A 57,671-nucleotide genomic window follows, 5' to 3' on the forward strand; every position below is an offset into this window, starting at 1 on the left:
AAGACCATATAAAAAATGGTCAACCAGAAATATTTTCATATCTGGCTGACCTTATAATACGAAAGGGGCAGTTTAGTTGAAGAATTATGTCATCATTCTTAATACATATTAGAACCAAAAAGCGACGTAGGGGTGAAGTGATGAAATCGTATGTTATACCGATTTTAAAGGGAATCATAACAGGGATTTTAGACGCAAATAGGGAGAGTAGTAAGTTTATTATTAAATGTTCAAAATGCGAATGTCTTGGAGAATTAGAATATGGATTTTTCAAAGAATCTGGGGATATAGAAGTTGATAATGCTGGCGAAAACATTATATCAATTCGATGCAGCAAATGCGGAAATGAAATTTTGAGTTCAGAATATTAATGCACAGTACAAAAATACTGTTCAGTAGGAAATAAAAAAGGACGATAGCCATAAAATTGGTTATCGTCCTTCTTCAACTATTGGGTGCTTTTGTTGAATAACCAAATCCGTATATAACAAAGTAAACTCGCAAATGTTAATGCGAGTTTTTATGGTGCACTATATCCTTATGCTGTAGCAATAATATATACGAAATTAGCCTTTATTTTTTGTTTTAGGGGAAGAGGATGTTTACTTCATTGATGTAACAAAACATAAGTTAGAGAATAGAACAATTATCAGTTTTGATGATTTGATTAAGCCTCTAGAAAATGTTATTTTTGTTTTATCGTAATTACTATAATTTTGATTAGTAGTAAATGTAGAAAAGAGTTTAGGGAGGCTTTGAATTGATATTTGAAGTGGCAAAGATTCTTCCAAAATACCAAATAACTTTACCGAAAGAAGTAAGAGATTTTTTGGAAGCTGAAATAGGGGATAAAGTTTTACTCATTAATACAGAAGCTGGAATTTTAATCAAGAAACTTAATGAACCCCTGATTCAAAAAATAAAAGATAGCCAATCTAAGGAATAGTCAATTTCCTGAAGTGAAAGATTGTTGACTAAATAATTGGTATTAAAAAAATGAAGTTTTTTTGTTAATGTAATTATATCTTATATAGCCACAATATTTACGAAAACAGCCTTTTGGCTTCAAACTACGAAAAAAAGCTCTGACCTTTTATCAAAGCAAACAACGTAATAGATATATTATATTTTGGAATTTATTAATGTCTTCGCCGTAGTATTGTCTTTCGGGACATCCATTTCCTTTTCTATTTATTTATGCACTTGGCTCCTCTAAGCATGTTCCCTGTTTAATTTACTCTGAACAGAAATCTCCCTACTCCAGGCTTTAACAAACTAGCGATTACCCTTAATACTTTTGTATGGATATCTATTTTTGGGGTATGATAACAGTAGATCCATTGGTGTGTCACCACCAGGCCTCCCAAATATTCCGCTGGGGAGGCTTTTTAGTTTGAAGCATTCGATATCAATTACTTTGTTCTTAAGATACTTTTTAATTATCACACAAAGAATCAAATATATGCTTTTTAATATCGCAAATTTAAGGGTCCTCTAGCCTAAGTCGAGACAAATTCTTAATCCCACTTCAAATTTTACTAAAGGAAGAGATTAATGCTTATTGAACATACGGGGCATGTTAATTGATTAACAGCTAAAACAATATTTAATGAAAAAGGCTCTTCACTATAGTAGTCATTAGATAGTAAAAGTAGACGGCTGCTTGGTGAAATACCAGTTATGTTGCGATAAAAGGTATAGGTAGGGATACAAAATCAAAGACTCGTTTTGCTTTTTAGTAAATGGAATCATACAAACCCTGAATAACTAGGTCCTCAGTTTCTTCCGGCCTCTTTTTATAATGGTCATTTTCTTTTACACTTAATAGATCGAACGTTTTTAAAAGAGCTTTTGAGGCTCTTTTTTATATGATTAGATAAACGTGAAAATGTCTATTCCTGGTTATTATTCCTTATGGTATTCTAATGGTAATAACATATTAAGGTGGCAATATTATGACCCAAAATACTTATAGGGACAAACTTAGGATTTTATTGATTCTTTACTTTTTTTCTGAAAATATTTCTGAATATTCTGAGTTTCACCCAGAATATGTAAAGGTGTTCAAAAGTGAAGTTAAAATACAAAAAATCGATTTTTTGATTAGATATCCAGATTACTTGGCCAATGAATTGTTAAATCTAATTGAAGAAAAAGAGGTAGGAAAGGAAAAAATAAAACAACATGTAAAAGATATCTTTAGTTCAGAAGAACCTGAATTAAGGCGAGAAGATATGCTGCGTTATTTCTTTGGGGCCTATGAAGAACTCGATTATATCATTTCTTTTTTAGTATCGTTTGGTTTTATTAAGTTTGAAAGTAGGAGAAATATTTCAGGTAGAATTTTTGATAAACTATATTATCTTAGTCAGTATGGAGTAGATAAAATCGAAAAAGAAATTTTGATAGATTTAGAAAAAGCAAACTGGTATCAACAAAGAATGTTGTTAATAAAAGAATATTTTGGGGACCTTTCGGGAACGGAATTAAAAATTCGACAGTATGAATACGAACAATATAGAACTACCCCTATTAATCAATATATTCAAGGTATTCAAAAAGAAGTTTGAGAGAAATACTTACAACTTTTCGGGGAGGAACTTTGATGTTTAATTTAGCAAGATTTGTTGAAGACTTGCATAAGGAGTACAGTGATAAATTTACGCTTGAAGAAATTAAAAACATAGTCTCGGTTGATGATTATGATAAAGATAGGCCGCACTCACTAGGGAAAAGCCTAGTTTTAAAAAGAGTGAAAATTAGTGGTAGAAAAAACAACGGTGAGGTAATAGACTTTGAAAAGTATTTTTTAAAAGGGGTAAATGTTTTATTTGCTGATAATAGTAAAGGAAAATCCTCTTTATTTAAAATTATAAAATTTGCCCTTACAGGAGATAAAAGTTCTATTAAAAAGGATGTATTGAATTGGCTACATTTCATTTTTCTTGAGTTCAGTATTGGAAATGTAACATATACTGTGTATATCAATTTAACAGGCAAACGTACTTTTAGTGGCCTTTATAGGACTGACTTAGATAATTTACTTGCATATTTTAATCAAAATATACCATTAGAGGCCCATCTAATACATTGTGAAGCTAATACCGAACAGAAATTTAAATCTAATATGGAAGAGTTTTTCTTTGATGAGTTTTCTTATTATAGTTTGAAGTGGACTAGTGGTAATAAACATTCTATTGATTTAATAGATAACCAGACTTCTTGGAAAACATACTACAAGACAATATATTTAGAATCAAAAGATTATAATGTTTTATTTTTAAATGAGGATTTTGGTGGACAAGGGAAAAAAATTCTTGAAATGTTATTGGGGCTTCAATTAACAGCGGCTATAAATTCCTTAAGTTATTCACGAGACCAGCTTGAAAATAGTCTTCGTAAACAAGAGTTTGTATTAAAAGTGCAAGAAACGAGTAAAATTGATACAGAAATCAAAGATAAATTAACCGAAATAGACAAAGAAATTGAAAAAATAAAAGAAAATCAAAAAAAGGCTTTTCAAAAGAGTTATAGTTTAAAACAATATAATGAATTAGTTGATCAGATTAAGGGAATTGAAGATGAATTGAATAGTCTGTCTTTACATAAAGAAGAGGTTGAAAAACAGAAAAACCAAGTTGTTAAACAAATTAATCGGTTAGAAGAAGAATTAAACTTTGGAATGTTTTTTAGTAATTTAGAAGTTAAAGTTTGTCCCAGATGTGAACACGATATTGAACCAGATAGAAAGTCAATAGAAAAAAGCCAACATAAATGTATGCTCTGTGAAAGTGATATGACAGATGTAGATGAAAACCAGAAGGAAATACTAGAATATAGATTGAATGAGTTGAAAGAACAACTAGAAAGATTGAAAGAGGGATATGAATTACTAATTAAAGAAAGTCTATTTAAAAATCAAGAAAAAGAGTTAAAAATAAGAGACTTAAATAAAATAGAAAATGAGCTAAAAACAGCCAATTTTGCTGAAACAGATATAGAAACATTAACAAATCTTATTGAAAAAAAACTTGAATTAGAACTTAACTTTAAGCAATTTACGTCAAATGAGCAAGTTAGAACTGACAAAACAAACGAAAGAATATCAGTTATAAATTCTGCTATAAGTTATTTAAACGCTGCAAGAATTCAATTGAGTGAAAGCATTCTTAGAAGTTTAAAAACACTTATCCTACAACAATTAGATATCTTTGGATTAACTAGCGTATCAGATGTTGTTATAACAGAAAGCCTTGATATTCAATATATACAAAACGGAGAGTTAACAAAATTTAGTGAACTAAATGAAGGAGAACAATTACGAGCAAAAATAGCCTTTTACATTAGTTTAATACAGTTGGATATTAAGTTTTCTGTAGGCCGGCATCCTAGATTGCTTATTATTGATTCTCCAGGGAAAGAAGAGGTAATTAGTAAAGACTTAGAAGGAATGTCCTCAATATTTAAACAGATTGAAGATATATATAATGATGATTTACAAATAATTATTGGTACAGCCTTAGATTCTTTAAAAACTGCAAGTATAACAGAAAAAGTAGATTCAAGAGAGCCGGGACAAAGTGTATTTTAACTAAAACATAGGGTGAACTTAATGGATATTAAATATGAGGACTTTTCAAGTTGGAAGGTGCCCGACAAAATCTCCTTCATTGAAGATTGGTTTTCGGAAGAAAAAAACTTAGAAAACATCTCCGAAAAAAAAGTAAAAAAATTTTTTAGAGAAATACTTGAAAATGAGCAAGTAGGTTACATAAAAGTACTTGCTATTGAAACTCTGATCTTTTTAACAACATTAAAAAAAATTCGAAGAGGATCAACTCTAGATATTTTGTTAGACATAGATAATGAGGATGATTCATTCGTAATTATTACAACTTTAAGATATTTAACTATGTTTTTGGAAGAGCATGAAGATATTTTGCATAAAATAGATAGTTTAAAAGGCCATGATAATCCAGAAGTATCATCGGAAGCTTATTTTAGATTAGGGCTATTAAACTTTTTAGAAGCTAATAGTTATCGAAATAAGGCAGAATTTATAGATTCTCTCAATAAAAGCATAAGCTTGTTTAATTATTCAAGAAATCAAATTGAGAATAGGACCGATGCAGAGTACTTTTATCATGTTAGTAAATTTTTAGAATCCTTTATTATTATAAATGAGGAACAAATGAATGATTCATTTAATTCTTTATTCAAAATCACGTTAATTAGACAAGCGTTCCATTATAGCGATAATTTACTTGCTATAGAATATAATATTAATAAAGTCTTCTTGAATTTAAAGTATATTTATAATTCTACAAAAGGTCATCACGCATGGGTGGATTTTTATAAGGAATTTAAACAATTAGCAATGTACCATTTTGAAATTTTAGAATGTTCTCTTTCCACCAACGAATTTCAGAAAGTCTTACTCTCCAAAATGAAATTCCAAATCAGTAATAATATTGTTAAAAATTTGTACCTAAAGAGTTTTTCATATTATGAAACAAGAATAAATACATTATTAAATATGTTTGATACAGATGGGATATTAGTGGATTTTTTGGTCTACTTGTTAGAAGTCATTAAAATAGAAGATAAAAAAAAAGATGAAATTGACATTGTTGAAATGTGTGCAAAAATTGACAGTATAGTTAAAGGTCACACTAGAGAGTCCAAAATATTAGACTTGGTAACTAAGTTTAAGACTACACATGATATTGAAAGTATAGATGATACTAGAAGTTATAGGACAATATACAGAGAAAGTGCATTCAAGAGATTTTGGCTACATTACTGGTTTTGATGTTGGAGAGGAGATATTTTATAACTTAAATCAATCAATTTCAACAATGCTACCAAATTATAAAGGCGAAAAACTTCAAGTTTTTTTACAGATAATGGAGGAAATTATAAGGTATCTTGTATTGACCGTACGATATAAACGTGATGATATGTTTGGGTTTTTATACACGGAGGAACGGGGAGGGAAAGGAAATAAGGCTTCTGAGCAAGATCTTCAAGATAGTTTACTTAAACATTTTCATTACTCAGGAATTGCGTATGGAGCAACAGAAGAAGTGAACAATTTTGCGGATGGTGGAAGAATAGATATAGTATACTCAATAAACAATTATACTTTTCCAATCGAATTAAAGAAGACAAAACAAAAAATTACAGATGAAAGTATAAAACAAAAATATTTAGAACAAGTACATTCTTATGTCTATTCATATCAGCAGCTAGGGATTTTTGTACTCTTAGATTTAAATGAAAAAGATAAACCTGTAAATGATGTGAGGGACTTGGTTTATTTAGACCATTTAGAACCGTTGTATGAATTAAAAAATCAATATCCAGACTATATTGCTGTGGTAATTATTCCAGGTAATAAACCCCTACCAAGTGACAAATCAACTTATAGCTAAGCATAATTATGAACATACATTAGAGTATTTGAGGAGATTGAAGGGTAACCGTTTTATTAAAATTAAAATATTAGCGGTTAAGTAAACAACTAAGTGAATTCTAAACAAATCAGTAATCTTCCATTGTGGAGCAGGGCTCTGATTTAAACCGAAAAAATCCGGTGAAATTGAAGGGTGAACTGATGAACAGCCCGTCAATACTGGGTTATATGCCACTTGTGATTTATAAATAAAAAAATCCGGTGAATTCTGATTTTCTCAGGGGATTTAATCTAAAAGTCTTAAAATAAATAATCCGGTTAATTTGGATTTTTTTTAGAGGGTAGATATTGATGGTAATGTCAATCCGGCGAATTCTGAAGTTTTCAGAAAATAAAACGTTGATTTAATAAGGGTCCAATCCGGTTAAATCTGAAGCTTTATATTTGATTGTTGTTTTTCATTAATCTTCCGGAACGCATTCACAAATCCACGGAATGATTATTCATAAAACGCCGGAATTCATTCATAATTGACAGGAACGATTATTCTTTATTTGACGGAATGTTGCTCGACATATAACATGTCGGGCTTGATTTATTTAGGGGAAGTTTACTGAGAAAAAAGGATGATCCCATCAATTCTAATAGTCATTATAAAGAGAACGGGTCCTAATCCTGCTAAAATTATTAATAAAGGTAGATAGTTAAAACTGGACAAACTTTTATGTCCACTCCGTCCTCATTCAGGAGAGATTTTAAAGAGTTTTGAATGTTGTGGGTGCAAAAATCTTATCGTTTCTAAAACAGATAGAATAGACAAATGTGTTTGTGGGTTCGATTTAACGAAGTTACCTGTAATAGATGCTCCAAAAAGCATAGTAGAAATAGCAGAATTACTCTTCTTTAAAACTCAAATTATACCTACTTCTGAAGCAGTCATTAGTAAAAACCCTCTTTATCATTTACCCCTAAAACATGTTGTTTCGTTATTAATATTTTTTTCACGCCAATTGTCGTTATATTTGCATTATGAGAGACTGACCAACACCGTATCCACAATAGAAGGTAGTTATTAAAAATTATTAGCGTAGTAGGCTAGCTGCCTTGCGGAGAGAAGTTATCTCCTTCTGCCTTTCGCAAATCTTTACGCTCATAGAGGATCCATGTCAAGCAACATCGATTTTACATAAAAAAACGGATAAGAACTTAACTTTTTTGTGTCTAAAATATTGACTCTAATCCACACCAAACAATTAACTTGATTAAAAAAGGAAAAGTATTGCCCAACTTTATAATTGTGCTTTAAAATACCTGTACTGCTAGTTTAACAAGAAAAGCCGCCTGGTCCGGCATGATCTTCAATGTAAAAATGCGGTAGTTTAATACACTAATGAATACACAAAAGACTCCTGACATTTATTAAAAGGAGCCCCATGTATATTCACTTAATACTGTTTATCATCGACAGTATGATAAGAAAATCGCGAAAGAATTCCTGGTACTTACTTACTTTTTAATACTTAAAAGTTGGCAAAATTAATTCGTGAAAATGGGTAAAAAGAAATTGTTTTTCTAAGTGGCCATAATATAGTGCTATTGCTTGCTTTGCACAACTTGGGGAATCCTGTATTTGACTGATTTCATAAAGGATATCTGCTTTTAACAACCCTGCATAGTCTATGTCTAGGACCTCAAGTGCCTTTTCAAAAAGTCTTAGTGAGGAAGAAGCATTTTGTGAGAATTGTTTGTGAAATCTACCCTCTAAATAATAATTTCTTGCTATTAATAATTTGTCAGGGAAGTGCGACATCAGTGGTTTTGTTTTTTTGATTAACTCTTGGATAAATAATTGCTCTTCATTTTTTGATAAATAAACATAGATCGCTAATTGATAGCAAGCCAAACTTTTTTCTTTGAAACTGTCAATTTCAGAAATCAGCTTCATATCCAATAAAAACAGCTCTTTTAATCTGTCCACTGATATAGCATAGGAGTGTGAAAGAATAATTGTATATATTGTAAGAGCCCACCCGCGAAGTATACCTTCTTGGTCATTTGCTTCTTGAAGTCGTTGTCTTAATGATAATAAGTCCTCTCTAATATCATGAATAAATTCATAATCTAAGAACCGGATAAGGAGCTTAATATAATCAGTTTCCAGAGTGTTAATAATATGGTGATTCACTTTGTTAATAGAATTTAAAGACTGAAAAGTAGACCCTAAATACAGATGTAAAATGGATCGGTTAAAATTAATAATATCTATTTCTTCTTTTAAAATAGTTGGGCTTGTCTGAGAGATTTCTACTGCTTTATTCAACAGTTCCAAGCTTTTGGACACTTTTTTTTGAGTAAATAAGATACTAGAAAGAGCATTGTATGATTTAAGTTTTAGCTTCATGTTATAGTTACTATTTTCTTCAACCTGGATCACGTTTGTTAAGAATTGCTCTGCCATTCGGTTCTGATTCGTTTTTAAGTAAAAGATTCCCGATAGGAAATAATAATCGATCTTCCTACTTGGGATTTCATACTCTTCTATTTTTTTCATAAATGTATCTAATTCGCTTTTGATATATTTCCATTGCTGTAATCCAATTAAATCGCTTATCTTTTGTTTATAATAATTAAGCTCCCTTATCTTTTCATCTATATGAGGATCAGCAAAATGACTAACCGGAAATTTTAACTTTTCACTTAACTTCAGTAACTCATCTTGAGTTACTGGTCTATGTCCATTTTCTATATTACTCATTTTTCCGAGTGAACATATTCCCCCAGCTAATTCTCCTAAAGTTAAACCTCTTAACTTTCTCGCTTCTCTTATTTTTTGTCCTATTGCATTATGTCTAGGTATCTCTTTTCTTTTCATGCTTTCCCCTAACCCAAAACTTTTTATAGGTATATCATACTATAAAATTTAATCTACTGACTATTTAAGTGTTGGTGAATAATAAGAAAAATGAAATTTTTTTGAATTATTGTGTCGAAATATGTTGAAAATTTCATTTTCATTGATATAATCAACATTATGTTCCAGTATATAGTTCAAAAGATATATTGAGCCTAGGTTTTTTTACTATAGTCAAGCAAGAATATTAGAGGAAAAATCAATTAGTGGCTAGTTTTCAATTACTTCGCACTTTTGTTTATCCTTATACGAAAAATTAAAATTTATAATAAGGAGAACTAGCAATGGGTTTACCTACGTTAAACATATCCAATTTAATAAAAGATCGATCTTTTTATACTGAATTTCAACCTTTATGGAATACTTCAAATGACTCAATTTTTGCGTATGAAGCTTTACTTAGAACTACACCAAGTATAAATCCTTTAACCATCTTTCATTCTGCTCGAAAACAGAGCCTTCTTTATGAAATAGATACGGCTTCAATATCTAATGCGGTAAAAGAATATCCTTATACCTATCTGGATAAGCATCTTCTATTTGTCAATGTTTTCCCTTCCACGATTGTTCATCCTGATTTCCCTAATTTCATGGAACTATTATTAACCAATTACAAAAAAATAAAAACCAGGCTTGTTTTTGAAATTCATGAGGATCCTTTTGAAGAAAGTTATTGGGGAAAACATGAATTTTTAGAAAGGTTATCCTTCCTCAAATCAAAGGGGTTTCTTATTGCTTATGATGATTTAACTCATTCGTTATTTTCAATAAGTAAAATGATCAAATTTCAACCTGATTTTGCTAAACTAGATCGATCCTGTTCAGAAAATCTTTCGAATTCACCTAAGAAAAAGCAAAGCCTGGAATTTTTCCTGGCGTATTCACAGCAAAAACTTTTATCTATTCTGGAGGGAATTGAAACGAATGAGGACTTTGTAACTTCTAAGAAAATGGGTGTTCCTTTGCTTCAAGGGTACTATATGGCAAAACCACATCGGCTATAACTGTATTTTGCAGCCAAGAAAGGAGTAAAAAAATGAGAACAGCTTTTGTGATATTTAATGTAGGAGATAGTTTGTTTGGGATAGATATACAAAAGATTGTATCTATTGAGAAGGTTTCAGAAATTACGAATCTTCCTCAAATTCCTGAATATATACAGGGAATCATAAATATAAGGGGTAGTATTGTACCTGTTATAGACTCACCAAAACTTCTTTTTAATCAAAATATCCAAATAAATGAAAACACCAGATTCATTCTTACTGACGTAAACCAATTAACCTTTGCATTGATGGTACCAAGAGCAAATGAAATTTTAGATATTGATACAGAGTTAATTAAACCAGTGAATTTAATGGCGTCATCCGTTGACCTGTTAGAAGGTACCGTATTGCAGGGGGGGCGTATCATTTCGATCATTAATCTAGAAAGTTTATTCTCGTCTATTCTTCATTTGGACACTGTTCGCAGCGAAATTGCTAAAATTACTGTGCCAAACAGTTAATCATATAAAAGATATAAAAATACACGTTACAACAATCGAGGAGAATTCACATGAAGATTAAATTTCAATCGTTAAAAACTAAGTTAATCATTCTCTGTCTTTCCATATTGATCGTTCCTAGTGTAATCATTGGTTTTAGTGCCTATCAGATTTCAAAAAGCAATTTAGATACAGCAGGAGAAGCTCAACTAAAAAATAATGTAAAAATGGTGATTGGACAAATCAATATTTTAAATAAGCAGGTAGAGGCAGGCAATCTAACTGAAAAGCAGGCCCAGGAAATGCTTCGGCAGGAATTATTAGGGAAAAAGGATGCTAAAAATCAACGCTCGATTAAGAAAGAGTATACGGTAGGAGACACAGGATATGCTTTTGCCGTAAATAAAAAGGCAGTTTCTGTGATGAATCCATTAACTGAAGGACAAGATATATCAAACTTAAAGACAGAAGACGGTGTCATGTTAGGAAAAGAAATCGTTAAACTAGGGGAAAATGGTGGAGGATTTCTTAAATATAAATGGGAGACGCCTGCAAAAACAATAGAATCGAAAGTTTCTTATTTCGAGATGGATCCTCATTGGGGATGGATTGTGGGGTGTGGGGCTTACGAATCAGAGTTTAATACTGGTGCAACGGAAGTTTTAAATATTGTACTGATTGTATCGGTAATTTCTATCATTATAGGACTGATTGTAATTTTGTTTTTCTCAACGCGCCTTGTTAATCCTATAATAGTCATTGGAAAAGGGCTAAATAAAGTAGCTCAAGGAGATTTAACGATCGAGCATATTAACATTAAAACTAAGGATGAAGTGGGGCAATTAGCGAAGGACTTTGTAAATATGAAGGAGCAAATGACACAATTAATCCTTCAGGTCAAAACTTCAGCTGAACAAGTCGCTGCTTCATCAGAGGAACTAACCGCAAGCTCACAGGAAACAAGTAGGGCGACGGAAGAAATTACGCAGTCGATCCAGAAAGTAGCTGCAGGTTCTGAACAATCCACAGAAAACCTAGAGGATAGTTCAAAATCATTGGAAGAGGTTTCGGCCGGTATCCAAATGATTGCCGAAAATTCTTCTTCCATTGCCGAATCAGGACTGCATACCACTGAACTCGCTAAACAAGGTGGACATTTTGTAGAAGAGACCGTTAACCAAATTAACCTAATTAATAAATCTGTCAACGAAACCGGAGAAGTCATAAGATTATTAGACCGACGATCACAGGAAATTGGAGATATTACAAACGTAATATCAGATATTGCCAACCAAACCAATTTGTTAGCCTTAAACGCAGCGATTGAGGCTGCGCGAGCCGGCGAACATGGAAAAGGATTTGCGGTAGTTGCAGATGAAGTACGTAAATTAGCTGAACAATCCCAATTATCTTCTACTCAGATCTCTAATCTGATTAAAGAAATACAAAAAGACATGAATCTTTCGAATGATTCTATGGAACAAGTGAAAAAGGATGTGCAGGGTGGTTTAGGAATCATCGGAAAGACCCAGCATAATTTTGAGGAAATTCTAAGTTCCATGGAAAACATGTCTGGAAAAATCGACGAAATGGCTGCGACAGCCCAACAAATGTCGGCTGGTGCCCAGGAGGTTTCGGCAACGGTAACTGGCATTACAGCTATATCGAAACAGTCCTCAATGGCATCTCAAGGAGTGGCAGCTGCAACAGAAGAACAATTAGCTTCAATGGAGGAAATTTCAGCTTCAGCAAACCATTTATCAGAAATGGCTTCTCATTTACAGGAAATAGTAGGAGAGTTCAAAATCTCTCAATAATATTCAATCCGAGGAGGGCGAAGTTCCTCCTCGGATTAACGTATACACCCTCGGTTGGAATTAAAATTGATCCATCTTACGTCCCCAATCGTAACCCTAGGTATTTATACGTATATAGATTCAAAAATTTACAATTTACATGTAGACTTACCGTTAAATGTTCTATTATAGAATCTTGCTTACAAAAATTGGTCACGTAAATAGAAATTGATAAATTTTACGATGAAGAAATATTTTGAACCGCTGCTTCTTTCTTTAATATTGCATGAAAAGACTCCATACAGGCATTATCATACGGACACCCTTTTGACTAAAAGAATGGATCATTTTATACGAATTAATGGACTTTGAGAAATCACCGCTTGTATATTGAGACCCTAGATCAGTGTGAAGAATTAACCCTTTTGGCGGCCTTTGGGTATAGTGAGCGTTTTCTAAGGCTTTATTTACAAGTTCATTTCATAGAAGGGGAAAATGAGTAACCAACAATTTTTCTGGAATGTAAATCTAACACGGAAGCCAGGTAGCACCAGCCGTCTCTCAGCGTGTGGACGTAGGTGATATCGCGCCCCATTTTTCGTTAATGGTTGTAGTAGAGAAATCTTGCTTCAATATATTATCCCGCTCTAAAATCTTTTCTTTTGACGGATAAGGCTTAAACTTCTTCTTTGTGATCGAACGGATATTTGCCTCACTCATCAATCGCTGCACACGTTTTAAACTGATTTCGATGCCCTTTTTCTTGAGGGTCTCGTGGATTTTAATGGCTCCGTATCGTTCTTTGCTGTCCCGATGGATTTCTACAATCTTAATTGTTAACTCCTTATTTTCACGTTCCCTGTTTGATTCAGATTTGTTCAATGAATGGCAGTAGGTACTCCTTGGTAGAGACAGAACATCACACATGATCTGCACTGGAAAGTGGTCTTTGTATTGATCGATAAACTCAGTTAGCTCAGAATCTTTTACTTTCTCGCGAATATGGCCATAGCCTTTTTAAGTATTTCTAGCTCCTGTTTTAACCGTAGGTTTTCCTTTTGAATCGCTGCCATCTCTTTTGGTATCATGGACTCTCCAGACGTTCTAACAGGTGTAAAATCTTTGATCCATATATAAATGGTTACATCTGACACGTGATATTCGCTGCTTCATTCTTTAAATTGACATCTTTTAATTACGACTGTAATATTACATATGTAATATTTAATACACATGAATCACTATTGTAGAAAATAATAGAAAGGGTGACGACTTTGAGGAAAACACGTTATAGCTTCAGTATGAACAATAAATTTATATTTGCCATGGTGGTGCTATTCCTAGTAATTGTACCCCTCTCAGGCTGGTCCATGACTAGCCATTCTGACAAGTCTGTAAAGGCAGCCAAAAAAACACCAGCAACCCAAATAGTCCGTGAGTTTGCAAAACTCGAACGCAAATTTGACGCCCGGCTCGGAGTCTATGCGATCGATACCGGCACACATCGGACCGTCGCTTATCGTCCTGATGAGCGGTTCGCTTACGCATCCACCTACAAAGCTCTAGCCGCAGGTGCATTGCTGAAGCATTACTCAATTGATCAACTCGATGAGTTAGTTACATACAAAAGGGAGGACATCGTTTCGTATTCCCCCGTCACAGAGCTTCACGTAGATACGGGGATGACTCTTCGGGAAGTTAGCGAGGCTGCAGTCCGATATAGCGACAACACCGCAGGAAACCTATTATTAAAGAAACTTGGAGGCCCTGAGGGATTTGAAACAATGCTGAGGCAGATTGGCGATAACGTTACCCAGGTTGATCGCTACGAGACGGATTTGAACGAAGCTGTTCCGGGAGATACCCGTGATACAAGCACGCCAAGAGCAATTGCTAACAGCCTCCGGGCTTTCGCAATCACCGACTTGCTTCCTGCTGAGAAGCGTACAATTCTGACAGCGTGGATGCGGGGAAATGCTACCGGAGATGCATTGATCCGTGCAGGCGCACCCAAAGGCTGGGTGGTCGATGATAAGAGCGGGGCAGGAAGCTATGGAACACGGAATGACATTGCTATTGTTTGGCCTCCGAATAGATCTCCGATTGTTATCGCAGTTCTAAGCAGCCGAGATACACAGAATGCTACCTATGACAATGCGCTTATCGCAGAAGCTGCCAAAGCTGCACTTAGCGCTCTAAAGTGAACAATGAAATAATGCTTATTTAAATAACTGGGCAGGTTTGTTTAACAACATTCTAAATTAAAATAAGAGATAAAGGGCATATTTTATTTTGAGCCTTTTATCTCATCTTTATTTAAACAAATGTTCTTGTTCTTATTATTAATTCAGCAAATAGTAGGTTGATAATCCAACATAACCAGACCGCAACCATGTAGGAATTTCCATAGGGGAAATTCATTAAGTTATGTGCAATGGTAACGATAATATATATCATCATATTTGAAAATGAAAGAAAGAAACTTCTAATAATCCATTGGCTATGTAAAATCATTTTCCGTTTCTTGATGTAAAGATAACCGAGGATGGTTGTTCCAAGCCATAATGTATTTAAAATAAGAAAACCTATTGTACTTAACCATCCCCCTGTTGCAAAGAAAGCGACATAAATGCCAGGAATGAAATTTAAAAGTATCGACAGTACATATATGCGGCCATTCCAACGGTGAAAGTTAACTGATTTTACCCGAATTGCTGTAATAACTCCTAGTGGACCAGTTATAAGAGAAACAATGGCAAGTGTAATATGAGTACGGATCATAAGCACCCACAGGGATTCATTCGTTAGAATTTGATCCTTTCTAGAAATAAACTTTTCAAAAGAAGGGTCTATCATAAAATTTTTGGAAAATGTATGAAATACCCACATGATAGAGATGATCACTAGGGTTACTTTGATAACCTTTTTCATAGTACTTTTCCTCCGTCACTCGATTTGGGAAATTCGTGTTCCTGTTAATTTACATGCAGGCAGCTTCCCAGCTTTTGCTTCCCCATACATATTATTTTTTTCTATAAAAACGGAGAATTTTAAAGAAAGTCTCATGGGTTTCGTTATTGTCATACACCACTTTAATTGGTTTCCATCTAATACAAGGTTCTCTAATGTTACTATGTCTTCTCCTTGCTTGGCAGTTCCAATTATTTGTCCATCTTTAGCAGTCAAGTCAAATAAAACGGATAGTTTACCTATAGGAGTAGAAACGATGGTATCCCATTTCCCTTGAATATTAACTTTCTTATTATTTTGAATAGATGAATGGTCACGTGTCGCTTCATTTGGGTTTTCTTGATTTTTCTTTGGTGCATTTCCTTCAGCTTTCCAAACCGTACCCCTACGTTCATACTCAAACAACTGTTCAACCACGTGTGCTATACGTGGGCCTAACTCTCGTTCGACTATGTAAAGGGCAACATCAAGCCCCGAGGTAACACCTCCACCAGTGATGAGATCACCATCATCTACGATTCGTGCATTCACTGGGATAGCATTTGTGGCATTCAAAAGATCCATTCCCATATGATGTGTCACGGCATGGCGGCCTTCTAATAATCCATCCATTGCTAAAATGAGGGAACCACCACAAACTGTGGCCAGCAAGATCTCAGTTTTATGGATAGCTTCTTTAAGTAGATTGCTTAATGCTGTTTCTTTTGCCTGTTTTAATTTAACTGGTATGGAATCTAAACCATCACTAACAACTGAACCAGATGCTCCCGGAACTAGAATGATTCCTTTATAGTTTAGATCAAGTCTTTCACTTGCATGAAGCTTTAGCTGATTTACTCCACTTGTCACCATTCGTTCACCTTCGGCAGAAACAAGCTTAACGGATACCTCCTCGTGTGAGTACATTGCAGCAGCAACAAACACTTCATATGGTGCAATTACGTCTAATAAATCAAATCCATCATATAATACAATTTGAACATTCATACATTACCTCCGCTCTAAAATTCAATACATACTGGTCTGATTCATTTAAAGTTATTTCTTGGTGAAACGCTCTTTATTTTGCGAGAAATTCTTTTAACCTTTCATATTCCGCCTCGTCAATTTCTCCTTTAATTAACCGGCTTTTAAGAATTGAGGTAATGTTTCTGTCTTGTTGGTTGTCAGACTTATAACGATGTCGACTTCTTAATGTTGCAACTGCTACGAAACAGATAAGTGTAAGACAATACAAAGCACCGAACGGAAAGAATGAGAAACTATCTTCAAAACCCATTTAAAAATACCTCCCTCAAATTGTTAAAACGTGTGACGAATTATTACCCCTGTTCCACAATTAAAGAATAAACCTTGAGTATCTCAGATAAAGGTGCAAAAAAATCACAAAACAATAACAAACCATCACAAAACGTATAATTAAGCTTGCTCTTGTTTGTGAGATGATAAAATAAAAATGAGTTTCGAATGAAAGATTAGTTACTAGGTAGAGGGATAGGGGATAAGGTGGGATACTCTTGAAAGAAATGCATACAATTCTTGTTGTAGATGATGATATAAGCATTGTTGAATTATTGAGGGACTTCTTAGAGAATGATGGTTTTTATGTGAAAACCGCTTATGACACTTCTCAGGCACTGGCTGTGCTTAATAAAGAAATCATACATTGCGTTATTCTCGATATTATGATGCCAGGACAAACCGGTTTCGATTTATGTCGTCAGATACGAGCGGACAGCAATATACCTATACTTTTTTTAAGTGCCAGAAGTGATGATGTTGACAAGATAAGGGGGCTTACACTTGGAGGGGATGATTATATAGTGAAAACTGCTTCACCTGGTGAAATTGTTGCTAGAGTAAAGGCAGTGTTGAGGCGCTCAAGTTCACAGCTGGAATATAATCGAAGGGTCTTAAAATATGGAAGACTCACTTTGGATTTGTCCACAAGAGAGGTACTTGTAGATGAGAGAATAATCTCACTGACACCGAAGGAATATGAGTTGCTTCGTTTGTTTGTGGAACATCCGAAATATGTTTTTTCATACGACCAATTACTTGAAAAGTTTTGGGATGGAGTTGGTGACAAACATACCGTCCGGGTACAGCTCAGCCGACTTCGCGAGAAAATTGAGGACGAACCGAACCATCCACAATTTATAATCAATGTATGGGGCATAGGTTATCGATTCAGGGGAGAATAACATGAAAACTATTCACATTCGTAAGTTTACTATATTATGTCTATTTTTAATCCTACTATTACCGTGGTTATTTTTTGTAACTGCAAACCTTATTGAAACAAAAACGTTCGGTCTTGGAGTGAATAATATACAAAAGAAAGATTTAAATAAGACCATTCAATTGATAGAAACAAATACGGAAAAATGGAAGGACCTAGCTTGGCAAAAACAACTGAATAGTCAGTTACATAAAACGAACATGGATGTATCTATCCAATCTGAAACGGACCAGATTATTTATCAATCCGACCCTAACCGTAATTACTCATCTATACGAACGGAACATTTTTCAATTATTCAGGACGGACAAGTAATTGGTAGGGTTTACATAAATCAAATTAATTCTAGGGTAAATCAGGTGTTTGCTGCCTTCATGGGCATGTTGCTGGCTTTTTTTATTGTCGCATATGTAATGCGAAGATATATTTTAAAACCTCTTGAAAAAATGAGCACCTGTTCGCGGCAAATAGCCGATGGAGACTTGGAGGTTCAATTGCCTTCGTCCAAAATTGCAGAAATTGCTGAAGTACGTGACGGATTTATAGTTATGGTGGATGGGCTAAAAGAATCCTTTCAGAAACAAGTTGAATTGGAAGATGAACGGCGATTCGTTATAGCTTCTGTTGCGCATGACTTACGTACACCGTTATTCGCATTACGAGGTTATTTAGATGGCTTAGAGCAAGGAATAGCACACTCTCCCGATAAAGTAGCAAAGTATATCGCAGTTTGTAAGGAGAAGTCAGCCCAGTTGGATCGGCTTGTAGAGGACCTTTTCACATTTACAAAGACGGATTACTTGGAAATGAAACATAACCAAAATAAAGTTGACCTTGCACATGTAGTAAAAAATTCTATAGAAAGTATCAAGCCGCAAGCTCAACAGAAGCAAATCTGTTTAATAGAAGACTTTTCTGCAGATCTTTGCAGTATAGAGGGTGATATGCACTTAATAGAACGTGCTATTAACAACTTATTAGACAATGCTGTCAGGCATACACCAAATCAAGGGAAGATTTTTATTCAATGTTATAAGGATAGTGATCGAGTGTATTTTTCAATTCGAGATACAGGGGAGGGATTTTCTTCTAGGGAACTTAAAGATGTTTTTGATCCACTATATCGTGGTGAAGTATCGAGAAATTATTCAACAGGTGGATTCGGATTAGGTTTGACCATATCAATGAGGATAATCAGGCAACATGGAGGCGACGTATGCGCGGAAAACTCTATAGATGGAGGTGCAATTTTGAAAGGGTGGTTTCCCTTCTCTAGTTAACACTCATATATAACCAAAACAATATTTTTTTTCAAAAAGTGGGAGGCACACAGTTTATTAGGATATATATTTTATATTGAAATAGCTAAAGGAAAGGGATTGATTGTAAACAAATACACTTACTACCATGAAAATTAACTTCTGCAATTCTATAAAAAAGGCAATACTGAAGAAGACGCAGCTCATTCGTTTTTTAAAAAAGGGAGAGCGCCAATTCAGAATCTATGGTAATTAGTTGGCCTGGATTAGGATGCTTTAGGCTCTTCTAACGTTACTGTGTATCCTAAGCTTTCGAGTCGTCTCAATGAATGTCTGACAATCGATTGTTGTCTCTGTTTATCAAAGTAGTCTTCGCCTACGTCTATATACATTTCTTTACGAGTTAAGAGATAATAAGAGATACGTAACATAGCGTGAGCGACGACAATACCGGCGCGTTTCTTGCCTTTTCGTGACGCTGTACGCCTATACAGTGCTCCGAGATAGTTTTTGAATCCCCTTACCGAATGAGCTGCCTCAGTTAAAGCTGATCTTAAATACTTGTTTCCTTTTTTGGTTTTAGCCAATTTCCTTTTTCCTGCACTTTAATTCTGTCCTGGAACTAAGCCGGCCCAGGAACACACATGGGCTGCAGTGGGAAACTGCTTTTTTACATCAGTTCCGATTTCAGACAGGATTTGTTCAGCCATTCTTGTCGCAATGCCTGGAATGGAATCAAGTATTTCCACATCTTCTCGATGAGAGCTTACTCTTTTAGCGACTTCTTGAGCGAGCATCTCGATTTGTTCAGTTAGAAAATCAATGTGACCCAAAATGGTTTTCAACATTAACCGTTGATGTGAGTTAATATAGCCTTTTAAAGCTTGAGTTGGGTTCATCGTTAATTGACGCCCATTATACTAAGGGTGATTACCATCGGATTTGCTATTAAAAGAATATGTGCTATAATTTCTCTAAATACTACACCTGTAGTTTTGATTAAAAAACTACAGGTGTAGTATTTATCCTGAAGGAAATGAGGTGGGAGAGCTTGTATAGTAGAGTCGAAAGAAAAAAGAGGAAAATCAATCCTTATTATTTCTTGTTATTCCTCATTTTGGCAGGGATTGGGGGTTTTAGTTTATTCCAAATCATGGACAAAAAAGGTCACAGTGAAGTTCAGGATGCAGCGAATACTTTTATTCAACTATTAGAATACAAAGAGTATGAAAAATTAGGGAATGTACTTGAAAAACAATCATACACTTCTTTAGATTATACTTTGGAAGAAGTCATTGCTAAATATGATCGTATATTTAACGGAATCAATATTACGAATATACATGCTTCCAAAATAGCATTAGAGAAAGTCAAAAACTATGAGTATGAGCTATCTTATCAATTAAGCTTTACAACTCCGTTAGGAAAAGTAGAGAATATGAAATACCATGCGAAGATAAATAAAACAGACGGTCATTATCTCGTGAAATGGGATCCATCCTTAATTTTTCCTGGAATGGAAGGAAAAGATAAAGTAGCTTTTCAATATATGAAAGCGGAACGCGGAGAGATTAAGGATCATTATGGTAACGGATTGGCGGTAAACGAAGATTTTAAATGGGCGGGGATTGTACCAAAAGAATTAGGTCAAGGAAATGATGAAAAAGAAAATACGCTGCAAAGAATTAGTCAACAACTCGATATACCGATAGATGAGATCAATCAAAAATTAAACCAACGCTGGGTAAAAGATGATTTATTTGTTCCCTTAAAAATAGTGGAATCTAGTAATGCGGAAATAGTACCTGGAATTTCTTATCAAAATATAAAACTTCGTTATTACCCGTTAAAGGAAGCTGCAGCGCATTTAATCGGTTATATAGGAAACGTAACAAAGGAAGATTTGGATAAGAATCCAAATTTAGCGGAAGGAGATATGATTGGAAAAGCTGGATTAGAAAAAGCCTATGATAAGGAGTTACGCGGTAAAGATGGGGGAGAAATACTGATTGTCAATGAACAGGGGGACAAAAAGCAAGAAGTTCAAAAGGCAGAAAAGATGGACGGAGAAGATATCCAACTGACGATTGATTCTTATATCCAATTGGAGGCCTTTAACCATCTAAAAGGAAATGCTGGTTCTACTGTAGTGATGAACCCTAAAGAGGGAGGGCTTTATGCTGTAGCGAGTTCCCCTTCATTTGATCCTAATAAAATGGTTCAAGGTCTATCTCAACAGGAATATGATCAATATGTAAATGATGAGAACAAACCATTTATTTCAAGATTTGCTGTTGGTTATGCTCCTGGCTCCACCTTTAAAACGATAACTGCCAGTATTGGTCTTGATGCCAATGTGACATATCCAGATAAGCTTAGAAACATAAATGGTTTAAGCTGGCAAAAAGATGGAACTTGGGGAGGTTATTCAGTAACCCGTGTGTCCGATGTACAAAATGTAGATATGAGAAAGGCGTTAATTTATTCAGACAATATTTATTTTGCGCAAGAGGCCCTGGAAATGGGAGAAAAAACCTTTAGAAATGGTTTGAATCAGTTTATCTTTGGTGAGGAATTAGATTTACCAATCGCCATGAATGCTGCGAAAATTTCTAAGCATAGTACGTTTGATTCAGAAATCCTGCTGGCGGATACTGCATATGGTCAAGGAGAATTATTGATTTCACCTATTCAACAAGCCGTCATGTATACGGTTTTTCAAAACGAAGGAACACTGGTTTATCCGAGATTGCTGAAGGATCAAAGTTCACCAAAAACAAAATCAGCCATTACGAGTTCAACAGCAAAAGAATTGAAAAAGAGTTTGATTGAGGTGGTAAGGGACCCAAATGGAACGGCCCATCTTCTATACAACCCAAAATTTACGTTGGCTGCCAAAACCGGAACAGCCGAATTAAAAAAGAAACAGGGTGAAAAGGGGAATGAAAATAGTTTTTTGCTTGCTTTTGATACGGAACATGATGAATTTCTCCTGCTTTCACTCGTAGAAAAATATAAACCGGGCAGTTCGGCTACCCAGCTGAATAAATCCTTCTTAGATCAGCTCTATTCATATTTTCAGATGAGGAATGGCAACACTTCAGCACACGGGGATTAATTACCTTATGCTAAAATACACGATTACGCTTTAAGCATTTGGACCATCTTGCTATAATAAATACTACAGGTGTAAAAGTAGGAGGGTCATCATGAGGGAGATTCCACAAATATCAGAAGCAGAATATGAAGTGATGAAGGTTGTATGGAAATATGAGCCCATTTCGACTCCTGAAGTCGTGGAGAAATTATCAAAAAAGTTTGATTGGAAACCGAATACTATTCACACAATGCTTGCACGTCTAGTGAAGAAAAAGGCTTTGCAGGCAAGAAAAGATGGCAGAGTATTTATTTATAGATCACTAGTCGAAAAGCACGAGTATGTTGAGCAAAAAAGTAAAACCTTTCTTCAACAGTTTTTCGGCGGCACGTTAAATTCAATGGTATTAAATTTTATTGAAAATGATCAGTTATCTAATGAAGATATTAGTGAATTAAAGAAAATTTTATCAATGAGGGATAAGAAAGAAGGGGAAAAATAATGGATACCATTCTACTGCGGATTTTACTAAGTACAATCGTGGTATCCCTCCTTATTTTCATGATTCTGTTGATCAAAAAGCTATTTAACAAACATATGACGGTGAAAGCAAATTATCATATTTGGTTTTTTCTTTTCATTCCCATCCTAGCATCCTTTTTCCCTCGGAATTATTTTGGACCTGGAGAAGGAACTCAATATGTAAAAAGCTTGCTTTTTTTTCATAAAGAAGCAGAATCTAAGAGTGAAAGGACGAATGGATTGGATGCCGCTCAGGCGCCAAACACTGGTTTATTGCACGATTTCACGGTATCTGTGAACAAGTCAACGCCAGATTTCGTCTACCATACATTTTTCACGGTTTGGGTCATAGGAATGGTTCTTTTCATTGGATTTGCTGTTTATTCCAACTATCAAATTTATCAAATGAAAAAGTCAGCTGCAGCTGTGAAGAACCATAAGATCAATGAACTGTTAGAAGAGTGCAAAAAGATGGTTGGAGTGAAAAGAAAAATAAGGCTGCGGGAAACCTCACTAATTGCCTCGCCTATCACGTTCGGGATTTTCCAGCCCTATATTTTTTTACCAAACAAAACACGGGAAGCATGCTCGTTAAATGAATTAAAATACGTTTTTTTGCACGAGCTGCACCATCATAAAAGCAAAGATGTGTTCGTCAATTACGGGATGTGGATATTTCATATTATTTATTGGTTTAACCCATTCGTATGGTATGCCTTAGAAAGGATGCGAATTGATCGGGAATTAGCTTGTGATGCTTCTGTTCTAAATCTCTTGGATGAGAAGGGATATATCGAATATGGTCATACCATCATTCGTTTTGCAGATAAAAAATATAAGCGGGCTTTTGAACAGTTTGCTCCGGGTATGGGAGGGGCAAAAAAACAAATCAAAAAAAGAATCCAGAGTATTGCCACTTTCTCCGGAGATTCTCAATTATTGAAAAGGAAAAGCAAAATAATCTGTGTGGTGTTTGGAATTTTTGTGCTATTCACTACTCCAATTACCACAGTTATAGCTGCTCCTGATGATGTGTTTCATTTTAGTGAGAAGAATACAATATATGAAGATTTAAGTACCTATTTTAATGGCTACAACGGCAGCTTTGTTTTATATGATGCATCTAAAAAACAATATCAAATTTATAATCGAGAAATGAGTGAAAAGAGAGTTTCTCCTAATAGCACCTATAAAATCTATTCTGGATTATTTGCATTGGAATCAAATGTGATTTCCACGAATAACAATGAACTGATTTGGGATGGAAAAGTTCACCCTTTTAAAGAATGGAATAAAAATCACAATTTATCTGCCGCATTGAGGAGTTCAGTGAATTGGTATTTTCAAAATACCGATCGAGAGGTAGGGAGAAAACAACTACAATACTATTTTCACAAGGTGAAATATGGAAACGAGGACCTTTCAGGGAATTTGGATAGTTACTGGATGGAATCTTCATTAAAAATATCACCCATTGAACAAGTGCAATTATTACATGGATTGGAAGGAAATGAATTTGGTTTTAAAGAGGAAAATATTCAAGCGGTTAAACAAGCCCTTTTAATAGATGAGCAAAAACATGGGCAATTATTTGGAAAAACGGGAACCGGCATGATAAATGGAAAGAATGTAAATGGCTGGTTCATTGGCTTTGTATATAAAGGCGATCATCGTTATTATTTTGCCATCAATATTCAAAATAAGGATGGTCAAGCCAAAGGAACCAAGGCTGCGGAGATTGCCAAGCAGATCCTGCATGATAAACAAATTTATTAAAAAATATACCCATAAGGGATTATACTTCCTTTTTGGGTCTTTTCGGTTCTAAATACTACAACTGTAGTATATAGCGCCTACCTTGTATACAAACTTCCCAACTAATTGGATTCTTCTTACATGAAAGGGCTGATGTGTTTTGAAGCAAAAAAGGCAGAAAAAAACGAAAATAAACAATCCAATCCGTTCGAGACTGAATGGTCTTTTTTTCATGGTCTTTGTTCTTTTTTCCATTCTGATTCTTCGCCTTGGCGTCATCCAAATAATTAAAGGGGAAACCTATGCGGCTCAAACTGAGAAGACGGATGTGACGCCCATTAGTAATTCCGTTCCGCGCGGAAAAATATATGACACGAATCAAAAGTTAGTAGTCTATAATATTCCGGAAAAGGCGATTATCTACACACCGCCGAAAAATCCACAGCCGGGCCAATTGCTTGAACTGGCAAAGAAGTTAGATACATTTCTTTTCATGAATGATAAAGAGATCGATAAAGTGACCGATCGGGATTTGAAAGATATCTGGCTGCTGGAAAATAATAATGGCGAGGATTTAATCACAAAAGAGGAGGGGAAATTATACAAACAAGAAAAACTGACCGACAAGGATTTATATCAATTAAAATTGGAGCGCATTACAGAAAGCGATCTCCAGGTAATGGACAAAAACATGGCGGCCATCTACCGAAAACTATCGTCCGCCATCGCTTTAACCCCGACTGTAATCAAAAATGAAAATGTAACAGACAGAGAATATGCGCAAGTCAATGAAAATCTGGAAAATCTGCCGGGTGTGGATGTCACGACCGACTGGAAGAGGGGCCGCACCTACGGGGATACGTTTCGGAATATGCTTGGTAAAGTAACGAGTGCAGATGAAGGCTTACCGGCAGAAAAAGTAGATTCCTATACGGCGAAAGGGTACAAACTGAATGACCGTGTCGGGAAAAGTTATATTGAAGAGCTTTATGATGGCGTATTGCAAGGTCAAAAGGAAAAAGTAAAAACCGTGACAGATCAAAATGGAAATGTGCTGAGTACAGAGACTGTTTCGGAAGGGCAGAGCGGCAAAGATATTATCCTGACTATTAATATGGAATTCCAAGCCCAAGTGGAAAAAATCATACAGGAAGAGTTAGTAAATGCGATACAAAAGCCGCATACAGATACACTTGACACTACCTTTGTCGTGGCAATGGAGCCCAAAACCGGCCGCATTCTGGCTATGTCAGGAAAAGTCTATAACAGGAAGTCCAAGGAATTTACCGATTTTACACCGGGAACCTTCACTTATGCCTTTGAACAAGGGTCCGTTGTAAAAGGGGCCACCGTATTAACCGGATACCAAACGGGTGTTAGGGATTTCGGGGAAACTGAACTGGATGAAGTCATGCGATTTAAGGGCTCGGGAACCTTTTCCTCTTACCAAGTCATGAACAGAATTAACGAATTAAAGGCATTGGAGCGTTCATCAAATGTTTATATGTGGAAAACCGCGATTGAAATCATGGGCGGCAAGTATATCCCAAATGGCACATTGAATATCGATCCGGAGAAAATTGAAACCATCCGCTATTATTTCAGCCAATTTGGTTTGGGGGTGCCGACCGGTATTGGGTTTGATAATGAAACAGCCGGAATAAAAGGTACCAATACAAGCACCTACTTTCAAATTGCGATCGGACAATTAGATACATATACACCGATGCAGATTGCCCAGTATATCACTACTATTGCCAATGGCGGCTACCGCATGAAGCCCCAATTGGTGAAGGAGATTCGCGAAACTAATAAGAATGGCAATGAACCGGGAAACTTGATCGATGAAATCGAACCTGTTGTGTTGAATCAGGTGGATATGAGTGGCGAGATGATGAAGCGGGTCCAACAAGGCTTTTGGCTGGTTACCCATGGTTCCCAAGGAACAGCGAGAGGATATTTTAAAGACGAACCGTACAATGCGGCAGGTAAAACCGGGACTTCTGAATCCTATAAAAATGGGGTAAAGACATGGAATCTTTCCTTTGCAGGTTATGCCCCAGCCGTAGATCCCGAGATTGCCATTGCCGTTATTGTACCGAATGCCTACCGTGATGGTTATGCTCAGCCGCACAGTGCTGCTAATATCATCAGCCAGCGAGTTTTTCGGGCATATTTTGACCTCAGAGGTGAATAGTTTAAGCCAATCGGCTAAAAGGTGGAAAACCACATAGTTATAGTTTTAAGCCTGTATCTTAATGCGGTATTAGGATTAATCAAACGGTCGAACTTTCCATTGTTTAGTATAAATCATATTGATATAATAATTGCAACTTCCATTACTAACAGAGCATTGGTCTTTTAAACCGATGCTTTTTTGTACTTTTAATTAGCTATCTGTTTTTTGTGTTATATTTTTATAGTGGACAACGTATTTATAAGTAAGATTGTGAATGAATGTACTTAAACTACCATGAAAATTAACTTCTGTAATTCAGAGAAAAAAGGCAATACTGAAGAGGACGCAGCTCATTCGTTTTTTAAAAAGGGGAGAGCGCTAATTTCATTGATCTATGGTAATTAAGTGAAGTGTATTAAGAGGCTTTGGGTTCTTCTAGCATAACGGTGTATCCTAAACTTTCCAGTCGTCTCGGGGCAGGTTAGTGTAAAAAGGTAATTAGGTGTTAAGTAGAGAAAAAGTATAGATATACATAAAAAAATAAAATACATAAGGAGAAATGAATGCCGCAAAATGGTATTGTCTTAGTAGTCAGTGTATCAATATATAGAAATGATGAAGTATTAATAATAAGAGAGAGTAAACCATCTGCAATTGATAGGTGGAACTTTCCGAGTGGACGTATAGAATATGGTGAAGACATTCTTTATTCAGCTCGTAGGGAAGTAAAAGAGGAAACAGGCTTTGATGTAAAACTTAATGGCACAACTGGTGTATATAATTTTATAAGTAGTACAAACATCAAGTTATTTTGTTTCATTTTACTGGTGAGGTTACAGGTGGTTCATTAAATCTCGTAGAAGAAGAAATTTCAGACAGTAGGTGGATTAAGTTAAATGACCTTGTGAAATTTGATAACGAAGAATTACGGGAATCAAGTGTTTTAAAGCAAATCATAGATAACTTATTAAAAGGGAAGTTACACTCAATTAATATGTATAACGAACAACTTATTTAAATAATTCTTATTAAGCTCTAACGGGTGCTTTATTGGTCACGGGTTCAGTCATTTTTATAGCAATTCATAATCATTAACAATATGTAGGATCCGAGTGAAATGGAGTCAATTATTCCCGAATTAGCCAGAGACTTTCAGGGGTATTGTATATACTGTGGTTGCAATTTTTATCACCGTGAATCTTAAAGAGAGGATAATACTCTATTGAAAGCAAATTTGATTAGGTCACTCGTCTATGCTGGTATTTGCTTGTTGTTTAAAGAATTTGCCTCTATTCCAGGAACCTCAATGGTCTTGAGCATTTGGATTGCAACTTACATTTTTCACAAGAAATTTTTAGGTACTTGGTAATTTAGAATAATGAACTAGAACTGCATAGTAATACTGGGAGATTAGTTCTAAACTAAATAAGAATAATTGATTACTAAGTCTGAAATATAAGAAATGGAATACTGTTACTGAGAACTCCTCTTAGTGTCTTATTGAATGGATTCTAAAGCATCTTTCAAAGTATTTAATTTAGAGTTGGATTCATAAAAAATATCTATCGCAGTTACATAATCATCTAGTTCTGAATAGCTTACAAAGGATCCGCTAGCATCAGCAACAGCGCGAATAAATTCTTTATTTTCGTTATTGGTAGCAATAGACCAATCGATCCCATCAGAATATATATTTAAACCTGAAGCGAGGAAAGATGAAGGAGTACTAGGAATTGCTGGAGTTGAATTACTAAGTCCAACAATCTTACCCTCTGAGTATCCTTTTTATTACCTATTTCATAATCTTCATCATCTTCATCATAACCAAGTTCATGTCCTTCATCATACCCAATTTGATAACCCTCGTCATGTATAAAAATGGTATAATAGGACCCCAATTATTTTTATTGCCAGGTGTCAAGGTAGTATCTGGACTATTTAGAGAATTCTCTCTAGTATAGATGATATCCCATTTAGTATCTAGACGAAAGGTACGGTAAACACCACTACAAGATTATCTGTACTCAACACTCAAACCACGTGGTGTGTGTGGCAAAAATCATGTTAAATTGATAAACAAAGAGCCTAATCCCGGCTCTTTTCATTATCTTTAATTCCTTCCTTCATTTCTTCCCATTTTGACACTTTTATTACCGGAAGGGGGTTCCCCATATAGGATCCACTTTCGATAATACCTTCAATCTTGATCCATTTGTCTTTTTCAATTTTTGCAGCGTCTGGAAACTCTGATAGAAACCCGATAAGGCCGGCATCTGCTATACAATGAGTGACCAGAAATCTTGAGACAACTAGCTGATTTTCTGTGAAGCCATCTTCTTTATAAACGAAGCCGTACAGGTTTACTTTTCTTCCTTGAACTTATCAGTGTTTGAACTGATTTCCTGATAGTAACTAGAATAGATACTGTCATTAAAGACGATCGTGGAGTCTTCCTCTAATTCTTTCATTATCTTGTTATATTCTTCTTCGGTTTGTTCATTTTCGTATCCAGTGACGGTTGCGGTGTCTTCTGGTACGGCAGAGTCTTGATCAGCTTGGAGGTCTGATTCTTCTACTCCTAGTTTTTCCTCACTGTCTGAAGGGCTTGGCTTAGTTTCTCCACCGCGTTTACTTGAACCCGCAATCGACAGCATGGCGCCTTTTTTATCTGCAATGGATGAGTCCAACACCTTTGCAGGAAGCATAAAGCCGGTTAGTAATGGCAGGATGATGATGGAGTACGACAGCAGTTTTTTTACTGTAAAAGGGGTGGTGCCATGGTCGTGATTATGCTCAAGTGAACAGCAATCCTCATCGTGGCTGCATGTGTCTTCATGGTGAGAACTTCGAAGTCGAAAGAATAATAGTTAAATATCTATTTAGTTAAAATACATCCTAAAGCCAATCCCTACTAATAATACAGAGAGCATTTGAATAATCACTTTTCCCGGTATTTTCTGAGAGAGGAACACACCGATTTGGGAACCAATAATGACCCCGGCGCCCCCCCATAGAACAGTTATCCAATCTACGCTGCTATAGATAATTTGTGAAACGACTCCCACTGAAGAATAAAGGGTAAGCGAGAAAATTGATGTTGCCGTAGCGTGGTGTGTGGATACTTTAAAAATATAAATTAGAATCGGAACAAGCAGCCATCCCCCGCCAATACCCAGATAACTAGATAGTACGCCCATTAAGGCCCCGATTGGAAGCAGCCATTTTGCAGCGAGACGTGGAGTCCCGCTAATTTCTGTCGATCCTTCTGGCTCATCCAGCCTAAAACTATCTTCATGGCCATCTTCTCTACAAACGTTAAAAGCTTTTTTCTTTCTAAAAAGAGTGAACGGTGAATTGCTTGCAAACAAGAAAATACCAAGAGCAACTAACAGAGTGGCAAAAACTACATAAAAGTAACTGGATGAATAAATATGAAGAAGCCAAACCCCAAGCAAAGAGCCAGGAATTGCCCCTAAACTTAAGATGATCCCCGTTCGATAGTGTATCCTGTTTTGTTTTGCATATCCTATTACTCCTGATAAAGAATTGATTAAAACTATGACTATACCTGAACCGGCTGCTAGAGCAGGGTCCATATGGAAAATAAGGAGAAGAGCTGGAACAAATATAAATCCCCCTCCGGCTCCGACAATAGTACCATAACCTCCTGCTACCAATCCGACTGCAAGCAGCAGCAAGCCTGTTGTAATTTCCACGTTTATGACCTCTTTCATTGATAATGCTAAGCTATCAAATTTTAGCTTGGATGTATATTTGAATAGTTTTATAGGATATGTTTGGCTTCGAATGTCGCTGTTTTTTGACAATACACCATACTGTTCCCAAGGAAAGGGTGCAAGAAATTCCCTAAAGTCCTTACGCATGGGAAAGGTGATCCAGACTGCATTCAAGGGGCCGCATATTATTAATTATGGACAATTTTGATTGAATTTGCGACTGATATTCAAAGTTGGAACTTAAAAAATTCCCCCCATTTGAAGTACGTCTTCGTAGATTACGAGCATATGTATTGATTTAAATGGAAACTGTTAAAATTACCGGGTAATGATCGGATGGAAAGCCACCATATACCTTGCTTCTATCAACTGTGATATTAAGTAATTGGACCTCTTTCGAAGAAAAGATATAATCAATCGGTTCCCCGGATGTTCCGCCTGAAAAGCTATGAAAAGTTAACCCAACTTCTCCTTGCAAAATGCTATAAGCATTAACCAGGATATCTTTACTCTGCAAAAACTTAATCACATTATTGTCAGGGTTTGCATTGAAATCGCCTGCTAAAAAAGCTGGGATTGTTTTTGCGTCAAGGGAGCACATGAAATCCCAAATCAACCGGATTCCTTTTTCTCGAGCTTCCTGGCTCACATGATCCAGATGAGTATTGTAGAAGAAAAACTCCTTCCCGGGAAACTTTACGAATTGGAAATGTCCCCATGTACATATGCGTGGAAAATCTGTTCCCCAGCTTTTACTGCCAGCTACTTCTGGCTTTTCAGATAACCAAAATTGTCCTTGATCACTGACCGACAAAATATCTTGATGATACAAGATTGCTGAGAATTCTCCTTTTTCCCCGCCATCACGGCCTTGGCCAATCCATTTATAGGCAGGCAGACGATCGGCGATGTCAGTCAACATGTAAGAAAGCCCTTCTTGTATTCCGATGATAACAGGGTTATGTTTAGCAATCATTGCGGCAACTTTGTCAGCACGATATTTCCAGATATTTCCATTGTCGCTTGGAATATCCACACGCAGATTAAAAGTCATGATTGAATAGTCCATATTTTCTCCTTGTTTTCGTAGTTTTTAAATCTATAGATTCAGTCCGACTTTGCCAAATAAATCAATTAAAAATCCTCGTTATAATGTTACAATAGAAAAATAGTTCTTGAAAATACAAATTTTCCAAATTAAGCGATGGAAATACAGCGTGGCCCAAAAGGGGGAATACAGATGTCAGCAGGATGCCTGACAGCCGATTATGGGAATATCGGCGTAATGTGGAAAACAGTATCAGAAGCATGTAATTTGGCGTGTGATTACTGCTATTACAGCCGTTGTGGAGGGAAACCTGGCAAGATTGTCCGAATCGATGATGCTGTCCTTGAAAAATTCGTAAAAGAATATATGGCTCTATCGAACGGAGTAGCCAAATTTGCCTGGCAAGGGGGGGAACCATTGCTCGCAGGCCTGGACTTTTTTGAAAAGGTTGTCGAGCTTCAAGCGAAATATGCACCTCCCAATACGATGATCAGTAACTCGTTACAGACAAACGGCACCTTGATCAATGATGAATGGGCCCGATTTTTAAAACAGTATAATTTTTTGGTTGGAGTAAGCCTTGATGGGCCAAAGGAAATAAATGACGCGAGACGTGTGACGGGCTCAGGTGCAGGCAGCTATGACAGTGTCATGCGGGGGATTGGCCACCTGCGCAAACATAATGTTGATTTTAATATCCTAACAGTCATACATGAAGGCAATGTAACAAAAGCAAGGGAATTAATGGAATTTTATAAACGAGAAAAGTTTACATTTGTGCAGTTTATCCCAGGCATGGATTTTCGGGCACAGGAAACGGACGCAAAAGGTGAATATTTAATTACGCCAGCTGAATATGGATCGTTCCTATGCGAGGCCTTTGATGTCTGGTATAACGATGGCGATCCGGTTACATCTGTCCGCTTTTTCGATAATATGCTGAATGTTTATGTTCACCGTGAAGCTGAACTGTGCATTCACCGTAGGTCATGTCCAAAAACATTAATCCTTGAACAAAATGGTGATGCCTATCCGTGTGACTTTTTCATCAATGACCAATTTAAGCTTGGCAATGTAGCGATTGACAGTTTGGCAGATATTTTAAGCAGCCCTGTTTATAATGAGTTCCTCCAGCTTAAACCAAACCTGCCAAAACAATGTGTAAGCTGCGAATATATCAATCTTTGCCACGGGGGATGCCCGCGGAATCGGACATGGAGTTTTGGTGAAGATGAAACACTTGTGGATGTGGACTATTTCTGCCAAAGCTACAAACAAATCTATTCCTACGCCCATGAGAGAATGGATATTGTTGCGCAAAACGTAAAAAGGCGCTGGCTGCAGGAGTATATCGATACAGGTTTAAAACTGCCGGACCGAAACGATGCATGTTTGTGCGGCAGCGGAAAAAAATTCAAAAAGTGCTGTGAGCCGCTCCAAGCGGTCGGCAAATCAAACAAATAAAAAGCATCGATCCGATGCTTTTTATTTGTTTATGCCATGATAACATAATAGCCTTCTCCTCCTTGCTATAAATCAACATCACTAGCATTGATTGCAATCAAAGAGGTTTTGTTATTTAAATTATAGGTAAAATTGTAAGTTCTTAATTTCATTTTAATGCACGTAATTGAGGTGAAATTCATTAATACTCTTGTTTAACTTAACAGCCTTGTAACGAGGAGTTCGTAAATCTTGTACAATATAGTAGAATGGCTGTGTTACTCAACAGTTTCTTAGGAATCAGTTTTCACTTTTAACCCTCATGATCATTTCAAGTTCTTTTTTTGTATTAGGATGCAATACAATCTTGTCCGTAAGGTCTAACGATGATATTTTCACTTTCCTTCCCCATTTCCTGGAAAATGAACGCCAATCACAGACCATTTCAATGAGATACTTTCTAGGCATGGGTAATGCTTGTTTATTATTCGAATCAATAACCCAATACTCCCAATGATGCTTATTTTTATGCTGATGGTGAAGCCAAGCATATTTCCATTTAAGTTCATCAACAGCACTTTTTTCTCCATTGAAAAAGAACTTCTTAGCATATGGAAAAAATTCTTTTGGTGAAAACTTCGATAAATCATGGGTAATCCCTTGAAAATATAAGCCTACTTTCCAGCATTCAACTAAAACATTTAATTTATGTTCAAGAATATATAGTAAATTCCTCCAACAGGCCTTAAACATCCAAACACATTTCTCCTCATCCAGTGACTCATTATCCATAGTATTTGCTAAACGGGCGCTTACGCCTTTTTTCGAAAATTATTATTTAAAACTTTTCCGGACGATAGCGGCGTTCCAATCGCTCTGCAGCAGCATCTCGTCCGTCTTTACGGAGTTTATTCAAATAGCCGTCAAGGGCATTATCTCCTCTTGTATGGAATGGGCCGCCTTCATGGAGTACATTCCACATTGGGTCGGTTGGATAATCAGAGCTTTTCATTTGTTCCGCCACCCAGGTATCCAATAGCCGCAATCCTTTTCCAACGACCTCAGGGCGTTTATCTGCCAGGTTCGTTGTCTCATGCGGATCGTTTTCGATATCAAACAGCATAAGCTCCGGGAATTCCTTTAATCCGTCATGATACGTACGGATCAGCATCCAATTATCAAACCTGACCGCGCGCTGGCAGGCCCATGCCTGCTGGCTGACGACTAGATACTCACGCCCAGCGGATTCACCCTTCGTGATGGCAGGCAAAAAGCTCACGCCATCCCATCTTTTACTCACTTCACTTCCTACTAGCTCAGTGAAGGTAGGGCCGAAGTCGATTTGATAGTGGAAGTCCTCATCTACATGGCCTTGTTTGATTCCCGGCCCGGCAATGATGCACGGAATCCGGCTTGTTATATGGTCAGCGGTTTGATGGTCGCCGTAAATATTCAGCTCACCCTGGTTTTCACCGTGATCTGCTGAAATTATGATTATGGTTTCTTCTAATATCCCTTGTTCTTCAAGAACGTCAAATAACTTTCCTATATGGTCATCCACATGGCGGATGGCCGTGTCATAACCATCGATCCATCTTTTGAAATCTTCACGGGAAGTAATTTCATCAGGCAGCCCTGGCCACTGTTTCACCTGTACCAGGTCGCGAGCACCCATCGGCCCGTAGCTGTCCCGGTGCCTTGCGATGATTTCTTCTGTGAGCCATTCAGGTGCCGGGTCATCCTTAAAAGGATTTCCATATTCCGCCGGCGTGCGGTAAGGAGTATGCGGATCCCAGAAGTTAAGATATAAGAACCAGTTTTCTTTTTCTGAACCTTTTTCTTTTATCCAGCGGATTGCCTCGTTTGAAACATCTCCCGCAGTTTCTCCGGCATGCTTTCCTGTGTCATGGACTTCAAGGAATCCCTCGGTAACATGCCATGCCGCATGGCGGCCGGGGAAGGGGCTAATCATAGCAGTATGGAGACCTTTGAATCTTAATTTATCCACCCATGCCTGATACTCGGTATGATGATGGTTGAAAGGGCGGTTAGGACCGATCTTTCTCATATCGGCATCTGTCCCGCCATGATTGACTACACCATTATGTATTCCGTAACGGGAACTGAACAGAGCTGTCCTCGAAGGGGCACAGGGTGCGTCGGAGGCGTAATAATTTGTAAATCTGACGCCGCGCTCTGCAAGGCTGTCCATATTTGGCGTTGTATCGCGGTGATAGCCGTAAGCACCAATATGGTCAGGTCTTAACGAATCCACATCGATATAAAGAATCTTCATTTCTAGTAAACATCCTTTCGTAAGGGAAATAAAAAGATTTTTATCGAAACGTTTCACCTAATTATAAACAGAAAAAGTTAACGGTTACAATATATATTGATATTTCTCCAGCCTATTACCGCAACTGTTTTATTGGGAAAATAATTATTGAAAAAAATAGGGTTGTTTTCCAAAAAGTATGAAAATATAATTAAACCGATTCATTCGTTATTAGAATGATAAATAAAAATATTCAATAGGAGGTCATATGCCCATTCATGAAGCCTTGCCCAATAACCTTGTATTTGAACGTCCTGTTATATTTTCTGCAAAAGCAGATATAAACGAGGATGGCAATTTTGAAGGAAGATGGCTTGCCATTACAGAGGAAAATGTTCTCGTTTATTCATCCGAAGGTGAGATTTTAATGGAAGTCCTTCTATCGGACATTAAGGGTGCTAGGCTGGATCAGTATATAGGCGGAGGCTGCCTCGTTATTGAAACGTTTCAAAGAAACGCCATTGCCCTTGTTCGATACACCTCGTCGCTCACAAATAAATTTTCGATTGCGGTAAAAGTGATATCCAATCTGGTGAATAAGGAACCTGTTCCGGTTTTATCAACAAAAGATTTGCCAAGGATCTGTCCTAGCTGCGGTCGTCCGCTTCAGGAGGGTACGAGTGTTTGTCCGGTATGTGTGGATAAGAAGAAAGTGATTGGCCGTCTGTTCAACTATACGAAGCCGTATCGGAACAAAACGATCCTTGCGGTGATCCTTTTGATCATTGCGACGCTAGTCGAGCTTGCGCCCCCTTACATAACGAAAATCATTGTGGATGATGTTCTCGAACCCCGGGATTTTGGCGGTGCATTGGGAACCTTCGTCTTTGCACTGGGTGCAACCAGCCTGCTGGTGACCATTATGCAAACGCTTAGAGGAATTTTAGGTGTTTGGATCGGCAGCAATATCATGGGGGATATCAGGAAAGATATCTATCAATCCTTGATGAGACTGTCCCTGAGCTATTTTGACAGAAGACAGACCTCACAATTTATCGGACGTGTAAATAGTGATGCTGAAGCTATAAGGCAGTTTTTAACTGATGGCATCCTTTGGATCGGCGCCCAATTCATCATGTTGATTGCCATCATTTGCCTAATGTTCACTTTGAGCTGGAAGCTGGCTTTGTTGGCCATTCTGCCAACGCCGATTGTCATCCTGTTTTCTCTTAAAATTTGGCCTAAAATCAATAATCTCTGGTATAAGCAATGGCAAGCGATTAATCGCTTGAATATAGTGGTCGGCGATTCACTCCAGGGAATCAGGGTCGTAAAGGCTTTCGGCCAGGAAGCGCAAGAAAGAAACCGGTATATGACAGGGAATAAGAGGCTTATTGCACAAACGATCAAAACGGATGGAATGTGGCAGGGTATCTTTCCACTCTTCTCTTTCCTTACCGGTACTGGCATCCTCCTTGTTTGGTACTTTGGAGGCGTATCCGTCCTGAAAGATGAAATCACTCTTGGCACGCTGATGGCATTTATCGCTTATTTAGGAATCTTTTTTGGCCCGCTGCAATGGTTTAATCAAATGATTAACTGGTTAAGCCAGGCAATCGCAGCTGCAGACCGGGTTTTTGAAATAATGGATACAGCATCTGAAGTTCCTGATAGCCCCGACGCGGCATCATTAAAGAAAGTAAGGGGGGCGGTAAAGCTGGAAGCAGTCAGCTTTGGTTATGAAAAATATCATCCAAACTTAAAAAATATTAATCTTTTAGTCAAACCAGGGGAAATGATTGGGCTTGTCGGCCATTCAGGGGCTGGGAAATCCACATTGATCAACCTGATTAGCCGCTTTTATGATCCGCATGAAGGAAAAATCACCATTGATGGAATTGATTTGCGTGATATCAAACAAGAGGACCTGCATAAACACATCGGTGTCGTCCTTCAGGAAACATTTTTGTTTGCAGGCACGATCTCTGAAAATATAGCCTATTCAAAACCGGATGCCACGCCAGAAGAAATCATGAGGGCAGCCAAAATAGCCAATGCACACGACTTTATAGTGAAAATGGCAGATGGCTATGACACAAAGGTAGGGGAACGGGGCCAAAGATTATCCGGAGGGCAAAAGCAGAGGATTGCGATTGCTCGTGCGATCCTGCATGATCCACGAATTTTGATATTGGACGAAGCAACAGCATCAGTTGATACGGAAACTGAACGGAAAATCCAGGAAGCAATCTCCAGGCTTGTTAAAGGAAGAACTACGTTTGCGATTGCCCACCGTCTTTCCACATTAAGGAATGCTGATAGGCTCGTAGTCATTGATAAGGGTGAGATAGCTGAAGTTGGCACGCATGATCAACTGCTGGCAGAAAAAGGGATTTATTTTACATTGGTCGAAGCCCAGAAGGAATTGTCGAAAATAAAAGGGGTTGAAGTTGGATGAAGGACCCATTTGACATAATCATTTTTGACTCAAAGGAGATTTCATTTACCAGGAGCGTGGGAGGGGTTTTGTCGGCAGTAATTGATGGGGCAGTTTACCCTGAGATAACCCTTCATCAAGCATTCCCTTTTAAAAAACCTTCACAATTTATATCCGTGTGGGAAAAGAATGACCGGGAGCTTGGCGTTATTCGAGACACGAAAGAGCTTGATCAGGAAAGCAAAAATGAAATCGAAAAAGAGCTTCGTTTTCGCTATATTATTCCAATCGTTGCAAGAGTGCAGTCGATAAGCGAAGAAATGGGGCTTTGGATATTCCAGCTCGTGACCGATCGCGGGGACCTGCAGCTTATCATGCAAAATATACATGAACATATTCAATTCATAGCTTCCGATCGGCTCGTCATTACCGATATGGATGGAAATCGGTGTGAAATCCCGGATATTAAGCTGCTTGATGCCCATAGCCGAAGGGAACTGGAAAAAATCATTTGACCTTACTGATCGAATTTTTTATAACCGTGAATATAAAATGAAGTAGATATCTTTATAAATCCAAATAGTGGGAATCTTTGGAACGGGATGTTGCCTATTTCAACAAATTGTTTTATTTTTTTGCAAAAAAAGTATTTTCACCCTATTGAAACCGATTTCACGCCGAATTATAATAGAGTCATTGAAACGTTTCAAAAGGGGGAAAGCCAAAGTTATTTTTTTGGGTTTTTATTGAAACGTTTCAAAAGAGAGAAAAGGGAATTTTTTTGCTCTTGCATTGAAACGTTTCAATTACAGGGGGATAGCGATGGTAACTTTAAAAGATGTGGCGAAACGCGCTGGGGTCAGTGTTTCAACCGCGTCGTATTCAATTAATGGCAGCAGCCTCATTTCAAGTGAGACTAAACAAAAGGTATTGGATGCAGCTAAAGAGATAGGCTATCGTCCCAATGGGCTGGCCAAGAACTTAAAGGAACAAAAGACGAATATTATTGGCTTGTTTTTAAGTGGATTCACAGGACCTTTTTTCTCGGATATGGTCGAAGGCATCCAGGACGAAGTGATCAAAAACGGTTTTGAATTAGTAGTATGTGCTTCAGTGGATAAACACCGTGTGCTTATCGAACGATATGTGGATGGAGCTATCATCCTGAACTACCATATGGAAGATGAATTGCTTCTATCCATAGCCAACGAGAAGCTGCCACTGATTGTCATGGATAGAGAATTGCAGGGCCCCTACATAAAGAATGTCCTTCTCCCCAATGAAACAGGTTCAGCAAGGGCGGTAAACTATCTTGTTGAAAAGGGACACAAAAGGATTGGCTTCATCGCAGGTTCACAGCAATCGTATGATGGTGAAGCACGTTTAAAAGGATTCATGAAAGAGCTAAAACAGCATAAAATCGCCTTCCGGGAAAAAGATTTCCTTCGCGCTGATTTTACGGAGTCAAGCGGTTATCTGGAAGTGAGCCATTACTTGGAGCAAATGGGCTATGACCTGCCGAGTGCAATAGTTTGTGCCAATGATGAGATGGCCATGGGCGCGATAAGGGCTGTCAAAGAAAGAATGCTGGAAGTGCCAAAGGATATTGCCATTGTGGGTTTTGATGATATTTATGTGTCCCAGTATTTTACCCCTTCTTTAACGACAATCAGGGTTCCAAGAAAACAATGGGGGACAATTGCTGCACAAACGTTATTCAAGCTCCTTGATAAACAATATGAATTTGAGCCGGAGCCAATCACAATTGAACTGATGCCAAGGAATTCAGGATGATACGAGGTGAAATATGATAAAGATTAAGGATGAAAAGGTAATCGTTAATGGGAAAGAGGCAATTCTCTTTGGAGGAGAACTTCATTATTTCCGTGTGCCAAAGCATGATTGGAAAAGCCGGATACGCCAGGTGAAAGAAGCCGGGGCAAACATGATCAGCACATACGTTCCTTGGATTTTTCACGAGATTGAAGAAGGAAAAATAGATCTTACAGGCACAACATTGCCCGAGAGGGATTTAAAAACATTTCTTCAGCTCGTCAGCGAGGAAGGGTTATATTGCCTAGTTCGGCCAGGCCCTTACGTTATGGCGGAGGTTGTCGATCATGGCGTTCCTACCTGGTTCATTGAAAATTATCCGGAAGCGGTAGCCAAAACAAATGACGGGAAGAATCATCCAACAAGAGTAGTCAGCTACATGCATCCTGTTTTCCTTGAGAAAAGTGAAAAATGGTATAAAGAGGTTTGCGCGATTATCGAACCCTTCCAGATAACAAATGGAGGACCGGTCATCCTGTTCCAAATAGATAACGAAGTTGGGATGTTCCATTGGGTAACGAATCAGCCGGATTATAACGAAGCGACATTAACTCAATTTGAAGATTATTTAAGAGGTAAATATACAAGAGAAGATTTTGAGAATACCTTCAGAGTCCCATATGAGGAAATGAAAGAGCTTTCTCACACCATGCTGAAAAAGCCTGAAGCGATTTATGCACATGCACTACGGAATGAATTTGGATTGTTTTTACGGGAACACTATCGGACTTTCCTGGAAACTCTGAAGCATTCTGCTGAAGAAAAAGGGATCAATGTACCATTTGTAGTCAATGTCCACGGCTTTCATACCATCGATCTTTTAAAAAGGGGCACGATGTATCCAATCGGCATTTCCCAGCTGTTAGAAGCGGCGAAAATTGAGAATGTCTTAATGGCCGGCGACTATTATATCGGCAATATTGAATACGACAACTATATTGATATCGTTCTTGCCAATGCCTTTACGAAGGCCATTCAATGGAAGGAACAGCCATTGTTTTCAGCGGAATTCCAGGGTGGCAGTATCCATGATAAGCCAAGGCTTCAGCCAACGACATTTGATCTGACAACAAGGCTTTGTGTTGCCGATGGGATGAACGGCGTCAATTACTACATGTTCGCTGGCGGGGAGAATTACGAAAATATCGGTTTGTTTGGGAGACGCCATGAATGGCAGGCACCCCTGTCGGCAAACGGAGACAAAAGGCCGCACTATTTCGTAATAAAGCACCTTGGTGAAATGCTGATTACTTATGAAAGTCCGCTTGCCAGGACAAAACCAGTAGCTGACACCCATCTTGGGTTTTACCCTGATTACTACATGACAGAATTTTATGATGAACATACAAAAGCCATGGTGGATGAAATTCAGCATGGAAGAGAAGTTTACTTGTACAACGGGGTTGCCAAGGGACTAAGAACAAATAACATCATCTTTGAAGGCGCCAATCTTATGAGTGAGGAAGAGCTGGATCCTGCAAGGGTGCCAACTTTATGGTTGTTTACAACTAAGTGGATGGACGAAAGAATCCAGCTCAAGCTTGTCCGGTATTTAGAAAATGGCGGCCAGCTGATTTTGTTCCCGACCATCCCGGTAAAAACAATGAAAAATGTGCCTTGCACCGTATTAAGGGATTATATCGGGGTTCAAATCAAATGCCATAAACATAGAGGCTTTGCCCATATTGATGAGGTTGATAACGTACAAGCCGAATTTATGGAAACCTATGAAATTGAAACTGGTGCATTTGCATGGAGCGAAGACGGGGACCATGACGTAATCGCTTTTGAAAAAAGCCTTGGAAAAGGTAAGCTGATTATGTTTGGAGTCGGCATGGAGTTCAATTTCAACCATCAGTTTGACTGCATTATGAATCTGGCAAAGAAAGCAGGAATTAACAGCCGATTCAGTCTTGATGATGAACTCGATATTACGCTCCGCTCAGATTCGGACGGCGGCAAGTTCATCTTCCTCCATAACTTTGACGAATATAAAAAGACCACTGTATTGAATTACAAGGGAGAAGCCCTGTTAGGCGGAAAGCAATTGGTTGTTCCGCAAAGAAGCGGGCTCATGCTTCCGATTGATGTATCTTTACGAGACGATTTAACCATTTCCTATGGATCTGGAGAAATTTATAAGATTGAACACAATCAGGACAAGCTTGTGCTTTCCTTACGGGTTACCCAGGAAGAGGAAGAATTCATTTTCAAATCCTCTGAATGGGTTCCGGTTGAATCAACTGCAGCAACAGTGTCGAACCTCGGCCCTGATCAATACAAGGTTGTAGTTCAATCAAGAATGGAAACAGAAAGCATCCATTTCCAATTGAAGCAGTAAGGCAGGGCGGTGCCCTGCGAACACTTTCGGGAATATGAACCATAAAGGTTCTTTTCTAAAAAAATACATTAAGGGAGAGTCACAGTATGAAAAAGGTATTATCCATCTTTGCGGTATTAACTCTGATTTTTAGTCTCGCTGCCTGCAGTGATGCAAAAGAAACCAGCACAGATAAAAAGGAAGACAATGAAAAGAAAGAGGAAGTAACCCTATCTTACGCACACTGGAATCTGGGAACGGAAGAGGAAAAAAATCTGGAGCGTATGATGCTTGAAGCTTTCCAGGAAAAATATCCGCACATCAAAATTGAACTGAATGAAACGGTTAATACAAAAGACTGGAATGGTACATTGGCAACAGCAGCAAGTGCCGGAACCATGCCGGATGTGTTCGCATTGCCGCAAATCCCGCTGGCTTTATCCAATGACTGGCTGTTGGATGTAACGAAAATGGTTGAAAATGATAAAGATTTTGCAAAGGTACCGAAGATCGTTAAAGAGTCTTCTACTTACGACGGTAAAATGTACGCAATCCCTTCAGCACAGCATTTCCTTGGCTATTTTGTAAACAAGGATGTCTTTAATGCAGCAAACCTTGATTACCCTGAATTTGGAGCGCCTGTAGAAGATTTTGTTACTGGAGTCAAAGAAGTTACAAATGTTAACAATGGAGTTATTGGACTTAACAATGCTATGACTGTTGCAGAATGGTACCCTGCTGCAGTGAACCCGGATATGGGCTGGTACACATTGAAGGATCGCCAATTCGCGTTAGATAGCAAAGAGTATATTAATGGTGTCAATCTATCAAAAGAATTAGTAACGAACGGCTATGCATATGACACTTTAACAGACGAACAAAAAGCCAACTTTAAGGGTAAAGACGGAAGTGAAACATGGATCCAGGGCGGAATCGGCCTTTGGTGGGATGGTACATTTGCAGCGGCAAACTTCAGTGAAAAGGCTGGCTTTGACTGGGATTTCATTGGCCTGCCTGGCGGTGTGACTGCAATTGCAAATGATTTCATAGGAATCTCAAAAACTAGCAAACACCCAGAGGAGGCTTATCTTTTTGCAAAATTCATGTCATTTGGCAAAGAGGGCTTCATGAAGCGTCTGGAAATTGCTGACAAAGAAGGAAAGACATTAAATACATTGCCAATTACAACTGATGAAGAAGTTCTTGATGAATACTTTGCAATTCTTGATGTGCCTGGAATCCGTACTGCCTATGACAATCTTGACAAGGCAATTGTAGAACCGGTTAAGGTTGTACCTGGTTATGTTGATGCAAGATATGAGGCACTTACTGGCGTGAAAACTTCTGAAGCAGAAAACGCCAAAACAGGCCAGCTGCTTAATGCATTTGTCAAGGGCGAATCGAAAGTTGAAGACTATGCAAAACAACTTGACGAATTGGCGGATAAAAAAGCAGCTGAAGCAGAGGCTGCATTGGAAAACTAAGTAATCGTGAATGTTGGGGAGGTTGATAGTATGAAGTCTAAGATATTAATTTGGTCGGTAATTACGCTGTTCTTCATATTTCCACAAGGGTTTGCATCTGCTGAAAATAACAGTGATAAAGTGCCAGCCGAAAAAATTGTCGAAGAACGCTATCATTCCGTCCTTCAAAAGTGGGAGAAGGAAGGAGTTAAGGACGCCTCAAATATTGAGGTGTCCGTTCCTTCTTCTGATTCCATAAGCACAGACCAACAGAATCTTTTGCCAGATTCTGAGAGTAAAGGATATGGGGATAGTGTTTTCTATTGGCATAACCAGGAATCCATTTCATATGAGGTTAATGTGCCTGAGGAAGGTTTATACGAACTTTCATTTGATTATTACCCGTTAAGTAACAAGGTTATTCCAATAGAAGGCGCAATCCTGGTGAACGGGGAATTTCCTTTTTATGAAAGCAGGCGAATCGTTTTTCCATCCGAATGGAAGAATGAACAGGATGTTTTTGAAAAAGACCGTTTTGGAAATGATGTTATTCCACAACAAACAACTGTCAATAAATGGAGCCGCGCCAAAGCAGAAGATGCAAGCCAGCTTCAGCCAGCACCATTGAAGTACTTTTTGAAACAGGGGAAAAACACAATCGAACTTTCCAATTTACGTGGGGAGATGCTTGTCGGAAAGTTATCAGTCACGTCTGTTTCCGAGCTTCTTGCTTATGAGGAGTACATAGAAGTAAATAAAGGACATAAACAAGTAAAAGAATTAATCGTAAATGAAGCTGAAACAAATTATACGAAAAATAGTTCTTACATAAGACCCTTTGCTTCAACTGACCCTTCTGCGGTGCCCAGTGATCCCAAGTATCTATTATTAAATACGGTAGGCGGGGATTCGTGGGCAACGAGCGGCCAGGAAGTTAACTGGAATATAAAGGTTGACAAAGATGGATTTTATCAATTGACTTTTAAAGTCCAACAGAATAAAAAGACTGGGGCACCCGTTTTCAGGAAGGTTTCCATTGATGGCGAGATTCCTTTTTCTGAAGTAGCGTCATATACCTTTGAGTTTAACAAGAAATGGTCAAACGTTACGCTCTCAAACGATAAAGGTGAACCATACCTGTTTTATTTAACAAAAGGTGAGCACACAATTGGCCTTGAAGCTGATGCATCACCGATAGAAAGAGTAGCTTATACAACCAATGAAGTCATGAAAGAAATTGAGGAACTATCACTTTCTATTAAAAAACTGACAGGTAATCAAACAAATCAATCCCGCGGGTGGAAAATCAGCGAGTACATTCCGGATATTGAAGACCGTGTGAATCAATGGGCAAAGACTTTGGAAGAGGAAAGCAAATACTTAAAGGGATTAGGCGATCCAGAAAAGGATTCAAGCGAAATAGTCTCCCTTCAATTAGCAGTACAAAAGTTGAAGAAATTAAGTGAGAAACCGGATGAAATTCCCAATAGGATGACGGAGCTGTCGGAAGGCTCTTCTTCAGTGGCACAGTTGCTTGGAAACCTATTGGTGGAGCTGCCTAAACAGCCCTTGTTAGTAGACCGCTTTTACCTGCACGGGGAACAAGAATTGCCGGCAGCTGCAATTGGTTTTCTAGAGAAGACGTGGAATGGCCTTGAGCGTTTTGCTCTTTCGTTTACTTCTGGAAATTATACTGTTGACAATCGTGACGATGAAACCATTGAGGTCTGGATGAACCGGCCTCGCCAGTATGTGGAGCAAATACAGAATTTAGCGGACCGGACTTTTACGCCTGAAACTGGCATTCCTGTAAAATTCTCATTAATGCCGGATGAATCCAAATTAGTTTTATCCAGTGCGGCAAATAAACAGCCGGATGTTGCCCTTGGGATTAGCAACTGGCTGCCATATGAACTATCCATACGAGGTGCGGCAGTTGACCTGCACCAATTTGAAGATTTCGAGGCTTATAGCAAGCAATTTTCACCTGGCGCATTCTTGCCTTTGATGATAGAGGATTCGGTATATGCTTTGCCTGAGACACAGGATTTCTTTGTGCAGTTTTATAGAAGGGACATACTGGATGCTATGAATCTGCCAGTTCCCGATACATGGGATGATGTTATCAGCATCTTGCCAGAGCTTCAAAGATTCGGAATGAATTACTATACACCGATTTCAGGTGCGGCAGGATTTAAGCCGTTTCAAACTACTGCTCCTTTCATTTATCAGTTCCAGGGGGACCTTTATGAAAAGGACGGAATGAGGACTGCGATTGGATCGGAGGAAGCGTTGGAAGGGATTCAGTTCATGGCAGATCTTAATACAATCTACAGCCTTCCGCTTCAGGTTCCGAATTTTTACAATCACTTTAGATATGCGACGATGCCTATTGGGGTTTCAAGCTTCACTACCTATGTACAATTGACTTCGGCTGCTCCTGAGATAGCTGGCTGGTGGGATATTACTCCACAACCAGGAAACAAACAGGAGGATGGAACGGTAGAGCGTTGGGCAACCGGTTCAGGCCAGTCGGCAATGATTTTCAAGGGAACAAAAGATAAAGAGAAATCATGGGAACTATTAAAATGGTGGATGGATACTGAAACGCAGACAGAATTCGCATCCAGCCTCCAAACCCTGTATGGGCCTGAGTATATGTGGAACACGGCCAATCTTGAAGCGTTCAACCAGCTGCCGTGGCCTGAAGAACATAAGGAAACCATTTTGAAGCAATGGGAGTATTTGCAGGAAGTGCCTAAAACTCCAGGAGCGTATATGGTAGAACGTGAACTTAGTAACATATGGAATCGGATTGTTTTTGACGGGGAAAATACGAGATCTGCTGTCGACGATTCGATCATCGCAATTGATAGAGAGATTACCCGCAAAATGGAGGAGTTCGGCTATATGAAAAACGGTAAAATGGTCAAGCCTTATCCGATTCCTACCATTGAGCAAGTGAAAAGTTGGGCAGGCGAAGAAAATGACAAAAAATAAACGGGACTTTAGCCAATGGTTTTTTCTTGGTCCATATATCATCTTTTTTACGGCTTTTATCATAATCCCTGTTGGTGCGGCAATTCTATTGTCCTTTACGTATTTCAATGCGATTGAAACGCCGAAACCTATCGGGCTGAGCAACTATGTAAGCCTGATAACACAGGATGAAGTGTTCATGCAGAAGATAGTCCCGAATACATTGACTTTTGCGCTTATCGTAGGCCCGGGCGGATATATCCTTTCTTTTATTCTGGCATGGGCGCTGGCTCAGGTTCCAAGCAAACTAAGGACTATCCTGGCGCTGATTATCTATTCACCCTCCATGACGGCCGGGGTGGCAATGGCTGTCGTATGGACCATTATCTTCAGTGGTGACCAAACAGGCTATTTGAACAGTATCCTGATCACCATGGGAGTGTTGTTCGAGCCGATCCAGTGGCTTCAATCTCCTGAATACCTCATGAAGATTATGATTTTCGTTACGCTATGGGGAAGCATGGGTGTCGGATTTTTGGCAATGCTGTCCGGGGTCCTGAACATCAATTCTGAAATTTATGAAGCTGGTTATATTGATGGGATTAAAAATCGGTTCCAGGAGGTTATCTACATTACCATTCCTTCAATGAAACCCCAGATGCTGTTCGGTGCGGTTATGGCGGTAGTAGGAACGTTTCAGGCAGGAGCGATCGGGGTTGCCCTTTCAGGGGCAAACCCGACACCGCAGTATGCGGGCCAGCTGATGGTCAACCATCTTGAGGACTTTGGTTTTATACGTTATGAAATGGGTTATGCTGCGGCGATTTCGGTTGTGCTGCTGATCGTTGTTTACGCATTTTCCAAAGTAGCCTGGAGACTGTTCGGGGAAAAGGATTAACAACTGGGAGTGATTAGTATGTCTGCCTTTCATGGAACCAAAATGAATCCATCAAAGTTTCATAAAAGCCAATTGAAGTTTCTTGTGTTTTTAATACCATTGGCTGTATTCATGGCTTTGCCGATCGTTTTTATATTTTTCCACGCTTTTAAACCGATTGACGAATTGTTCGCCTATCCACCCCGTTTTTTCGTCGATAAGCCAACATTGCAAAATTTCGCCGATTTGTTTGGACAGGCAAATGCAACTGGGGTGCCGATGTCCCGCTATTTATTTAACAGCATCGCCATTACCCTCATAGTTGTCTTTTTGACGATTATAATCAGCACGATGGCTGGATATGCGTTGTCAAAGAAAGAGTTTAAATCAAAGAAGATCATTTTCGAGATCAATACCATTGCATTGATGTTTGTTCCGGCAGCAGTATCGATTCCGAGATATTTATTAATAGAAGAATTAGGGCTGATCAATAACTTTTTGGTCCATATTCTGCCGCTTTTGGCAATGCCGATCGGCCTTTTCCTTGTTAAGCAGTTCATCGACCAAATACCGAATGAATTGATAGAAGCTGCCAAATTGGATGGCGCTTCGGATTTTCACATTTTTACAAGGATCATCATACCGTTGGTAAAGCCAGCCATTGCGACCGTAGCCATTCTGTCATTCCAGTTGGTCTGGAATAGCACGGAGAGCTCTACCTTGTATGTCAATGACGAAGGATTGAAAAACTTCGCATTCTATATGTCGACCTTGACTTCGGCCGCAGGCAATAGTGTTGCGGGACAGGGAATGGCGGCAGCCGCTTCGCTGATCATGTTCATTCCGAACTTAATTATTTTTATTTTTCTTCAAAGCCAGGTAATGAACACGATGGCACATTCAGGAATCAAGTAATAGATAGGGGGGAGGGAAATGAGGAAATACATAGTTATTATATGCACTTGGATCTTGCTATTGTTTCCCTTACAGTCAACCGCATATGCGTCTGCTCCGTATAAGACACAAACACTGTCCAGCGACGGGGGACTGATTGAAACACAGACGGCATTCTCTCCAATAGGAGATTTTCTATCAGGTACTGAGATCAAAGCACCTGAAGATATCTATGCCGATCCAAACGGCTACATATATGTAGTTGATTCCGGAGCGAAAAAAGTTCTGGTTGCAAATGAAAAAGGGAGTCTTGTCGCACAAATCGGAGAAGGCATTCTCGACACTCCTACCGGGGTATATGTCGACGAACTTGGAGATATATATGTAGCTGATTATTCAAAAGAAAAGGTTTTTAAATTCACTGTGGAAGGAAAGCTTGAGGCGGAATATGGAAAGCCTGACTCCCCGCTCTTTGGGAGTTCCTCTCCATATAAGCCCCAAAAAGTGGGGGTCGACCGCCGAGGCAACCTTTATGTCATAAGTGAGGGTTCAACTAATGGAATCATTCAGCTGAGCAAGGACGGATCCTTTCTTGGCTATTACGGTGTAAACAATACCGATGTTTCCATTTCATCCTTTCTCAAGAATTTGCTTACGACTGAAACTCAAAAATCAAAGGTGTTTTTGAAAACTCCTCCGGCTCCGGATAATGTTGCCATCGACAAGCAGGGACTTATTTATTCCGTGACGGAAGGAACCAAAAATGAAGTAATCAAAAAACTGAATGTTGCCGGCAAAAATATGTTATGGCCGGATGTTTCCTGGGATTCAACCTATCAGGATATTGCTGTAGATGAGGATGGGAATATTTTCACCTTGAACAGCACAGGTGAAGTCCATGAATTTGATAGCTTTGGGAACCTGTTGTTTGTTTTTGGAGGACTGGATGATGGGTCCAACCGGCTTGGCTTATTCAAGCAGCCAACTGGAATAACTATCGATCGCAGCGGCAGGGTTTATGTGACTGACAAAGAGCGGGGCATGGTCACGGTCTTTGAAAAAACAGCCTTTTCTGAGCAGGTGCATAAAGGGATTGCCTTATATAAAGAAGGTTTATATGTAGAAAGCCAGCAATACTGGAAATCCGTCCTTGAATTGAACTCATCATTCGGACTGGCCCATACGGCAATGGGAAAAGCCTATTATAAACAGCAGGACTATGACAGTGCGCTAGAGGAATATACACTTGCGAAAGATCCATACGGATATTCCGACGCATTCTGGGAAGTCCGCCAGGCATGGATGGAGGAAAATCTAAGCGCGGTGTTCCTTATTGTGATCGTGTTCTTCTTAATCTATTATTTGGTCAAGTATGTGGATAAGAAGAAAAAAATCCTGGACGCGCCGCGTGCCGGATGGAGAAAGTGGAAATCCCGTAAACTATTGTCCGAGCTGCTGTTTATATTTCAATTTTTCAGGCATCCGATTGACAGTTTCTATTATTTGAAACGGGAAAATTATGCTTCAGTTTTGTCTGCCACAATACTTTATGTTGTTTTATTCATTGAATATTTGATTGCAAAATTCCAGACGGGATTTCTGTTCGCATCCTATATTAGCGAGGATGCAAGTCTGCTAGTAGAAATATTGGTCGTGTTCATTCCAATATTATTATTAATTATTGCCAACTATATGGTAAGTACAATTAATGATGGGGAAGGAAGATTCAGGGATATTTATATCGGGACCATTTATTCGCTGGCTCCTTATATCGTCTTTATCATTCCTATTACATTAGTATCAAATGTATTGACCTATAATGAATCGTTCATTTATATTTTCTCGACTCGGATTGTATACGCCTGGTGCTTGCTAATCCTGTTCATCATGATCAAGGAAATACACAATTACTCCTTCTCAGAGACGTTTCGGAACATTTTTGTAACTCTGTTTGGGATGGTCATTATGATACTTGTCCTTTTCATCATATTTGTATTGTTTGACCAGGTGTATGACTTTGTCTACTCCATCGTGAAGGAGGTTCTCCTGCGTGCATAAGAAACTATTAATAGTGCTTATTCTCTTGATTTTGCCCATCCATGCTTTAGCAGATTCGGCATTGCAAACAAATAAGGATAATCCTTCCATTAACACCAGAAATGAACAAACCGAAATGAAGTATACTTCAGCAGCATTTACAAAACCGGAAAGCAAGGCCGGTGAACTAGTGCAGCAGGCAAATACGTTCGAAGGCTTTGAAAAGGCAGCTGAAAACAATGGGTACATACTTTATGTAAACAAGGAATCCTTAGCGCTGAAGGTCCAGGATAAGCAAACTGGTTATGTCTGGAATACCGGCCTTGATAAGCCCGATGATTATCGGATCAATAAAACGTGGGAGCAAATGATCCAATCAGCCATTACGATTGAATATGCTGACCGCAATGGGAAAGTCAGAAGTGAGAGTATCCTTACAAATGACTCCCGTCCAAATGTAAAACGTACGAAAAATGGCTTTAGTGCCAAAGTATTCATGAACCAGGCTAAAATTGCCTTTCAGCTGGATGTTGAACTGGAAGATGATCAGCTTGTGGTGACGATCCCAAAGGAGCAATTAAAAGAAAACAAGCGTACTCAGCTGATTTCAGTTAAGGCATACCCATTCTTCGGATCGGTCAATGAGAATGATTTGAATGGTTATATGTTCCTGCCGGACGGCAGCGGGGCCCTCATCAGGTATGAAAAGAGCGGCAACAAATCGGGCACTCCGTTTGTCGGCTCCGTTTTTGGAGAAGATGAAGGCTTTAAACGGACGATGGCCGTTAATGAAAAAGTTTATCCCGTCCAGCCGATCAAAATGCCTGTATTCGGGGCAGTGCATGGCGTAAAGGAGAACGCTTTTTTAACAGTCATTGAGGATGGATATTCCTTTGCCGATATTGTAGCCTATCCAGCAGGTATATCGACAGATTTTAACTGGGTATCTTCCCAGTTCCATTATCGGTATGAATATTACCAGCCAACGAGCAAGAATATGCAAGGAATTAATCTTTACCAAAAGGACACTAACGATTTCGATATTAAGCTCCGCTATATGTTCTTGAATAAAGATAATGCCGACTATGTTGGGATGGCGAAAAGATACCAGGAATACCTGGTTGAAAATGAAAAATTAAAAAAGCAGGAAGACAAGGCGCAAGTAAGGCTCGAAATCCTGGGCGGAGAAGTAAAACATGGCTTGCTGTGGGATACGGTCATCCCAATGACAGAAGTGGACAAGATCCCGCAGATTACAAAAGAACTGAAGAAAAAAGAAGTAGATAATATGTTTGTCATTTATAAGGGTTGGTCAAAGAACGGACTTACTGGTACCCTGCCATCCAAATTTCCATTGGAGAAGAAACTCGGAAATAAAGATGATATTGAGGATGTTACGAACCTCTTAAAAAAGGACAACATACCAATCTATTTTAATACAGACTATACGAAAGCGTATGAAGGTGCTTCAGGTTATTCCGGCAGTAAGGATGTTGCCAAAAAGGTGAGTTCGGAAACGATAGCCATTCAAGAAAAAGATCAGAAGCTTTTTTATCTATCCCCTTTTAAATCCTTGGAAATTGCTAAAGAGGATGTAAAGGATTACAGCAAGCATAACATTTCCAATCTGGCCATCGATTCCACTGGATACACGTTATTTTCCGATTACAATAAATCAAAATCCTCCAATCGGGAGAAGACGATTGAAACGTATAATGAATTATTCCGGGAATTGAACAAATCAATGGGAAGCATCTCCCTTTATGGACCAAATGTTTACGCATGGAACCAGTCAGACCGGTACCTGGATGTTCCAATGTTTTCATCCAATTATGTTTCAGTTACCGATACTGTCCCTTTCTTGCAAATTGTCTTAAAAGGGTATTTGCCTTACTTCGCACCATTTTCAAATTTCAATGCCAATCCGGAAGAGAATGTGTTGAGAATGATTGAATACGGTGCTTACCCGTCATTTTTATTAACGGATCAGCCTTCGAGCTTATTAATGGATACCCCATCAAAGGATGTGTATACATCCGAGTTTTCAGTATGGAAGGATGAGATCGCAGAACAATACGCAAAGGTGGAACAAAGCCTTGGGCGCGTGGAGGGAGCTGCGATTGTTGCGCGGGATGTGCCGCAAGCAGGCATTGTAGAGGTTTCCTATTCCAACGGGAAAATGATAATTGTGAATTACACGGACAAGCCTTATAGCAAAGATTCAATTCAAGTAGCTGCAAAAGATTTCGCAGTCGTAGAAAGGGGGGAATAGCGGTGAAGGGTTTAAGGGCAAAAAATAGTGCAGTCGGACTATTATTTGTTTCACCATGGATTATCGGCTTCTTGATTTTTACCGCTTTTCCTCTTTTATATTCTTTATATTTGAGCTTTCAAAAAGTAAAAATTACCACGACGGGAATTCAGACCGAGTTTGTAAAATTCGGGAACTTTGAATATGCCTTTGTCGTTGATGCTGTCTTTATCGACAGGATGACTAAGTATTTAGAGGAATTGGCCATATCGGTACCGATCATCATCGTATTTTCATTGATCATTTCCTTGCTGCTTAACCAAAAGGTAAAATTTCGCGGAATGTTCCGGACGATTTTTTTCCTTCCAGTAATCATTGCGAGCGGCCCAGTCATGAAGGAATTGATAGATCAAGGCATTACAACCATTCCTTCCATTGAACAATACGCAATCTATCAGGCTCTTAATTCGAATCCTGACGGCTTTTTCAATGGAATCCTGCTTTACTTGATCAAAAATCTGATCATGATTCTTTGGTTTTCCGGAGTTCAAATATTGATATTCCTTGCAGCACTTCAAAAGATGGACAAGCAAATTTACGAGGCTGCTAAAATTGATGGTGCATCTAACTGGGAAACATTCTGGAAAGTGACTCTCCCAAGTTTATTCCCAATGATTATCGTAAACACCATTTATACCATTGTCATGTATTCGATATTTTCTTTGAATCCTATTATCGAGCATATCCAGACCAATATGTTTAAAGTGGATACTGGTTTCGGTTATGCATCGGCGCTATCCTGGATTTACTTTCTCATCATTGCACTTGCACTGCTGATCAGTGTAGGGGCGATGACATTGAAGGGAAGGAAAAATTACTCTTAAAAAGGAGGGTTCAAAGTGCAAAACTCAAAAATCCAACAGCTTGATCAATATTACTTGAAAACGAAAAGATTCTTTTTAGGTATGCAGGGATCTGATGGGTTTCTTTTTAAAGCACTAATCTATGGCCTGTTGATAGGGATTGGATTCGTGTATTTATTCCCGCTTCTTTATATGGGGGTTTACAGCTTTAAAAGCCTGGATGACCTCCTGAATCCGCTCGTCAACTGGATTCCTACTCAATTGTATTTAGACAATTATGCGCAGGCCAATCAGGTCATGAATTTCTTTAAAACACTCGGCGAAACGCTTTACGTGACCCTTCTGCCTTCTTTGGCTCAGACAGCTGTCGCGGCTGTGGTTGGGTATGGTCTGGCCAGGTTTGAATTCAAAGGGAAAAAGATACTTTTCGTAATGGTACTTGCGACTTTTATCATCCCGCCTCAGGTAACGCTTATTCCAAGATATATATTCTTCAATGAGCTGAATATCCTTGGAAGCCTCAAGGCCTTTATGCTCCCTGCCTCCTTGGGCCAGGGGCTGAACAGTGCAATCTTCATCCTGATTTTTTATCAATTCTTTAGAATGGTACCGAAAGCCCTCGAAGAAGCTGCCCAAATTGATGGGGCTGGGCACTTTCGGATTTTCTTTACAATCGCCCTTCCTATGGCAGTACCAGGCATCATTATTTCATTCCTGTTCTCATTTGTCTGGTATTGGAATGAAACTTACCTGGCTGCGATTTATTTTGGGGATAGCCTGACTACTTTGCCATTACAGCTGCAAAAGTTTGTTGCCACTTATCAAAAAATGTTCCCGGCTGAGATGGGATTGGAAGGAAATCAAATAAATGAAGGGATTAAGATGGCAGGAACCATTCTATCGATCCTTCCTTTATTGATTGTGTACTTTATCACTCAACGTTGGTTTGTTGAAGGGGTGGACCGTTCGGGTATCACCGGCGAATAAAATGAAAATTCCATTAGTGTTCCGGCATGCGCACTAATGGAATTTTTCTTACTGGTTATTTTGCAAACAAAAGTGAAAGGCAGGGTACTTATGATTGAAATTAAAAATAAACAGATCATTATCGATGGTAAGCCTCAAATCATTATGTGCGGAGAAATCCACTATTACCGGCTTGATCGGAATGAATGGCAGGACCGGATCGATAAATTGAAACTCGCAGGCTGCAATGCAATTGCAACTTATGTTCCTTGGCTTCTTCATGAACCAGTTGAAGGTGAAGTTGATTTGCAGGGGAAAACCCGTCCGGAGCTGGATTTGGAAGGCTTCATTGATCTTTGTACGGAAAACGACCTTTACTTTTTTGTCCGTCCGGGCCCATTCATCATGGCTGAGATGAAGAACGAGGGCATACCGTACTGGGTTTACGACAAGCATCCGGAAATCATTCCGACCGCATGGGACGGTACCCCTGCTACAACTCCGACACTTGATTATAATTCTCCAGGATTTCTAAGAGAGGTTCGCAATTGGTATAAAGCTTTGATGAAAATCATTACGCCAAGATTGCATACAAATGGCGGCAAGATTATCGCTTTTCAGCTTGATAACGAAATTGGTATGCTTTCCTGGGTAAGCAATTGCCCGGATTTAACGGATTTTGTGCTTGATGAGTTCTCCAATTGGCTCATGAACCAGTACGATGAGGAAACATTGGCGTCCCGTTATCCATTTGATTTATGTGATACGGAAACAAGAAATAATGCTGTCCGTTCACCTAAAGAGGAATATGCTGCCGAGTTGATGAAGGATTTAGGATACTATATGAGGCATCGATTCGCTCAGTATGTCCATACACTGCGAACCTTTGCGGAAGAATTTGGCGTAAAGGACATACCCTTTGTTATTAATATCCATGGAACCGGCGGCGGCCGCGGATTTACTTACCCAATAGGAATAAGCCAGCTGTATGAATCCTATACACAGGCTCCTGGATATATATCTGGTTCTGATATTTATTTTGGTGATCTGGATGTCGTCACCTTCCAAGACTTATATATCATCAATGGTTTCATGGACGCTGTGCATAACCCGGACCAGCCGTTGACTTCAGTGGAATTCAACTGTGGGGATGGCAATTTTGGCAATAATTTAGGCGCAAGATATGATGTTTCTGCTGCCGATTTCAAAACGAGAATGTGTATCGCTCAAGGAAATCGTTTATTGAACTATTACCTGCTGACTGGAGGAAGAAATTATCGCCTGGATCAGAAGGTAGGAGATGGCAACGACCGGATCGCGAGCACCGGGGAACGCCATGGATTTGCTGCTCCTGTAAGCCCTGAAGGGGAACTGAACTATACATTCCCCAGGATGGCAAGAGCAATCAAAACGATGATGGCTGTTTCAGACAAAATAGCTGTCATGGATGAAGAGCGTGATGATGTAGCTTTTGCGTTTATCCCTGATTATTACATGACAGAATACCGTTACCCTCATAGTGCAAAAATGAGAGAAATCCTTACGAACATCGAACAGCATCGTAATAGAGGGGCATGGGAGATCATGGGTAAATCTATGCTCCTTGCCGGTTATCGTTTCAGTTCAGTCGATGTCCAGAACAAGCCTTTATCCGCAAGTCGAACTCCGGTGCTGGCTCTTCCTTCTGCAAGATACATGGATAGCAGGATCCAAAGAAAGCTGGTCGATTATCTGAATGAAGGCGGTGGTATCTTCTTATATGGAGAGGTGCCGCAATATGACATGGAAGGTAAAGAATGTACCATACTCGCTGATGCGCTTGGCGTCAAAGCTAAAGGAATCCATAGGGACTCACATAGACATTACCTGTCCGTTTACGCTGACAGCTGGGCCGCCCCCCGTCCTGAAGTAAGAAGCCATTTTGCCCAAACCTTTGAAATCGGGAATGCGTTACCGCTTCTGAAAGTATATGGATCGGATGAAGTATGTTCCTTTGATGCAGCAGTTGGAAAGGGACGTGCCATCGTGATGGCGAATGCATATTCCTGCGATATCGCTCTATTTAAAGAAGGCTTTGAAAAGCTAGGGGCAAAAGCGAAGCTGACCCATGATTGTAAGGAACACGGAATTTTTATGACGTCCACTTCCAATCATGAGGGCGAGAGATTTATCCATATTCTGAACCTGGATGGTTTTGACAAACAATTTAGAGTATTTGAAAATGGGAAGGCTTTGTTTGGGGGCAGGCCTATTACCCTTCAAAGCAAGGATGGAGTAATGCTGCCGGTCAATGTAAAGTACAAACAGGGGAAAATTGCTTACTCGACCGCAGAGATAACCAAATTAGGCGAGGATGCTATCGAGTTCCGACTTACTCAAAGCCAGGATACGATTGTTTATGAAACAGAGAAGGATATAGTACCTAATAACAACTACGCTATAGAAAAAATAGGCAACCTGACTGTGGTTACAAGCCATAAGCATGCAAAGGTCGACGACAGCCTGACTGTTTATTTCAGGTAGGCTGTGTTAAAGCTCATTGTTGATTTTATACACTATGTTGATTGGAGCGTCTGAAGCGGAGATCAACAGGCAAGTGTAACACAGATTTCAATTAATAAGTGGAGTGATGAAATGTCAGAGGTTACAGATTTTTATAAAGAATTGCCCGATAAGGTGAAAACTTTTTTTGACCGACAGTACAAAGATTCCTATGAATTATTTGAGGCTTCACGTAATCCAAGAACAGGTTTATATGCTGACGCCTATATGACATTAGGCGAGAATCCGGATACTAGGTGCTCGATTGCAGCTACAGGGGTAGGGCTCATCAGTCTTGCAGTAGCTGATATGGAAGGATGGGATGAGAAAGCCGCTGAGAAAGCACAGCTGACTTTACGCGCTTGCCTTGGTGAGGTAGAAGGCTGCGAAGTGGGACGTGATGAGAAAACTGGCTTTTTTGCTCATTTCGTTGATATGGAGACTGGTGAAAACATTCATTCAGAAATATCAACAATCGATACTTCATTGCTGGTTGCCGGAGCCCTTTTTGCAGGACAGCATTTTAAAGAAAAAAAACCTAAAATTTCTGAACTGGCAACAAGGCTCTTGAAATCGATCGATTGGCGTGTAGTGGTCAACGATAAAGAAAGGGGCGTAATCAACATGGTGGTCAAGGATGGGGAGGGGACCCTTCCGCTTCCGGCCTATAATGAATATGTAATGGTCGCTTATCTTGCGAGATTGTGCCAGCCTGAAGACCAGGATATTCAGGATTTATGGAATAACAATTTTGCAGAAGGGCAAATCAGGAACTTGCCGCAAATCCATTATCGTGATATACCAGTCCTTACTGACCACGATGCATCGGCATTCCTGTCTTCCTTTGTACATCAATTTCCTTTTTATCTGGTGCCTGAATATGCGACTAGCCCGACATACCGGGAGTTCTATAGGAATGCCTGTATGGCGGATCGCTTGAAATGGAAGGAACTGAATGATGTTGCATCATATGTATGGGGATATGGAGCCGGCCCGAATGATGGACTGTACGGAGGCTACCATGCAGACAAGATTAATAATGCCCCGCATGATATAGCTTCCGCTTATATAGTAG

42 protein-coding genes and 4 pseudogenes (1 of these 46 running past the window's edge) are annotated in these 57,671 nt (G+C 38.6%); 33 read left to right on the forward strand and 13 right to left on the reverse strand.

All coding sequences use genetic code 11. The features are described from left to right. Positions 1-140: 140 nt before the first annotated feature. From CVD19_RS02960 to CVD19_RS02985, 6 genes are all read left to right on the forward strand, one after another. Positions 141-371: a hypothetical protein gene (locus tag CVD19_RS02960; protein WP_101580393.1), complete on the forward strand. Its 231-nt coding sequence runs from the start codon at positions 141-143 to the stop codon at positions 369-371. Between the two features lie 389 nt (positions 372-760). Beyond that, entirely contained in the window at positions 761-946 is a 186-nt protein-coding gene (locus CVD19_RS02965) for an AbrB/MazE/SpoVT family DNA-binding domain-containing protein (RefSeq protein ID WP_101580394.1), read from the forward strand. A 1,009-nt stretch (positions 947-1,955) separates the two neighbouring features. After that, positions 1,956-2,570: a hypothetical protein gene (locus tag CVD19_RS02970; protein ID WP_101580395.1), complete on the forward strand. Its 615-nt coding sequence runs from the start codon at positions 1,956-1,958 to the stop codon at positions 2,568-2,570. Between the two features lie 35 nt (positions 2,571-2,605). Then, complete coding sequence (locus CVD19_RS02975; protein ID WP_101580396.1) at positions 2,606-4,591, forward strand: hypothetical protein; 1,986 nt, start codon at positions 2,606-2,608, stop codon at positions 4,589-4,591. A 21-nt stretch (positions 4,592-4,612) separates the two neighbouring features. Beyond that, positions 4,613-5,812: a hypothetical protein gene (locus tag CVD19_RS02980; RefSeq protein ID WP_101580397.1), complete on the forward strand. Its 1,200-nt coding sequence runs from the start codon at positions 4,613-4,615 to the stop codon at positions 5,810-5,812. Then, a complete protein-coding gene (locus CVD19_RS02985; RefSeq protein ID WP_142383496.1) occupies positions 5,775-6,434 on the forward strand; it encodes a hypothetical protein in 660 nt (219 codons plus the stop codon). Before CVD19_RS02980 ends, CVD19_RS02985 begins: the two co-directional genes overlap by 38 nt. Positions 6,435-7,928: 1,494 nt before the next feature. Here CVD19_RS02985 and CVD19_RS02990 read toward each other — a convergent pair. Further along, positions 7,929-9,287: a helix-turn-helix domain-containing protein gene (locus CVD19_RS02990; protein WP_101580399.1), complete on the reverse strand. Its 1,359-nt coding sequence runs from the start codon at positions 9,285-9,287 to the stop codon at positions 7,929-7,931. 323 nt (positions 9,288-9,610) lie between these two features. Between CVD19_RS02990 and CVD19_RS02995 the strand changes: the two genes are divergently transcribed. The 4 genes and pseudogenes from CVD19_RS02995 (at position 9,611) to CVD19_RS25790 (ending at position 12,629) form a co-directional block, all read left to right on the forward strand. Next, a complete protein-coding gene (locus tag CVD19_RS02995) occupies positions 9,611-10,330 on the forward strand; it encodes an EAL domain-containing protein (RefSeq protein WP_101580400.1) in 720 nt (239 codons plus the stop codon). A 32-nt stretch (positions 10,331-10,362) separates the two neighbouring features. Then, positions 10,363-10,833 (forward strand): chemotaxis protein CheW, encoded by a 471-nt coding sequence (locus CVD19_RS03000; RefSeq protein WP_101580401.1) that lies wholly within the window; start codon positions 10,363-10,365, stop codon positions 10,831-10,833. A 50-nt stretch (positions 10,834-10,883) separates the two neighbouring features. Beyond that, positions 10,884-11,678: pseudogene (locus tag CVD19_RS25785) on the forward strand (cache domain-containing protein); the annotation flags it as partial. Positions 11,679-11,687: 9 nt separating this feature from the next. Beyond that, positions 11,688-12,629 carry a methyl-accepting chemotaxis protein gene (locus tag CVD19_RS25790; protein ID WP_374702860.1) on the forward strand — a complete coding sequence of 314 codons (942 nt, stop codon included), beginning with the start codon at positions 11,688-11,690 and terminating at the stop codon, positions 12,627-12,629. 247 nt (positions 12,630-12,876) lie between these two features. On the opposite strand, the pseudogene CVD19_RS25290 reads toward CVD19_RS25790, so the two are convergent. Next, positions 12,877-13,777: pseudogene (locus tag CVD19_RS25290) on the reverse strand (IS3 family transposase); the annotation flags it as partial. Between the two features lie 132 nt (positions 13,778-13,909). Here CVD19_RS25290 and bla point away from each other — a divergent pair. Next, the gene (gene bla, locus CVD19_RS03015; protein WP_101580498.1) at positions 13,910-14,812 is read left to right on the forward strand and encodes a class A beta-lactamase; all 903 of its coding nucleotides are present in this window, start codon (positions 13,910-13,912) and stop codon (positions 14,810-14,812) included. 112 nt (positions 14,813-14,924) lie between these two features. Here bla and CVD19_RS03020 read toward each other — a convergent pair whose 3' ends face one another. The 3 genes from CVD19_RS03020 to CVD19_RS03030 all read right to left on the reverse strand — a co-directional run bounded on the left by CVD19_RS03020 (position 14,925) and on the right by CVD19_RS03030 (position 16,857). Next, on the reverse strand, positions 14,925-15,539 hold the full coding sequence (locus CVD19_RS03020; RefSeq protein ID WP_101580404.1) for a DUF2306 domain-containing protein: 615 nt from the start codon (positions 15,537-15,539) through the stop codon (positions 14,925-14,927). Positions 15,540-15,554: 15 nt separating this feature from the next. Further along, positions 15,555-16,565, reverse strand: coding sequence for a DJ-1/PfpI family protein (locus CVD19_RS03025; protein ID WP_101580405.1), 1,011 nt, complete (start codon positions 16,563-16,565; stop codon positions 15,555-15,557). A gap of 73 nt (positions 16,566-16,638) precedes the next feature. Next, on the reverse strand, positions 16,639-16,857 hold the full coding sequence (locus CVD19_RS03030) for a hypothetical protein (RefSeq protein WP_101580406.1): 219 nt from the start codon (positions 16,855-16,857) through the stop codon (positions 16,639-16,641). A gap of 238 nt (positions 16,858-17,095) precedes the next feature. On the opposite strand from CVD19_RS03030, the gene CVD19_RS03035 reads away from it, so the two are divergent. Next, positions 17,096-17,782 (forward strand): response regulator transcription factor, encoded by a 687-nt coding sequence (locus CVD19_RS03035; protein ID WP_101580407.1) that lies wholly within the window; start codon positions 17,096-17,098, stop codon positions 17,780-17,782. A 1-nt stretch (position 17,783) separates the two neighbouring features. Beyond that, positions 17,784-19,100: a sensor histidine kinase gene (locus CVD19_RS03040; protein ID WP_101580408.1), complete on the forward strand. Its 1,317-nt coding sequence runs from the start codon at positions 17,784-17,786 to the stop codon at positions 19,098-19,100. Positions 19,101-19,345: 245 nt separating this feature from the next. On the opposite strand, the gene CVD19_RS25295 is transcribed toward CVD19_RS03040, so the two are convergent. Together CVD19_RS25295 and CVD19_RS25300 are read right to left on the reverse strand one after the other, a co-directional pair. Continuing rightward, positions 19,346-19,666 carry a hypothetical protein gene (locus tag CVD19_RS25295; RefSeq protein ID WP_257985006.1) on the reverse strand — a complete coding sequence of 107 codons (321 nt, stop codon included), beginning with the start codon at positions 19,664-19,666 and terminating at the stop codon, positions 19,346-19,348. 18 nt (positions 19,667-19,684) lie between these two features. Further along, positions 19,685-19,978 (reverse strand): transposase, encoded by a 294-nt coding sequence (locus CVD19_RS25300; RefSeq protein WP_257985007.1) that lies wholly within the window; start codon positions 19,976-19,978, stop codon positions 19,685-19,687. A 152-nt stretch (positions 19,979-20,130) separates the two neighbouring features. Here CVD19_RS25300 and pbp4 point away from each other — a divergent pair, with 152 nt between their 5' ends. From pbp4 to CVD19_RS03070, 5 genes and pseudogenes are all read left to right on the forward strand, one after another. After that, positions 20,131-22,197, forward strand: a complete 2,067-nt coding sequence (pbp4, locus tag CVD19_RS03050; RefSeq protein ID WP_101580409.1) for a penicillin-binding protein PBP4(5) — start codon at positions 20,131-20,133, stop codon at positions 22,195-22,197. A 91-nt stretch (positions 22,198-22,288) separates the two neighbouring features. Beyond that, positions 22,289-22,678 (forward strand): BlaI/MecI/CopY family transcriptional regulator, encoded by a 390-nt coding sequence (locus CVD19_RS03055; RefSeq protein ID WP_101580410.1) that lies wholly within the window; start codon positions 22,289-22,291, stop codon positions 22,676-22,678. Next, on the forward strand, positions 22,678-24,474 hold the full coding sequence (locus CVD19_RS03060) for a BlaR1 family beta-lactam sensor/signal transducer (protein ID WP_101580411.1): 1,797 nt from the start codon (positions 22,678-22,680) through the stop codon (positions 24,472-24,474). The genes CVD19_RS03055 and CVD19_RS03060 overlap by 1 nt, the downstream gene beginning before the upstream one ends. 139 nt (positions 24,475-24,613) lie before the next feature. Next, a complete protein-coding gene (locus tag CVD19_RS03065) occupies positions 24,614-26,650 on the forward strand; it encodes a peptidoglycan D,D-transpeptidase FtsI family protein (RefSeq protein ID WP_101580412.1) in 2,037 nt (678 codons plus the stop codon). 545 nt (positions 26,651-27,195) lie between these two features. After that, positions 27,196-27,650: pseudogene (locus tag CVD19_RS03070) on the forward strand (NUDIX hydrolase). Between the two features lie 1,067 nt (positions 27,651-28,717). On the opposite strand, the gene CVD19_RS25795 reads toward CVD19_RS03070, so the two are convergent. From CVD19_RS25795 to CVD19_RS03090, 4 genes and pseudogenes are all read right to left on the reverse strand, one after another. Next, entirely contained in the window at positions 28,718-28,990 is a 273-nt protein-coding gene (locus CVD19_RS25795) for a TIGR03943 family putative permease subunit (protein WP_101580413.1), read from the reverse strand. A gap of 2 nt (positions 28,991-28,992) precedes the next feature. Further along, positions 28,993-29,421 (reverse strand): annotated as a pseudogene (locus CVD19_RS03080) (DUF1980 domain-containing protein); the annotation flags it as partial. A 90-nt stretch (positions 29,422-29,511) separates the two neighbouring features. After that, the gene (locus CVD19_RS03085) at positions 29,512-30,348 is read right to left on the reverse strand and encodes a sulfite exporter TauE/SafE family protein (RefSeq protein ID WP_101580499.1); all 837 of its coding nucleotides are present in this window, start codon (positions 30,346-30,348) and stop codon (positions 29,512-29,514) included. A 319-nt stretch (positions 30,349-30,667) separates the two neighbouring features. Then, positions 30,668-31,438: an endonuclease/exonuclease/phosphatase family protein gene (locus CVD19_RS03090; RefSeq protein WP_101580415.1), complete on the reverse strand. Its 771-nt coding sequence runs from the start codon at positions 31,436-31,438 to the stop codon at positions 30,668-30,670. 171 nt (positions 31,439-31,609) lie between these two features. Here CVD19_RS03090 and CVD19_RS03095 point away from each other — a divergent pair, with 171 nt between their 5' ends. After that, complete coding sequence (locus CVD19_RS03095; RefSeq protein ID WP_101580416.1) at positions 31,610-32,881, forward strand: anaerobic sulfatase maturase; 1,272 nt, start codon at positions 31,610-31,612, stop codon at positions 32,879-32,881. Between the two features lie 279 nt (positions 32,882-33,160). Here CVD19_RS03095 and CVD19_RS03100 read toward each other — a convergent pair whose 3' ends face one another. Continuing rightward, positions 33,161-33,613, reverse strand: coding sequence for a DUF5662 family protein (locus CVD19_RS03100; RefSeq protein WP_101580417.1), 453 nt, complete (start codon positions 33,611-33,613; stop codon positions 33,161-33,163). 85 nt (positions 33,614-33,698) lie between these two features. After that, a complete protein-coding gene (locus tag CVD19_RS03105) occupies positions 33,699-35,156 on the reverse strand; it encodes a sulfatase family protein (RefSeq protein WP_101580418.1) in 1,458 nt (485 codons plus the stop codon). A 247-nt stretch (positions 35,157-35,403) separates the two neighbouring features. Here CVD19_RS03105 and CVD19_RS03110 point away from each other — a divergent pair, with 247 nt between their 5' ends. The 14 genes from CVD19_RS03110 to CVD19_RS03175 all read left to right on the forward strand — a co-directional run. Next, on the forward strand, positions 35,404-37,593 hold the full coding sequence (locus CVD19_RS03110; protein WP_101580419.1) for an ABC transporter ATP-binding protein: 2,190 nt from the start codon (positions 35,404-35,406) through the stop codon (positions 37,591-37,593). Continuing rightward, entirely contained in the window at positions 37,590-38,087 is a 498-nt protein-coding gene (locus CVD19_RS03115; RefSeq protein WP_101580420.1) for a DUF1854 domain-containing protein, read from the forward strand. Before CVD19_RS03110 ends, CVD19_RS03115 begins: the two co-directional genes overlap by 4 nt. Positions 38,088-38,394: 307 nt before the next feature. Further along, positions 38,395-39,366 carry a LacI family DNA-binding transcriptional regulator gene (locus tag CVD19_RS03120; RefSeq protein ID WP_101580421.1) on the forward strand — a complete coding sequence of 324 codons (972 nt, stop codon included), beginning with the start codon at positions 38,395-38,397 and terminating at the stop codon, positions 39,364-39,366. A 13-nt stretch (positions 39,367-39,379) separates the two neighbouring features. Continuing rightward, a complete protein-coding gene (locus CVD19_RS03125) occupies positions 39,380-41,746 on the forward strand; it encodes a beta-galactosidase (protein ID WP_101580422.1) in 2,367 nt (788 codons plus the stop codon). An 86-nt stretch (positions 41,747-41,832) separates the two neighbouring features. Continuing rightward, on the forward strand, positions 41,833-43,209 hold the full coding sequence (locus CVD19_RS03130) for an ABC transporter substrate-binding protein (protein WP_101580423.1): 1,377 nt from the start codon (positions 41,833-41,835) through the stop codon (positions 43,207-43,209). Positions 43,210-43,239: 30 nt separating this feature from the next. Further along, the gene (locus CVD19_RS03135) at positions 43,240-46,188 is read left to right on the forward strand and encodes an extracellular solute-binding protein (RefSeq protein WP_257985008.1); all 2,949 of its coding nucleotides are present in this window, start codon (positions 43,240-43,242) and stop codon (positions 46,186-46,188) included. Beyond that, positions 46,175-47,065: a carbohydrate ABC transporter permease gene (locus tag CVD19_RS03140; protein ID WP_101580424.1), complete on the forward strand. Its 891-nt coding sequence runs from the start codon at positions 46,175-46,177 to the stop codon at positions 47,063-47,065. The genes CVD19_RS03135 and CVD19_RS03140 overlap by 14 nt, the downstream gene beginning before the upstream one ends. A gap of 18 nt (positions 47,066-47,083) precedes the next feature. Then, positions 47,084-47,959 carry a carbohydrate ABC transporter permease gene (locus tag CVD19_RS03145; RefSeq protein ID WP_101580425.1) on the forward strand — a complete coding sequence of 292 codons (876 nt, stop codon included), beginning with the start codon at positions 47,084-47,086 and terminating at the stop codon, positions 47,957-47,959. Positions 47,960-47,977: 18 nt separating this feature from the next. Then, a complete protein-coding gene (locus CVD19_RS03150; RefSeq protein WP_101580426.1) occupies positions 47,978-49,996 on the forward strand; it encodes a YIP1 family protein in 2,019 nt (672 codons plus the stop codon). After that, on the forward strand, positions 49,989-52,247 hold the full coding sequence (locus tag CVD19_RS03155) for a DUF5696 domain-containing protein (RefSeq protein ID WP_101580427.1): 2,259 nt from the start codon (positions 49,989-49,991) through the stop codon (positions 52,245-52,247). Before CVD19_RS03150 ends, CVD19_RS03155 begins: the two co-directional genes overlap by 8 nt. Positions 52,248-52,249: 2 nt before the next feature. Further along, on the forward strand, positions 52,250-53,110 hold the full coding sequence (locus CVD19_RS03160; RefSeq protein ID WP_257985009.1) for a carbohydrate ABC transporter permease: 861 nt from the start codon (positions 52,250-52,252) through the stop codon (positions 53,108-53,110). Positions 53,111-53,125: 15 nt separating this feature from the next. Further along, positions 53,126-54,076 carry a carbohydrate ABC transporter permease gene (locus tag CVD19_RS03165; protein WP_257985010.1) on the forward strand — a complete coding sequence of 317 codons (951 nt, stop codon included), beginning with the start codon at positions 53,126-53,128 and terminating at the stop codon, positions 54,074-54,076. A gap of 90 nt (positions 54,077-54,166) precedes the next feature. Beyond that, positions 54,167-56,578 (forward strand): beta-galactosidase, encoded by a 2,412-nt coding sequence (locus CVD19_RS03170; RefSeq protein ID WP_101580502.1) that lies wholly within the window; start codon positions 54,167-54,169, stop codon positions 56,576-56,578. 111 nt (positions 56,579-56,689) lie between these two features. After that, positions 56,690-57,671, forward strand: the 5' portion of a protein-coding gene (locus CVD19_RS03175) for a hypothetical protein (protein ID WP_101580429.1). The gene runs 287 nt beyond the window's last position; 982 of the gene's 1,269 nt are visible here — the first part of the coding sequence; it begins with the start codon at positions 56,690-56,692; its stop codon lies off the right edge, out of view.

Source organism: Bacillus sp. T33-2, from assembly GCF_002860205.1.
Classification (GTDB): Bacteria; Bacillota; Bacilli; order Bacillales; family Cytobacillaceae; genus T33-2.

Bases quoted from the DNA above. Each gene is read 5' to 3' on its own strand.
- CVD19_RS02960 (WP_101580393.1), top strand. From the start codon at position 141: ATGAAATCGTATGTTATACCGATTTTAAAGGGAATCATAACAGGGATT.
- CVD19_RS02970 (WP_101580395.1), top strand. From the start codon at position 1,956: ATGACCCAAAATACTTATAGGGACAAACTTAGGATTTTATTGATTCTT.
- CVD19_RS02975 (WP_101580396.1), top strand. From the start codon at position 2,606: ATGTTTAATTTAGCAAGATTTGTTGAAGACTTGCATAAGGAGTACAGT.
- CVD19_RS02980 (WP_101580397.1), top strand. From the start codon at position 4,613: ATGGATATTAAATATGAGGACTTTTCAAGTTGGAAGGTGCCCGACAAA.
- CVD19_RS02990 (WP_101580399.1), bottom strand. From the start codon at position 9,287: ATGAAAAGAAAAGAGATACCTAGACATAATGCAATAGGACAAAAAATA.
- CVD19_RS02995 (WP_101580400.1), top strand. From the start codon at position 9,611: ATGGGTTTACCTACGTTAAACATATCCAATTTAATAAAAGATCGATCT.
- CVD19_RS03000 (WP_101580401.1), top strand. From the start codon at position 10,363: ATGAGAACAGCTTTTGTGATATTTAATGTAGGAGATAGTTTGTTTGGG.
- CVD19_RS25790 (WP_374702860.1), top strand. From the start codon at position 11,688: ATGACACAATTAATCCTTCAGGTCAAAACTTCAGCTGAACAAGTCGCT.
- bla (WP_101580498.1), top strand. From the start codon at position 13,910: ATGAACAATAAATTTATATTTGCCATGGTGGTGCTATTCCTAGTAATT.
- CVD19_RS03020 (WP_101580404.1), bottom strand. From the start codon at position 15,539: ATGAAAAAGGTTATCAAAGTAACCCTAGTGATCATCTCTATCATGTGG.
- CVD19_RS03025 (WP_101580405.1), bottom strand. From the start codon at position 16,565: ATGAATGTTCAAATTGTATTATATGATGGATTTGATTTATTAGACGTA.
- CVD19_RS03030 (WP_101580406.1), bottom strand. From the start codon at position 16,857: ATGGGTTTTGAAGATAGTTTCTCATTCTTTCCGTTCGGTGCTTTGTAT.
- CVD19_RS03040 (WP_101580408.1), top strand. From the start codon at position 17,784: ATGAAAACTATTCACATTCGTAAGTTTACTATATTATGTCTATTTTTA.
- CVD19_RS25300 (WP_257985007.1), bottom strand. From the start codon at position 19,978: ATGAACCCAACTCAAGCTTTAAAAGGCTATATTAACTCACATCAACGG.
- CVD19_RS03055 (WP_101580410.1), top strand. From the start codon at position 22,289: ATGAGGGAGATTCCACAAATATCAGAAGCAGAATATGAAGTGATGAAG.
- CVD19_RS03060 (WP_101580411.1), top strand. From the start codon at position 22,678: ATGGATACCATTCTACTGCGGATTTTACTAAGTACAATCGTGGTATCC.
- CVD19_RS03090 (WP_101580415.1), bottom strand. From the start codon at position 31,438: ATGGACTATTCAATCATGACTTTTAATCTGCGTGTGGATATTCCAAGC.
- CVD19_RS03095 (WP_101580416.1), top strand. From the start codon at position 31,610: ATGTCAGCAGGATGCCTGACAGCCGATTATGGGAATATCGGCGTAATG.
- CVD19_RS03100 (WP_101580417.1), bottom strand. From the start codon at position 33,613: ATGTTTAAGGCCTGTTGGAGGAATTTACTATATATTCTTGAACATAAA.
- CVD19_RS03105 (WP_101580418.1), bottom strand. From the start codon at position 35,156: ATGAAGATTCTTTATATCGATGTGGATTCGTTAAGACCTGACCATATT.
- CVD19_RS03110 (WP_101580419.1), top strand. From the start codon at position 35,404: ATGCCCATTCATGAAGCCTTGCCCAATAACCTTGTATTTGAACGTCCT.
- CVD19_RS03115 (WP_101580420.1), top strand. From the start codon at position 37,590: ATGAAGGACCCATTTGACATAATCATTTTTGACTCAAAGGAGATTTCA.
- CVD19_RS03120 (WP_101580421.1), top strand. From the start codon at position 38,395: ATGGTAACTTTAAAAGATGTGGCGAAACGCGCTGGGGTCAGTGTTTCA.
- CVD19_RS03125 (WP_101580422.1), top strand. From the start codon at position 39,380: ATGATAAAGATTAAGGATGAAAAGGTAATCGTTAATGGGAAAGAGGCA.
- CVD19_RS03130 (WP_101580423.1), top strand. From the start codon at position 41,833: ATGAAAAAGGTATTATCCATCTTTGCGGTATTAACTCTGATTTTTAGT.
- CVD19_RS03135 (WP_257985008.1), top strand. From the start codon at position 43,240: ATGAAGTCTAAGATATTAATTTGGTCGGTAATTACGCTGTTCTTCATA.
- CVD19_RS03140 (WP_101580424.1), top strand. From the start codon at position 46,175: ATGACAAAAAATAAACGGGACTTTAGCCAATGGTTTTTTCTTGGTCCA.
- CVD19_RS03145 (WP_101580425.1), top strand. From the start codon at position 47,084: ATGTCTGCCTTTCATGGAACCAAAATGAATCCATCAAAGTTTCATAAA.
- CVD19_RS03150 (WP_101580426.1), top strand. From the start codon at position 47,978: ATGAGGAAATACATAGTTATTATATGCACTTGGATCTTGCTATTGTTT.
- CVD19_RS03170 (WP_101580502.1), top strand. From the start codon at position 54,167: ATGATTGAAATTAAAAATAAACAGATCATTATCGATGGTAAGCCTCAA.